At 60.1% G+C, this 41348-nt stretch carries 31 protein-coding genes and 2 rRNA genes (1 of these 33 only partly in view); 27 read left to right on the top strand and 6 right to left on the bottom strand.

Annotated features, from left to right (window positions below; genetic code table 11):
* Nucleotides 1–264: 264 nt before the first annotated feature.
* Nucleotides 265–3140: ribosomal RNA gene (locus C8C92_RS27115) — 23S ribosomal RNA — on the top strand.
* Between the two features lie 137 nt (nt 3141–3277).
* Nucleotides 3278–3390, top strand: a 5S ribosomal RNA gene (rrf, locus tag C8C92_RS27110).
* Nucleotides 3391–3533: 143 nt separating this feature from the next.
* Here the strand turns inward: rrf and C8C92_RS27105 are convergent.
* Nucleotides 3534–4106 carry an acyloxyacyl hydrolase gene (locus C8C92_RS27105; RefSeq protein WP_243420381.1) on the bottom strand — a complete coding sequence of 191 codons (573 nt, stop codon included), beginning with the start codon at nt 4104–4106 and terminating at the stop codon, nt 3534–3536.
* 101 nt (nt 4107–4207) lie between these two features.
* Between C8C92_RS27105 and C8C92_RS27100 the strand changes: the two genes are divergently transcribed.
* Nucleotides 4208–5092: an NAD(P)-dependent oxidoreductase gene (locus tag C8C92_RS27100; RefSeq protein WP_279340962.1), complete on the top strand. Its 885-nt coding sequence runs from the start codon at nt 4208–4210 to the stop codon at nt 5090–5092.
* Between the two features lie 6 nt (nt 5093–5098).
* On the opposite strand, the gene C8C92_RS27095 is transcribed toward C8C92_RS27100, so the two are convergent.
* Nucleotides 5099–6292, bottom strand: a complete 1194-nt coding sequence (locus C8C92_RS27095; RefSeq protein WP_116745790.1) for a M20 aminoacylase family protein — start codon at nt 6290–6292, stop codon at nt 5099–5101.
* Nucleotides 6293–6497: 205 nt separating this feature from the next.
* Here C8C92_RS27095 and C8C92_RS27090 point away from each other — a divergent pair, with 205 nt between their 5' ends.
* The 4 genes from C8C92_RS27090 to C8C92_RS27075 all read left to right on the top strand — a co-directional run bounded on the left by C8C92_RS27090 (nt 6498) and on the right by C8C92_RS27075 (nt 13320).
* Nucleotides 6498–8573: a molybdopterin oxidoreductase family protein gene (locus C8C92_RS27090; protein WP_116745789.1), complete on the top strand. Its 2076-nt coding sequence runs from the start codon at nt 6498–6500 to the stop codon at nt 8571–8573.
* Between the two features lies 1 nt (nt 8574).
* Complete coding sequence (locus C8C92_RS27085; RefSeq protein ID WP_099761837.1) at nt 8575–9624, top strand: aminopeptidase; 1050 nt, start codon at nt 8575–8577, stop codon at nt 9622–9624.
* Nucleotides 9625–9900: 276 nt separating this feature from the next.
* Nucleotides 9901–11583, top strand: coding sequence for a long-chain fatty acid--CoA ligase (locus C8C92_RS27080; RefSeq protein ID WP_099761838.1), 1683 nt, complete (start codon nt 9901–9903; stop codon nt 11581–11583).
* A gap of 54 nt (nt 11584–11637) precedes the next feature.
* Nucleotides 11638–13320, top strand: coding sequence for a long-chain fatty acid--CoA ligase (locus C8C92_RS27075; RefSeq protein ID WP_099761839.1), 1683 nt, complete (start codon nt 11638–11640; stop codon nt 13318–13320).
* Here the strand turns inward: C8C92_RS27075 and C8C92_RS27070 are convergent.
* Entirely contained in the window at nt 13317–14489 is a 1173-nt protein-coding gene (locus C8C92_RS27070; RefSeq protein WP_116745788.1) for an acyltransferase family protein, read from the bottom strand. The genes C8C92_RS27075 and C8C92_RS27070 overlap by 4 nt on opposite strands.
* A 156-nt stretch (nt 14490–14645) precedes the next feature.
* Here C8C92_RS27070 and C8C92_RS27065 point away from each other — a divergent pair, with 156 nt between their 5' ends.
* Nucleotides 14646–15512 (top strand): LytTR family DNA-binding domain-containing protein, encoded by an 867-nt coding sequence (locus C8C92_RS27065; RefSeq protein WP_099761841.1) that lies wholly within the window; start codon nt 14646–14648, stop codon nt 15510–15512.
* On the opposite strand, the gene C8C92_RS27060 is transcribed toward C8C92_RS27065, so the two are convergent.
* The gene (locus tag C8C92_RS27060; RefSeq protein ID WP_116745787.1) at nt 15509–17101 is read right to left on the bottom strand and encodes an alkaline phosphatase D family protein; all 1593 of its coding nucleotides are present in this window, start codon (nt 17099–17101) and stop codon (nt 15509–15511) included. The genes C8C92_RS27065 and C8C92_RS27060 overlap by 4 nt on opposite strands.
* A 24-nt stretch (nt 17102–17125) precedes the next feature.
* On the bottom strand, nt 17126–17491 hold the full coding sequence (locus C8C92_RS27055; protein WP_243420446.1) for an acyl-CoA thioesterase: 366 nt from the start codon (nt 17489–17491) through the stop codon (nt 17126–17128).
* 136 nt (nt 17492–17627) lie between these two features.
* Here C8C92_RS27055 and C8C92_RS27050 point away from each other — a divergent pair, with 136 nt between their 5' ends.
* The 15 genes from C8C92_RS27050 to C8C92_RS26985 all read left to right on the top strand — a co-directional run bounded on the left by C8C92_RS27050 (nt 17628) and on the right by C8C92_RS26985 (nt 34370).
* Nucleotides 17628–19478: an ABC transporter ATP-binding protein/permease gene (locus C8C92_RS27050; RefSeq protein WP_116746139.1), complete on the top strand. Its 1851-nt coding sequence runs from the start codon at nt 17628–17630 to the stop codon at nt 19476–19478.
* 196 nt (nt 19479–19674) lie between these two features.
* Nucleotides 19675–20631, top strand: coding sequence for an amino acid ABC transporter substrate-binding protein (locus tag C8C92_RS27045; RefSeq protein WP_099761844.1), 957 nt, complete (start codon nt 19675–19677; stop codon nt 20629–20631).
* 97 nt (nt 20632–20728) lie between these two features.
* Nucleotides 20729–21478, top strand: a complete 750-nt coding sequence (locus C8C92_RS27040; RefSeq protein ID WP_099764374.1) for an amino acid ABC transporter permease — start codon at nt 20729–20731, stop codon at nt 21476–21478.
* A 1-nt stretch (nt 21479) separates the two neighbouring features.
* Nucleotides 21480–22172 (top strand): ABC transporter permease subunit, encoded by a 693-nt coding sequence (locus tag C8C92_RS27035; protein WP_099761845.1) that lies wholly within the window; start codon nt 21480–21482, stop codon nt 22170–22172.
* A gap of 19 nt (nt 22173–22191) precedes the next feature.
* Nucleotides 22192–22917, top strand: coding sequence for an amino acid ABC transporter ATP-binding protein (locus tag C8C92_RS27030; RefSeq protein ID WP_116745786.1), 726 nt, complete (start codon nt 22192–22194; stop codon nt 22915–22917).
* A 186-nt stretch (nt 22918–23103) separates the two neighbouring features.
* Nucleotides 23104–24774, top strand: coding sequence for a dynamin family protein (locus C8C92_RS27025; protein ID WP_165829560.1), 1671 nt, complete (start codon nt 23104–23106; stop codon nt 24772–24774).
* Complete coding sequence (locus C8C92_RS27020; RefSeq protein WP_099761848.1) at nt 24771–26267, top strand: dynamin family protein; 1497 nt, start codon at nt 24771–24773, stop codon at nt 26265–26267. The genes C8C92_RS27025 and C8C92_RS27020 overlap by 4 nt, the downstream gene beginning before the upstream one ends.
* A gap of 24 nt (nt 26268–26291) precedes the next feature.
* Entirely contained in the window at nt 26292–27131 is an 840-nt protein-coding gene (locus C8C92_RS27015; RefSeq protein ID WP_116745784.1) for a hypothetical protein, read from the top strand.
* Nucleotides 27132–27179: 48 nt separating this feature from the next.
* Complete coding sequence (locus C8C92_RS27010; RefSeq protein WP_116745783.1) at nt 27180–29315, top strand: dynamin family protein; 2136 nt, start codon at nt 27180–27182, stop codon at nt 29313–29315.
* Between the two features lie 119 nt (nt 29316–29434).
* Nucleotides 29435–30499 (top strand): dihydroorotase, encoded by a 1065-nt coding sequence (pyrC, locus tag C8C92_RS27005; RefSeq protein ID WP_116745782.1) that lies wholly within the window; start codon nt 29435–29437, stop codon nt 30497–30499.
* 6 nt (nt 30500–30505) lie between these two features.
* Nucleotides 30506–31324, top strand: a complete 819-nt coding sequence (locus tag C8C92_RS27000; protein ID WP_116745781.1) for a DUF3025 domain-containing protein — start codon at nt 30506–30508, stop codon at nt 31322–31324.
* Nucleotide 31325: 1 nt separating this feature from the next.
* Nucleotides 31326–32315, top strand: a complete 990-nt coding sequence (locus C8C92_RS26995) for a Gfo/Idh/MocA family oxidoreductase (RefSeq protein ID WP_116745780.1) — start codon at nt 31326–31328, stop codon at nt 32313–32315.
* 11 nt (nt 32316–32326) lie between these two features.
* A complete protein-coding gene (locus tag C8C92_RS26990; protein ID WP_116745779.1) occupies nt 32327–33541 on the top strand; it encodes an MFS transporter in 1215 nt (404 codons plus the stop codon).
* Nucleotides 33541–33666, top strand: a complete 126-nt coding sequence (locus tag C8C92_RS28035) for a hypothetical protein (RefSeq protein ID WP_279340955.1) — start codon at nt 33541–33543, stop codon at nt 33664–33666. The genes C8C92_RS26990 and C8C92_RS28035 overlap by 1 nt, the downstream gene beginning before the upstream one ends.
* A 212-nt stretch (nt 33667–33878) precedes the next feature.
* The gene (locus tag C8C92_RS26985) at nt 33879–34370 is read left to right on the top strand and encodes a transposase (protein WP_116745778.1); all 492 of its coding nucleotides are present in this window, start codon (nt 33879–33881) and stop codon (nt 34368–34370) included.
* Between the two features lie 113 nt (nt 34371–34483).
* On the opposite strand, the gene recG is transcribed toward C8C92_RS26985, so the two are convergent.
* Complete coding sequence (gene recG, locus C8C92_RS26980; protein WP_116745777.1) at nt 34484–36586, bottom strand: ATP-dependent DNA helicase RecG; 2103 nt, start codon at nt 36584–36586, stop codon at nt 34484–34486.
* Between the two features lie 178 nt (nt 36587–36764).
* Here recG and queA point away from each other — a divergent pair, with 178 nt between their 5' ends.
* The 4 genes from queA to secD form a co-directional block, all read left to right on the top strand.
* On the top strand, nt 36765–37820 hold the full coding sequence (queA, locus tag C8C92_RS26975; RefSeq protein ID WP_099761857.1) for a tRNA preQ1(34) S-adenosylmethionine ribosyltransferase-isomerase QueA: 1056 nt from the start codon (nt 36765–36767) through the stop codon (nt 37818–37820).
* Nucleotides 37821–37822: 2 nt separating this feature from the next.
* The gene (tgt, locus tag C8C92_RS26970; RefSeq protein ID WP_071075171.1) at nt 37823–38962 is read left to right on the top strand and encodes a tRNA guanosine(34) transglycosylase Tgt; all 1140 of its coding nucleotides are present in this window, start codon (nt 37823–37825) and stop codon (nt 38960–38962) included.
* Nucleotides 38963–39158: 196 nt separating this feature from the next.
* Nucleotides 39159–39491 (top strand): preprotein translocase subunit YajC, encoded by a 333-nt coding sequence (gene yajC, locus C8C92_RS26965; protein WP_099761858.1) that lies wholly within the window; start codon nt 39159–39161, stop codon nt 39489–39491.
* A gap of 95 nt (nt 39492–39586) precedes the next feature.
* On the top strand, nt 39587–41348 hold the 5' portion of the coding sequence (gene secD / locus C8C92_RS26960) for a protein translocase subunit SecD (protein WP_099761859.1). Its footprint extends 104 nt past the window's final position; 1762 of the gene's 1866 nt are visible here — the first part of the coding sequence; the start codon lies at nt 39587–39589; its stop codon lies beyond the right edge, outside the window.

Raw genomic sequence — 41348 nt, 5'->3', positions numbered from 1 at the left:
GTTCGATCCCGTCATCCTCCACCAAAAGTTCAAACGTAAATCAGTGCAGAGTGCACCAGGATTTAGGTTTGGTCTTTTCGAGATCAAGTGCTGTATGTTCTTTAACAATCTGGAAGAAGTAAAGATTATTTATTGATTGGTTTGCCGTAAAACGCAAATCGATGGGTAATGATTGTATGTATCAACAAACAAGCAACAACGTTGTACTTTCTTATTCCTGTAACGCTCTTTCCTCATGCAAATGATGAGAGGCTAACGTTATAGGGACAAGCGAATAAGTGCACATGGTGGATGCCTTGGCGATTACAGGCGATGAAGGACGTAGTAGCTTGCGATAAGCTGCGGGGAGTGAGCAAACACACTTTGATCCGCAGATTTCCGAATGGGGCAACCCACCCTTTTAGGGTATTGCATACTGAATACATAGGTATGCAAGGCGAACGCGGCGAACTGAAACATCTAAGTAGCTGCAGGAAAAGAAATCAACCGAGATTCCCAAAGTAGCGGCGAGCGAAATGGGAAGAGCCTGTACGTGATAGTCGGACCGATAACAGAATCCTCTGGAAATGGGAGCCATAGTGGGTGATAGCCCCGTATGTGAAATTGGACCGGTGATACTAAGCGTACGACAAGTAGGGCGGGACACGTGACATCCTGTCTGAATATGGGGGGACCATCCTCCAAGGCTAAATACTCGTAATCGACCGATAGTGAACCAGTACCGTGAGGGAAAGGCGAAAAGAACCCCGGAAGGGGAGTGAAATAGATCCTGAAACCGTGTGCATACAAACAGTAGGAGCGGACTTGTTCCGTGACTGCGTACCTTTTGTATAATGGGTCAGCGACTTACATTCAGTGGCAAGGTTAACCGCATAGGGAAGCCGTAGAGAAATCGAGTCCGAATAGGGCGATCAGTCGCTGGGTGTAGACCCGAAACCAAGTGATCTACTCATGGCCAGGATGAAGGTGCGGTAACACGCCCTGGAGGTCCGAACCCACTAATGTTGAAAAATTAGGGGATGAGCTGTGGGTAGGGGTGAAAGGCTAAACAAACTTGGAAATAGCTGGTTCTCTCCGAAAACTATTTAGGTAGTGCCTCAAGTATCACCATCGGGGGTAGAGCACTGTTATGGCTAGGGGGTCATTGCGACTTACCAAACCATTGCAAACTCCGAATACCGATGAGTGCGAGCTTGGGAGACAGACGTCGGGTGCTAACGTCCGGCGTCAAGAGGGAAACAACCCAGACCGCCAGCTAAGGTCCCAAAGATTGGCTAAGTGGAAAACGAAGTGGGAAGGCTAAAACAGTCAGGATGTTGGCTTAGAAGCAGCCATCATTTAAAGAAAGCGTAATAGCTCACTGATCGAGTCGTCCTGCGCGGAAGATGTAACGGGGCTAAGCCAGTCACCGAAGCTGCGGATATCCTTTATTGGATATGGTAGGAGAGCGTTCTGTAAGCCTGCGAAGGTGTCTTGTAAAGGATGCTGGAGGTATCAGAAGTGCGAATGCTGACATGAGTAGCGATAATGGGGGTGAAAAGCCTCCACGCCGTAAGCCCAAGGTTTCCTGTTCAACGTTCATCGGAGCAGGGTGAGTCGGCCCCTAAGGCGAGGCAGAGATGCGTAGCTGATGGGAAGCAGGTTAATATTCCTGCACCGTCGTATGATGCGATGGGGGGACGGATCGCGGAAGGTTGTCCAACTGTTGGAATAGTTGGTTTTTGGCTCATAGAAGGCACTTAGGCAAATCCGGGTGCGGAATTCAAGGGGTTGAGACGAGTGCACTTGTGCACGAAGCAATCGGAAGTGGTTCCAAGAAAAGCCTCTAAGCTTCAGTCATACGAGACCGTACCGCAAACCGACACAGGTGGGCGAGATGAGTATTCTAAGGCGCTTGAGAGAACTCGGGAGAAGGAACTCGGCAAATTGGTACCGTAACTTCGGGAAAAGGTACGCCCCGGTAGCTTGATTGGTTTACTCCATGAGGGTGAAAGGGTTGCAATAAACTGGTGGCTGCGACTGTTTAATAAAAACACAGCACTCTGCAAACACGAAAGTGGACGTATAGGGTGTGACGCCTGCCCGGTGCTGGAAGATTAAATGATGGGGTGCAAGCTCTTGATTGAAGTCCCAGTAAACGGCGGCCGTAACTATAACGGTCCTAAGGTAGCGAAATTCCTTGTCGGGTAAGTTCCGACCTGCACGAATGGCGTAACGATGGCCACACTGTCTCCTCCCGAGACTCAGCGAAGTTGAAATGTTTGTGATGATGCAATCTACCCGCGGCTAGACGGAAAGACCCCATGAACCTTTACTGTAGCTTTGCATTGGACTTTGAACCAATCTGTGTAGGATAGGTGGGAGGCTTTGAAGCGGGGACGCTAGTTCTCGTGGAGCCAACCTTGAAATACCACCCTGGTTTGTTTGAGGTTCTAACCTTGGTCCGTTATCCGGATCGGGGACAGTGCATGGTAGGCAGTTTGACTGGGGCGGTCTCCTCCTAAAGTGTAACGGAGGAGTTCGAAGGTACGCTAGATACGGTCGGACATCGTGTTGATAGTGCAATGGCATAAGCGTGCTTAACTGCGAGACTGACAAGTCGAGCAGGTACGAAAGTAGGACATAGTGATCCGGTGGTTCTGTATGGAAGGGCCATCGCTCAACGGATAAAAGGTACTCTGGGGATAACAGGCTGATTCCTCCCAAGAGTTCATATCGACGGGGGAGTTTGGCACCTCGATGTCGGCTCATCACATCCTGGGGCTGTAGCCGGTCCCAAGGGTATGGCTGTTCGCCATTTAAAGTGGTACGTGAGCTGGGTTTAAAACGTCGTGAGACAGTTTGGTCCCTATCTGCCGTGGGCGTTGGAAATTTGAAGGGGGCTGCTCCTAGTACGAGAGGACCGGAGTGGACGTATCTCTGGTGTACCGGTTGTCACGCCAGTGGCATTGCCGGGTAGCTAAATACGGAAGAGATAACCGCTGAAAGCATCTAAGCGGGAAACTTGCCTTGAGATGAGATTTCCCAGAGCCTTGAGCTCTTTGAAGGGTCGTTCGAGACCAGGACGTTGATAGGCTGGGTGTGGAAGTGCAGTAATGCATTAAGCTAACCAGTACTAATTGCCCGTACGGCTTGTCCCTATAACCTTAGCAGGTACAGAGGATAAGACGGTACAACGTTGTGCGTTTGTTGATACTACTATTCATTACCCAATCTTTGCTTCTTCCAGATTCAGGCTTTGTCGCTCCACTGAGGACAAATGCCAGTACAAGTTATGCCTGATGACCATAGCAAGTTGGTCCCACCCCTTCCCATCCCGAACAGGACCGTGAAACAACTTTGCGCCGATGATAGTGCTGCAACCAGTGTGAAAGTAGGTTATCGTCAGGCTTGTTATTCGCAGTAGAGAAAAACCCGATCAGCAATGGTCGGGTTTTTTTTCGTTTGGAGCTTTGGAGCTTTGGCAGGTTTTACAGCGTACAGGCGTAAAAAAAGGCAGCGCTACGCGCTGCCTTTGTCATTTATTAAACCCATTAAAAGTGATAAGCGACTTTGACGTTCATGTAATTGACGCCACTGTTAGGCTTCTTGTAGCCGCCATTCGAGAAATGCTGGATCTTCGCAGCGACTTCCCATTTGTTATTGAAGATATAGCCGACGCCGATATGGTCGCCGAACTGGAAGTGGGTCGACAGACGGTTATCGTCGTTGTCGTATAGCTTGGACAGCATGTGTACGCCAATACCGCCTTCCGCATAGAAGCCCAGCTTGTTTGTGTTTTCAAAGCGGAACACGGGAGTAAAGCCCAGATCCCACAGTTTTTGATGCTGGCCAGGGACGTTGCGATAGCTCTTGCCATCCCAGCCGCCGATGCTGGCATCCCAGTAACCGCTCAGCTGCGTGCCATTCGATACAAACCAGGCCTTATCCCAGTTCGAGGTCACGCCAGCGCGTACCATTTGTACCTTCACGCCCTTGGCATATTCGCCGTAGACGGAGTCGATCAGTTTGTCGTCGGCGGCAAAGCCGGCGTTGGCCGCCATCAGCGCGGCAACGGCGGCGATGGATTTGAGGAGATTCTTCTTGAAGAACATAGAGACTTTCATCGTAAAATTGGCCGATAGGCTATTGTTGTACAGGCACCTTGCTTTGATGCCGCTCTCGCCACTTGTTGATCTCAGGGGTTCAATTGACATTCTCTACAAAAATCGCATTTCTCGGTATCGGTCTGATGGGGGATCCGATGGTCCGGTGCCTGCTGCGCGCTGGATATTCTGTCACAATTTGGAATCGCACGCACAGCAAGGCCCAAGTGCTGCGTGCGGCAGGAGCGCAGCCGGCCGTTTCCATAGCTGAGGCGGTCAGTGGCGCGGACGTGGTTATCTCGATGCTGGAAGCCGGTCCCATCGTGGCGCAGGTGTTGCAAAAGGCGCTGCCGGCCCTGCCCGCAGGTGCGCTGTGGATCGATATGAGTTCCACCAAGCAATCAGAGGCCCAACAATTTCATGCCACTTTGCACGCGGCAGGCCATGCCTTCATCGATGCGCCCGTGTCGGGCGGCGTCGCGGGGGCGCAGGCGGGTACCCTGGCCATCATGGCCGGCGCCAGCACCAGCGATTACGCGCGGGTTGAATCGATTCTGGCGGCCATGGGCCGTCCGACTTTGGTGGGCCCGCCCGGCAGTGGCCAGGTGGCCAAGCTGTGCAATCAGCTGATCGTCGGCGCGACCCTGAATATCGTGGCCGAAGCGCTGTTGCTGGCCCAGGCGGCGGGCGCCGATGCAAGCGCCGTACGGGCAGCCATCCGCGGCGGTTTTGCCGAGAGCAAGATTTTGGAGGTGCATGGCCAGCGCATGCTGGAACGTAACTTTGTTGCTGGTGGCCAGGTAAAGAGCCAGATCAAGGACATGCACAACATCCTCGCGGCGGCCGAGGCGGCGCACGTCACCTTGCCGGTGACGCAACTGGTAACGCAGCGCTATGAAACCATTGCCGAAACGTACCCGACAGCCGACCATGCGGCTGCCTTGCTGGCCCTGGAAGCGTTGAATCCGGGTCAGCGCCTTGGTGACGGCCCGGACAAGCTCAGTTAAGCTCAGTTAAGCGATGGTCAGGCTCGCTTCGGCCAGCTTGACCCAGAAACTGGCGCCAATCGGTAACAGATTGTCGTTGAAGTCGTAGCTGCCATTGTGCAGAACGCATGGCCCCAGGCCGTGGCCGCCATCGCGGTGCTCGCCATCGCCATTGCCGATGAAGATGTAGCAGCCGGCTTTTTCTTGCAGGAAGAAGGCGAAATCTTCCGCGCCCATGGTCGGTTCGACATTCGCGTTGACCTTGTCGGCCCCCACCACGCTTTTCATCACGTCGACGGCAAACGCCGTTTCCTTCGCGTGGTTGACCAGCGGCGGATAGTTGCGCTTGAAGTGGAACTCGACTTCGGCGCCAAAGGCGGCCGCCGTATGCACGGCGATCTCGCGCATGCGCTCTTCGATCAGGTCCAGCACGGGCGTGGTAAAGGTGCGTACGGTGCCAACCAGGCTGGCGTCATCAGGGATCACATTGGTGGCGCTGCCCGCATGGATTTGCGTGATGGACAGCACGGCCGTATCGAGCGGGCTCTTGTTGCGCGTGATGACGGTTTGCCAGCTTTGCGCGATTTGCACGGCCACCATCACGGGATCGACACCCTTGTGCGGCTGGGCCGCATGCGCGCCCTTGCCTTTGACGGTGACGTGGAATTCATTGCTGGACGCCATCATCGGGCCTGCCACCACGCTCAGCGTGCCTGTTTCGGCGCCTGGCCAGTTGTGCATGCCATAGATGGCATCCATGGGAAACTTGCTGAACAAGCCATCTGCTATCATTTCGCGCGCGCCGGCGCCGCCTTCTTCGGCCGGCTGGAAGATCAGGTACACGGTGCCGTCGAAATGGCGGTGCTGCGCCAGGTAATGGGCGGCACCGAGCAGCATGGCCGTGTGGCCGTCGTGGCCGCAGGCGTGCATCTTGCCCGGGTGGCGCGAGGCATGCTCGAAAGTATTCATTTCCTGCATCGGCAAGGCATCCATGTCGGCGCGCAGGCCGATGGCGCGTGTCGAAGTGCCATGCTGGATGATGCCGACCACGCCAGTGCGGCCCAGGCCGCGTACCACGGGAATGCCCCATTGCGTCAGTTTGGCGGCGACCACGTCCGAGGTGCGCTGTTCTTCGTAGCACAGTTCGGGGTGCGCATGCAGGTCGCGGCGGATACCTTGCAGCTCGGATTGAAACGCCAAGATCGGATCAACTAGTTTCATGGAACTCTCCTGTGGATGCTGGCACGCAGCAATGTATGGCGCGCCGGACCGCGCTGTTTGATCAAAAACAGACGCGGCTAATGGTGCATTGTAGCCCTTGTTTGCCGGGTAAATCCAGCGCACGGACCAGCTTGCCATGGCGCCAACAGCAAGCACGCGGAATGGTTTACAGTATCGCCTTCCCCCAACGTTTTTGGATTGCACCATGACCACCACCCAAGTGCGCGCCGCCTGCCCGCTCGACTGCCCCGATACCTGCGCCCTTCTGGTCACGGTGACCGATGGGGTGGCAACCGCCGTCAAGGGCGATCCTGATCACCCGACCACGGCGGGCGTGCTGTGCACCAAGGTATCGCGCTTCACGGAACGCACCTACCATGCGGACCGGCTGCTGCATCCGCTGCGCCGCGTGGGCAAGAAGGGCGAGGGCAAGTTCGAGCGCATCAGCTGGGAAGAAGCATTGCAGACCATCGCGGCCCGCTTGAAACCGATCGCCGCGCGCGATCCGCAGGCGATCTTGCCGTACAGCTACTGCGGCACCATGGGCCTGGTGCAGGGCGAGTCGATGTCGTCGCGCTTTTTCAACCAGCTCGGTGCTTCCCTGCTGGACCGCACCATTTGCGCCTCGGCCGGCGCCACCGGCTACCGGTACACGGTGGGCGCCAGCATCGGCACGGACCTGGAGCAATTCCAGAACGCAAAATTGATCATCATCTGGGGCGGCAACCCGATCGCCTCGAACCTGCACTTCTGGATGCGCGCGCAAGAGGCCAAGCGCAATGGCGCCACCCTGATCGCCATCGACCCGTATCGCTCGCTGACGGCCGAAAAATGCCACCAGCATATCGCCTTGCTGCCCGGCACCGATGCGGCCCTGGCGCTGGGCTTGATGCATGTCCTGATCACGGAAAACCTGGTTGACCAGGACTATATCGACCGCTACACCGTGGGCTATGCGGAACTCAAACAGCGCGCGCTGGCATGGCCGCCCGAGCGCGTGGCCGAGGTATGCGGCATCACCACGACGGAAGTGGTGGAACTGGCGCGCCTGTACGGCCAGGCATGCCGTTCTGGCGAGGGCGCCGCCATCCGTACCAACTACGGCGTGCAGCGCGTGCATGGCGGCGGCATGGCCGTGCGCAATATCGCTTGCCTGCCAGCCCTGACGGGCGCCTGGCGCCATCCTGCCGGCGGCATGCAGCTGTCGAGCTCGGGTTCGTTCCCCGTCAACCGCAAGGCCTTGCAGCGCCCGGATTTACTCAAGGGCACGCCGCGCACCATCAACATGAGCACCATCGGCGACGATCTGCTGAAAACCAGCTCGCCCGAGTTCGGCCCGCAAGTGGAAGCCGTGATCGTCTACAACTCGAATCCCCTGGCGGTGGCGCCCGATTCCTCGAAAGTGGCGCAGGGCTTTGCCCGCGAAGACTTGTTTACGGTCGTGCTCGAACAGTTCCAGACCGATACCGTCGATTACGCCGACATCGTGCTGCCCGCCACCACGCAGCTCGAACATGTCGATGCGCATTCCACTTATGGCCATTTATACATGATGGCGAACAATGCGGCCGTGGCGCCGCTGGGCGAAGCGAAGGCGAATACGGAAATCTTCCGCCTGCTGGCCCAATACATGGGCTTTGATGATCCGTGCTTCCAGGAAAGCGACGATGCGCTGGCGGCCAAGGCCTTCGATGTGACGGATGCGCGTGCCGTGCATTTCGACTGGGAATCGCTGAAACGCACGGGCTGGCAAAAGCTGGCCATGCCCGAGGCGCCATTTGCCGAGGGTGGTTTCCCCACGCCATCGGGCAAGTGCGAGTTTTATTCCAGCGCCATGGCGCAGGCGGGACTCGATCCCTTGCCGACGTATATCGCGCCGCACGAATCGTTGGCCAGCAATCCCGCATTGGCGGCGCGTTTCCCGCTGGCCATGATTTCCCCGCCGGCACGCAATTTCCTCAATTCCACGTTCGTCAACGTGAAAAGCCTGCGCGCGGCCGAAGGCGAGCCACACCTCGATATTCATCCCGATGATGGCGCCGCGCGCGGCATCGTGGCCGGCGATATGGTGCGCATCTTCAACGACCGTGGCAGCTTTGTTGCCAAGGCCAGGGTCACGGACAAGGCGAGAAAAGGCCTGGTGGTGGGCTTGTCCGTGTGGTGGAAGAAACTCGCCAGCGATGGCAAGAACGCCAATGAAGTGACCAGCCAGCGCCTGACGGACATGGGCCGCGCGCCGACCTTCTACGATACGCTGGTCGAAGTGGAAAAGGTTGCCTGACATGCTGCGCTGGCCGGCCTGCTTGCTTGTCGGCACGGTGTGCCTGCTGCTGGGTGGCTGCACGCAGCTGCGCTATTACACGCAAGCGGCGCAGGGACAATATGCCTTGTGGTCGGGCGCGCGGCCCATCGGTGCCTGGCTCGACGACCCGGCCACCGAGCCGCGCCTGAAAGTGCGCCTGGCCAGGGCGCAGCAAATTCGCCGCTTTGCCGTCAGCGAGCTGGACTTGCCCGACAATGGCAGCTACAAGAACTACGCCACCCTGCGGCGTCCATTTGTGCTGTGGAACGTGGTGGCCACGCCGGAACTGTCGCTGCAGCCGCTGCAATGGTGTTTCCCCATCGCCGGCTGCGTCAGCTATCGTGGCTATTACAGCAAGGACGAGGCGCTCGCATATGCCGACGAGTTGCGCGCCCAGCATTACGACGTGCAGGTGAGCGGCGTGCCCGCGTATTCCACCCTGGGCTGGTTCGATGATCCCCTGCTGTCGACCTTTATCAATTACAACGATGCGGAACTGGCGCGCCTGATCTTCCATGAGCTGGCGCACCAGGTGGTGTACGTGCCCGGTGATTCGGCCTTCAACGAATCGTTTGCCAGTGCCGTGGAAGAGGCGGGCGTGCAGCGCTGGCTGGCGCGCGAGGGCAATGACGCCATGCGTGCGTCATACGCCCAGTATGCGGCGCGGCGCCAGGATTTTCTGGCCTTGCTGCTGGCATACCGGGGCAAGCTGGAGACCGTGTATGCGAGCGACGCCAGCGAGGCGGACAAGCGCGCGCGCAAGGCGCAGGTGTTTGCGGCACTGCAAGACGCGTATCAGGTATTGAAGCAAGACTGGGGCGGTTTTACCGGTTACGACCGCTGGTTCGAGCAGCCATTGAGCAATGCGCACCTCGCTTCCGTGTCGACCTACAATGAATTTTTGCCTGCCTTCAAAAAATTGCTGGAAGAAAAAAAGAACTTTCGTGCTTTTTATGCTGCAGTGCACACAATGGCCCAGATCAAGAAGCCTGAGCGCAGGCATGCGCTGGAACAATTGTCCAGCCCCTGACCCGTAAAGATTGTCCCGTACGGTGAGGCAAGCGATTCGGTAACAGTGTATTTATCATGCTGCAGTGCAGCACAAAATGCGCTTAGAGTTGCTGCTCGAATACTGTTGAAAGCGCTTGCATGGAAGCGCGGCGCCCGATAGCATCGCATTAGTAGCATAGAGCAATTGCTCGTCAGAATGCTCAAACTGACTGCAGGACGACAGAATCCGCAGCAATGATCCGCGCCGGCAGGCTGCGCCGGCTCCCCCACGATTATTCGAGACAAGAGGCACAGGATGGAAAAAATTTGGCTGAAGTCATACCCTCCCGGCGTTCCCGCCGACATCGATCCTGATCAATATCGTTCGCTGGTGCATTTGCTGGAAGAGGCGTTTCAAAAATATGCGGACCGCAATGCCTATGTCTGTATGGACAAATTTCTCACCTATGCCGAGCTCGACACCTATTCGCGCCAGCTCGGTGCCTGGCTGCAAAGCCGTGGCCTGAAGAAGGGCGCCCGGGTCGCCCTGATGATGCCGAACGTGCTGCAGTATCCGGTGGCGATCGCTGCCGTGCTGCGCGCCGGTTACACGGTGGTCAACGTCAACCCGCTGTACACGCCGCGCGAACTCGAGCACCAGCTCAATGATTCGGGCAGCGAAGCGATCATCGTGCTGGAAAACTTTGCCCATACGCTGGAACAAGTGTTGAGCAAGACGGCCGTCAAGCACATCGTCGTCGCCAGCATGGGCGAGATGCTGGGCGGTTTGAAGGGCATGCTCGTCAATTTTGTCGTGCGCAACGTCAAGAAGATGGTGCCCGCGTATTCCTTGCCGAACGCCATGCGTTTCAAGCAGGCGCTGGCGCTGGGCAGCCGCATGAAACTCACGCCCGTCGAGCTGAGCATCAACGACCCTGCTTTCCTGCAATACACGGGTGGCACGACGGGCGTGTCGAAAGGTGCGACCTTGAGCCACCGCAACGTGATCGCGAATGTGCTGCAGAGCGAAGCGTGGTCGGGCGCGGCGCTCGATCCGAACAGCCGCGAGCAGCTGATCATCGTTTGCGCCTTGCCGCTGTACCATATCTTTGCCCTGACGGCGTGCGCGATGTGGGGCACGCGCGTGGGTGCGCTGAATATCCTGATCCCGAATCCGCGCGATATCCCTGGGCTGATCAAGGAACTGGGCAAGTACAAGTTCAACCTGCTGCCGGCGGTCAATACGCTGTATAACGCGCTGGTGAATCACCCCGACTTTGCCAAGCTCGACTTCTCTGGCTTGAAGATCGCCAATGGCGGCGGCATGGCGGTGCAGCAAGCCGTCAATGACAAGTGGCTGCAGGCGACGGGCGTGTCCATCATCGAGGGTTATGGCCTGTCGGAAACGTCGCCCGTCGCCACGTGCAACCGCGCCGACAGCACGGTGTTTTCCGGCACCATCGGCTTGCCGATTCCGTCGACCGAGATCACGATTCTCGACGATGACGGCAAGGAAGTGCCGCTGGGGCAGACGGGCGAGATCGCCATCCGTGGCCCGCAAGTGATGACGGGCTACTGGAACCGTCCCGATGAAACGGCCAAGGTCATGACGGCCGACGGCTATTTCAAGTCCGGCGACGTTGGCATCATGGATGAGCGCGGCTACGTGAAGATTGTGGACCGCAAGAAAGACATGATTCTCGTCTCCGGCTTCAACGTGTATCCGAACGAAGTCGAAGCCGTTATCGCAGCCCATCCGGGCGTGCTCGAGTGCGCCTGCGTGGGCGTGCCCGACGAGCATTCGGGCGAAGCCGTGAAAGTGTTTGTGGTACGCAAGGACCCGAACCTGACCCAGGCCGTGCTGGCCGCGTATTGCAAGGAACAATTCACGGGTTACAAGCGGCCGAAATACATCGAGTTCCGCGATGAACTGCCGAAAACCAACGTCGGCAAGATTTTGCGTCGCGCCCTGCGTGACGAGAAAAAGATAGCAGCATAAACAATGTGGATGCGCCAGGAGGCGCATCCCTTTTACAGATAAAGATGAGGCGAGATGGACAAGATTTGGTTGAAGTCATACCCGGACGGCGTTCCCGCAGAGATAGATTGCACGCAATACCGTTCCGTAACACATTTGCTGGAAGAGTCGTTCCAGAAATATGCGGACCGCAACGCCTTCGTGTGCATGGATAAATTCATGACCTATCGCGAGCTCGATCAACTGTCGCGGCAGATGGGTGCCTGGCTGCAAAGCAAGGGCCTGCAACGCGGTGCGCGCGTGGCGATCATGCTGCCGAACGTGCTGCAATATCCGGTGGCCATGGCGGCGATTTTGCGCGCCGGCTATACGGTGGTGAACGTCAACCCGCTGTACACGCCGCGTGAATTGCAGCACCAGCTGATCGATTCGGGCAGTGAAGCGATCATCGTGCTGGAAAACTTCGCCACCACGGTGGAGCAGGTGTTGCCGCATACCCAGGTCAAGCATGTGATCGTGGCCACCATGGGCGACTTGCTGGGCGGACTGAAAGGCACCATCGTCAACTTCGTCGTGCGCAAGATCAAAAAAATGGTGCCCGCGTTTTCCTTGCCGGGCGCCATCAGTTTCAACAAGATGCTGGCCGAAGGTGCGCGTCTGACCTTGCAGCCGGTGCAGCAGGGGCATGACGATATCGTCTTCCTGCAATACACGGGTGGCACGACGGGCGTCTCAAAAGGCGCGATGCTGTTGCACCGTAACGTGATCGCCAACGTATTGCAAAACGAGGCGTGGATGTCGCCCGTGATGACGCCTGAAATGCGCGCCACCTCGATGGGCTTCATGTGCGCCTTGCCCCTGTATCACATCTATTCGCTGACGGTCAGTGCCCTGATGGGCATGCGCCTGGGCGGCATGAGCGTGCTGATTCCCAATCCGCGCGACATTCCCGGTTTCGTCAAGGAATTGGCCAAGCACAAGATCGTCGTCTTCCCGGCCGTCAATACCCTGTACAACGCGCTGTTGAACAATGCCGAGTTTGCCAAGCTCGATTTCTCCAGCTACAAGGTGTGCAATGGCGGCGGCATGGCCCTGCAGCGCAACGTGGCCGAACGCTGGCTGAAACTGACGGGCTGCCCGCTGATCGAAGGCTATGGCATGTCAGAAACATCGCCCGTGGTGACGGGCAACCGCGTCGACATCACGGAATTCACGGGCACCATCGGCTTGCCTTTCCCGTCGACGGAAGTGGCGATCTTGAACGACGATGGCGTGGAAGTGCCGCTGGGAGAGCCGGGTGAAATCGCCGTGCGCGGCCCGCAAGTGATGGCCGGCTACTGGCAGCGTCCGGACGAAACGGCCAAGTCGATGACGGCCGACGGCTACTTCAAGACGGGCGACGTGGGCGTCATGGACGAGCGCGGCTACGTGAAGATCGTGGACCGCAAGAAAGACATGATCATCGTCTCCGGCTTCAACGTGTATCCGAATGAAGTGGAAGACGTGGTTTCATCGTGCCCGGGTGTGCTCGAATGCGCGTGCATCGGCGTGCCGGACGCCAACGCGGGCGAAGCCGTGAAAGTGTTTGTCGTGCGCAAGGATCCGAACCTGACGGTGGAACAGATCCGCGAGCATTGCAAGCATGAATTGACGGCCTACAAGAAACCGAAATACATCGAGTTCCGCGATGAATTGCCGAAAACCAACGTCGGCAAGATCTTGCGCCGTCAATTGCGCGACGAGAAGAAGGTGGCTTAGTTCGCCGCCATGGCTGTGTCCGCCGCCAGGTTCCGCCCTGGGCGGGCGGGCAAGCCGAAGCAGGGGCGCAGCCAGTTCACCTTGCTGATCAGCAGCGAGGTTCCCAGCCAGCAGGTCGCCAGCGTGCCAGCCAATATCAGCAGCGGTTCGAGCACGGGGCCCAGCTTCAGGGGCACCAGCCAGTAGGCCAGCAGCACGATCGCGCTCTGGTGCAGTATGTACCAGGGAAAGACGGCCTGGCGCGCCCAAGGCAGCCAGGCAAACGGGCGGTTCAATAGCGTATGCGACCAGCCCAGGATGGCGCAGATGGCCAGCCACATGTACAGGTTGCGCATGGGCCAGGAGCCGGCCGAGGCCCAGGTCAGCAGGTTTTCCGAATACATCTGGTCAAATACCATGTACACGGCAAACGCGCCCAGACCCAGCCATAGCGTCTGCCAGCGCAGGCGCGCCAGTTCTGCCCACAATCCCTTGTCATTACCCAGCCACCAGCCATACACGAACATGGTGAAATAGATGCTGTGCGCATACCAGTCGTGCACCACCGCATGGGTTTCCGGATAGCGCATTTTCAGGAACACCGTGGCGGCAAGGGTGGGTAGCGCCGGCAAGACCAGCAAGCGCCAGCCGCGCAAGTGCTGGAACAGGGGGCGCAGCGCCGCCAGCAGCGGCTGCAGCGCCACCAGCACGATGATGTACAGCAGCAAGTACACCAGATACCACAAGTGATTCCACGTAAAACCATATTGCCAGCCTGCGAAGGCGCCGGCCGGCCAGGCATGGCCGCCAAAGTAATGCAGCAGGAACTGTCCATAGCCGGGTTCGACCAGGCCGTTGCTGACCCCTTCGCAATACGGCTGGAGGGGAATGATGATGGCCATGCCGAACAGCAGCGGCAGCAGCAAGCGCTTGATTCTGCGCCAGAGGAAGGCCCCGCGCGAGGTCTGCGTCATCATGGCGCACGACACGCCGGAGATGAGAAAGACGATTTCCATGCGCCAGCGGTTAATGAAGACCAGCGGCATGTTCAGGGCATCCGTGGTGTAGCTGCTGTGCATGTGAAAGTTCCATCCATCCATGTACAGCAAGGCAGTGTGATAGACAATCAGCAAGCTGAAGACGAGAAAGCGCAAGGCGTCAATATCGTGGCGGCGGGTGTGATGGCTCATGATCGGTGGGCAAATGGTGAAGGAAGCCCCAGCATAGGCAGCGGCGGGGCTGGCAGCCAGCGCGAAGTGACCAGCGGACGGCTGGCTGGGACGAATGGATCGCCTGGGACGGGTGTGGGACGTTACAATCGTGCAACTAATTTACCTACTGAAGTCATGCGCGTCTCTTCCACCGACATGTTGCAACGTTATCAACGCTGGCGCCGCGTGGCCGAGCCGGGATTCTGGATCGTGCTGACTCTGCTGCAGGCCAGCGTCAACAGCTGGCTGGCCTGGCTTGACCTGCGGCGCGCCGGGCTCGCTACGCCATACTGGGAAGTGGCCGTGTGGGAGTGGAGCAGCAATCTGGTGCTGCTGGCGCTGGTGCCCGTGGTCGTGCTGGCGGGACAGTACCGGCCGCTACACCTGGTGTTCCAGCGCCAGAACCTGCGCTGGCACCTGGCTGCGTCGGTCGTCTACAGCCTGGTGCATGTGGCGGCCATGGTGGCCTTGCGCAAAATTGCCTATTGGAGCCAGGGCAGCCACTATGATTTTGGCGACTGGTGGCGCGAGTTGCCGTATGAATACCTGAAAGATGTGCGTGCTTACTTCCTCGTCTTGTTGGCGGTGGGGTTTTACCAGTTGCTGCTGATGCGCTGGCAAGGCGAGGCGACACTGCTGGGCGAACCCGATGAAGGCCCAGCCGTGGAGCCGGTGCAGCAGCCGGAACGCTTCCTGGTACGCAAGCTGGGTAAGGACTTTCTGTTGCCGGCTGCCGATATCGAGTGGATACAGGCCTGGGGCAATTATGTGAACCTGCACGTGCGCGGCCACGATTATCCGCTGCGCTCGACCATGGCCGCCATCGAGCGCCGCCTCGACGGCAAGCGCTTTGTGCGCGTGCACCGCAGCTATATCGTCAACCTTGATTTCGTACAGAGCATCGTGCCGCTGGAATCGGGCGATGCGCGTGCCGTGCTATCCACGGGCGGGGAGGTACCTGTCAGCCGGCGCTACCGCGATGCCTTGAAAAGTACCTGCTAAGTGGGCTGCAGGCCCGCCTTGCCGTCCTGGACGGTAAAGCGGGCCAGTGTCGCGATGGTAGAAGTGCTGTCGCGCACATTCTCCAGGCCCTGGAACAGGGTCGTCGTTTTCTCTGGCGTGATTTCCATCAACATATAGCCGCGCTTGTCGCTGCGTCCGTAGCGGATGTGCGGGTTCATCGCCACATACTGCTCGGTGCGCGCCTGCGGGCGGGAGCTCGACGTGATGGACGTGCCGCAAAACTCGGTCGCCAGCACGGGATTATCCTTGCCGGTGGGGCGCATGGCGTTGCGGCTCAGTTCCGTGGCATAAAAGGTGTGCACGTCGCCGGACAGCACCAGCGGGTTGCTGGCCTTGCTGCTGCGCAAGGCGTCGAGCAGGTGCTGGCGCGCCAGCGGGTAGCCATCCCAGCCATCGGTCCAGATGCGCTCGTCGCCGGGGCGCAGGATGGGCACCTGGCTCGATTGCGCCATCAGGGTTTGCTGGGCCAGGATATTCCAGTGCGCCGGAGACGTATCGAGACCGGTTTGCAGCCAGCGCTGCTGCTCCTCGCCCAGCATGCTGCGGCCGGGTTTGCGCAAGTCGGGGCAGTTGCGCGTGGTGACGGAATTGGAGCCACCGCGGCCCGGCCTGGCGCACGCGTGGTAGGCGCGGTATTGCCGGTCGTCCAGTACGTGGAAGCGCGCCAGGCGGCCCCAGTCATAGCGCTGGTAGATGCGCATGTCGACAAAGCCGCGTCGCCCCAGCGGCAGCAGACGCAGCGGCATGTGTTCATAAAACGCCTGATAGGCGGCAGCGCGGCGCGCAAGGAAAGTGGGCGTGAGCAATTCGTCGCGGTCGTTGCCGTAATCGTTGGCCACTTCATGGTCATCCCAGGTGACGATCCACGGCGCGGCCAGGTGCGCGCCCTGCAAATCCTGGTCGCTCTTGTATTGCGCATAGCGGGCGCGGTACTCGTCCAGGCTAAAGCTTTCGTGCGTGCGCATGGCCCGGCTCGGGTGCTGCAGCTGGTACGGTCCCCACTCATAAATGTAATCACCGAGAAAGGCCACCAGGTCGGGCGCGGCCGCCGCGATGTGCCGGTGCGCCGCATACGCGCCGAATTCCCAGTGCTGGCACGAAGCGACGGCCAGTTTCAGCGAGGCAGGCATGGCGCCGGGCTCGGGCGCCGTGCGCGTGCGGCCCACGGGACTGACGGCGTCGCCAAAGATAAAACGGTACCAGTACCATCGCCCGGGCGCCAGGCCCGCCACATCGACGTGCACGCTGTGTGCGAGGGCGGGCGTGGCCGTGGTTTGCCCCTTGGCGACGATGCGCCGAAAACCTTCATCGGCGGCCACTTCCCAGCGCACATTCAGGGCGATGGCGGGCGTGGCGTCTGCCTGCAGCGGGTCGTAACAGATGCGTGTCCACAGCACGACGGCGTCCGGCAAGGGCGAGCCGGAGGCGACACCGAGCGCAAACGGATAGCCGTTGCCGTTCAGGCGCGTGGCGGCGCTCGCGCTGGAACCCGACAGCACGCTGCCGGCGGCGGCCAGCGAGACGATGCGCGCAGCCCTCTGCAGGAAGATGCGGCGCTGGCTATCCATGCCGTCTGAAAATAAAACGTAGGATTATTGCGACAATAAGGTCTCGATCGGCGGCACCTTGCGCGGCTTGCGGTCGGAGTCCGTCGCCACATAGATCAGGGTCGCTTCCGTGACTTTCACGATGCACGCCTGCAGCCGGTTGCGTTCGGCATACACCTCGACATTGACGGTGATCGAGGTATTGCCCACCTTGACGATTTCGGCGTAGAAGGAGAGAAGATCGCCGACGAAGACAGGGTTTTTGAAGATGAAGGAATTGACGGCGATGGTGGCGACACGGCCGTTGGCGCGCCGCGTGGCCGGCAGGGAACCGGCGATATCGACTTGCGCCATGATCCAGCCGCCGAAGACGTCGCCGTACACATTGGCGTCGGATGGCGCGGGCATCATGCGCAATTCCGGCATTTTTCCGGCGGGCAAGCCGGAGGCGAGGCAGTTATCAGGACGGTCGGGGGAGGTGCTCATCTTTTATTCTCATGAAAGGCTACAATTGCCCCGATTGAACCATAAAAAGCCGACCTTCGCCATGCGCCGTTCCCAGACTCCCCCTCCGCCCCGCTCGCCAGCCTCCGCCAGCCACAGCGATTTCGCCACCATCAAGACCTTGCTGCCGTATCTATGGGTCTACAAATGGAGAGTATTGCTGGCGCTGCTATGCCTGGTGGGCGCCAAGCTGGCCAACGTGGGCGTGCCCCTGATCCTGAAAAAACTCGTCGACGCCATGACGATCACGGCGGCGCATCCGCAAGCGCTGCTGGTGTTACCGGTCGGCTTGCTGGTGGCGTATGGCTTGCTGCGCCTGTCGACCACCTTGTTTACGGAATTGCGCGAATTCCTGTTTGCCAGGGTCACGCAGCGGGCCGTGCGCACCATCGCGCTGCAAGTGTTCCGCCACCTGCATGCCTTGTCCTTGCGCTTTCACCTGAACCGCCAGACGGGCGGCATGACGCGCGATATCGAACGGGGCACGCGCAGTGTCGGCTCGCTCATTTCCTATACCTTGTTCAACATCTTGCCGACCCTGGTGGAAATCACCCTCGTGCTCGGCTATCTGGTCTTGCATTACGACATCTGGTTTACCGTGATCACGGCGGTGGCGCTGGTGTCCTACATCGCGTTTACCGTCTTGGTGACGAACTGGCGCACGCATTTCCGCCGCACCATGAACGACCTCGATTCAAAAGCCAATACCAAGGCCATCGATTCGTTGATCAACTATGAAACCGTGAAATATTTCGGCAACGAGGATTACGAGGCGAAGCGCTACGACGAAGGCTTGCAGCGCTATGAATCGGCGGCCGTGAAATCGCAGACGTCCTTGTCCCTGCTCAATACGGGCCAGTCCTTGATCATCGCCACGGCCGTCACCTTGATCCTGTGGCGCGCCACCGTGGGCGTGATCAACGGCAGCATGACCTTGGGCGACCTGGTGCTGGTGAACGCCTTCATGATCCAGCTGTATATCCCGCTCAATTTCCTGGGCGTCATCTACCGCGAAATCAAGCAAAGCCTGGCTGACATGGAGCGCCTGTTTTCCTTGTTGAACGAAAACCGCGAAATCGCCGATACGCCGGAGGCAAAACCGCTCGTCACGCGGGGCGCGGCCGTGCGCTTTGCGCATGTGAATTTCAGCTATGAAGCCAAGCGGCAAATCCTGTTCGACGTGGATTTCCAGATTCCGGCCGGCACCACCACCGCCGTGGTGGGCCACAGCGGCTCGGGCAAGTCGACCCTGTCGCGCTTGCTGTTCCGCTTCTACGAAGTCGATAGCGGCAGCATCACCATCGATGGCCAGGACTTGCGGGCAATCACACAGGATTCCCTGCGCGCCGCCATCGGCATCGTGCCGCAGGACACGGTGCTGTTCAACGACACCATCGAATACAACATCGCCTACGGCAAGCCGGGCGCCAGCAAGGACGCCATCGTGGCGGCGGCGAAAGCGGCGTCGATCCATGATTTTATTGAAAGCTTGCCAGATGGCTACAACTCCATGGTGGGCGAGCGGGGCTTGAAGCTGTCGGGCGGCGAAAAGCAGCGCGTGGCCATTGCCCGCACCTTGCTGAAGGACCCGGCCATCCTGATCTTCGACGAAGCGACGTCGGCGCTCGACTCCAAGGCCGAGCAGGCGATCCAGGCGCAATTGAAGGACATCGCCAAAAACCGCACCACCCTGGTGATTGCGCACCGGCTGTCGACGGTGGCCGACGCCCAGCAAATCCTGGTGCTCGACCATGGCCGCATCGTCGAGCGGGGCACGCATCCGCAATTGCTGGCCGCGAATGGCTTGTATGCGCAGATGTGGCAACGCCAGCAGGCGAATATGGATGATGAGGCGCAAGAGGAGGCGTTGGCGGGGCTGGCGCCGGCAAAATAAATCGGCGGGGGACAATCAGTAGGAAAAATGCTACAGCCGCGCTGATTCCGGCGCGCGTATAGCGCCTATTTGACGGCAATCGCAGAAAACGGCTGGTTCGGCGCTGAAAATGAAATAAAATTAATTCCATTGGTGGCGTTTGCACCACAGTTGTTTCGTCCGGCTTTGTATCCGGTTTGTCCGTCCAGGAGAATTTATGAAATTGACCAAAATCATCGCCACGCTGCTCAGCGTCGGCGTCATCAGCAGCATGTCGCCAGTCCAGGCTCAGGAATTGACCGGCACCTTGGCCAAGATCAAGAAAGCCGGTTCCGTCACCCTCGGCGTGCGCGACGGCTCCGTGCCCTTCTCCTATCTCGATGACAAGCAGCAATACCAGGGTTATTCGATCGACCTGTGCATGAAAGTCGTCACGGCCCTGCAAAAGCATCTGGGCCTGACCGAACTGAAAGTGGTGATGAGCCCCGTCACCTCGGCCAACCGCATCCCGCTGATGGCCAACGGTACCATCGACCTCGAATGCGGCTCGACCACGAACAACCTGGAGCGCCAGCAGCAGGTGGCATTCGCGCCCACCATGTTCGTCATCGGCAACCGCGTGTTGTCGAAAAAAACCTCGAACATCAAGACCCTGGAAGACTTGCGCGGCAAAACCCTGGTGGCCACGGCAGGCACCTCGACCATCAAGCAGATGACGATTTTGAACAAGGAAAAGAACCTGGGCATGACCATTGCCGTCGGCAAGGATCATCCTGAATCGTTCCTGATGCTGGAAACGGGCCGCGCGGTGGCCGAAGCCAACGACGACATCCTGCTGGCATCGCAAGTGGCCAACTCGAAAAACCCGAACGACTACGAAATCACCAAGGAAGCGCTGTCGGTCGAGCCGTACGGCATCATGCTGCGCAAGGGCGATCCAGCCTTCAAGAAAGTGGTCGACGAAGCGCTGATCCGCCTGTACAAGAGCGACGACATCAACCGCATTTACGCGAAATGGTTTACCTCGCCGATCCCGCCGAAAAACATCAACCTGAAATTCCCCATGCCGGCGCAATTGAAGGCCGTGTTTGCGAATCCGACCGACTCCGGTGACCCGGCCGCGTATGCGGCCGTGCCCGAAGCGCAGAAGACTTCGGACAAACGGAAAAAGTAACAAGAGTGCGTAACAAATCGGGGGGCGCAAGCCTCCCGGTTTTATTTGCGGGGTAGGCGGCTGGCCGCTTTCCTCGAGCTGCATGGGAAGGATGATCATGAATTACAACTGGAATTGGCGCATCTTCTGGGAGATGTCCCCCGATGGCGTGGGCACGTATATGGATACCCTGTGGTCCGGCCTGGTGTGGACCCTGGCCACGGCCGGTGCGGCCTGGATCATGGCCTTGATCCTGGGCCTGGTGATCGGCACCGTCCGCACCCTGCCGAACAAATGGCTGGTGGGCCTGGCCAATGCGTATGTGGAATTGTTCCGCAACGTGCCGCTGCTGGTGCAGATGTTCCTGTGGTATTTCGTCATGCCGGAATTGCTGCCGCCGGACCTGGGCGCCTGGGTCAAGTCGCTGCCGAACGCGCCGTTCATCACGGCTGTTTTATGCCTGGGATTCTTTACCTCCTCGCGCGTGGCCGTGCAGGTCACGACGGGTATCGAGGCGCTGCCGCGCGGGCAGAAACTGGCCGGCACGGCGCTGGGCCTGACCCTGCCGCAAACCTACCGTTTCATCTTGCTGCCGATGGCCGCGCGCGTCATCATGCCGCCGCTGACCAGCGAATTTTTGAACATCATCAAGAACAGCTCCGTGGCATTGACCATCGGCCTGATCGAACTGACGGCCAGTGCGCGCGCCATCCAGGAGTTTTCCTTCCAGGTGTTCGAGGCGTTTTCGGCTGCCACCATCATTTACGTCGTCGTCAATCTGCTGGTGGTGGTGCTGATGCACCTGATCGAGAAAAAGGTCGCCATCCCGGGCTTCATCGTCGCCGGCGCCAAGACGGGAGGACACTGACATGTTAGGTAACTTCGACTTCGATGTCATCTCCCGCTCGTGGGTTTACCTGTTCCAGACCGGCATGGTCTTCACCCTGAAACTGACGGCGCTGGCCATGGTGGGCGGCATCGTGCTGGGCACCCTGCTGGCGCTGATGCGCCTGTCCAGCAACCGCCTCATCTCGGGCGTGGCATCGAGCTACGTCAACCTGATACGCTCGATCCCGCTGGTGCTGGTGATCTTCTGGTTCTACTTCCTGGTGCCGTACATCGCCGCCTGGGTCATCGGTGCGAACGAACCCGTGAAAGTGGGCGCATTTTCTTCTGCGCTGATCACCTTCATCATGTTCGAGGCGGCCTACTATTGCGAGATCATGCGCAGTGGCATACAGTCGATTCCCCGCGGCCAGGTATGGGCCGGCCAGGCGCTGGGCATGAATTACCGGCAGACCATGGGCAGCATCGTGTTGCCGCAAGCGTTCCGCAACATGATCCCCGTGCTGCTGACGCAGACCATCGTGCTGTTCCAGGACGTGTCGCTCGTGTACGTGCTGTCGATCCCCGATTTCGTCGGCGCCGCCTCGAAAATCGCGCAGCGCGATGGCCGCCTGGTGGAAATGTATGTGTTTGTCGCCGTCGTGTATTTCGTGCTGTGCTATGCCTTGTCGTTCCTGGTAAAACGTCTGCAGAAACGCGTCGCCATCATTCGCTAACCGTAAAAGAAAGAACAAGATGATAGAACTCAATAACGTCAGCAAATGGTATGGCCAGTTCCAGGTACTGACCGACTGCACCACCAACGTCGCCAAGGGCGACGTGATGGTCATTTGCGGCCCGTCCGGCTCCGGCAAGTCGACCCTGATCAAGACCGTCAACGGCCTCGAACCGATACAGCAGGGACAGATCATCGTCGATGGCATCAGCGTCAACGACCCGAAGACGAATTTGTCGAAACTGCGCGCGCGCATCGGCATGGTGTTCCAGAATTTCGAGCTGTTTCCGCACCTGTCCATCCGCGAAAATCTGACCATCGGCCAGATCAAGGTACTCGGTCGCAGCGCCGACGAAGCCAATGCCAAGGGCTTGAAATACCTGGACCGCGTGGGCCTGCTGTCGCAGCAGGATAAATTCCCCGGCCAGCTGTCGGGCGGCCAGCAGCAGCGCGTGGCGATCGCCCGCGCGCTGTCGATGGACCCGATCGCCATGCTGTTCGACGAGCCCACTTCGGCGCTCGATCCGGAAATGATCAACGAGGTGCTCGACGTGATGGTGGGCCTGGCGCAGGAAGGCATGACGATGATGGTCGTCACGCATGAAATGGGCTTTGCCAGGCGCGTGGCCAACCGCATCGTCTTCATGGACCAGGGCAAGATCATCGAGGATTGCAGCAAGGATGACTTCTTCAACACCACGCGCTCGGACCGCGCGCGCGATTTCCTGGCAAAGATCATTCATTAGCCGATTGAGCCAGGTCCGCTACCGGCGGCCCTGATCGCACCTGCGTTTCTTCTGTCCGTCGCTGGAGATATGTCTCCAGCGACACATCTTGTCGTATCCCCATGTTAAATTAGTTGCATTGAAGAAATTTCAATGTGCGCGTCATGCCGCGCTACTTTTTTCATTTCATCTGAACGGGATCATTACATGTTTTCACCGCAAATCCATCTTCTTGAGGTACTGCCGGCCATCAGGCAATTGTTCCAGACTTATCAGCAGCCGCAAGAGTGGTTGGCCGGCGTGGAACAGCAAACGCGCCATTTCCTGGTGCGTGTACCTTTCGTGGGGGCGTTCAGTAGCGGAAAATCGAGCTTGTTGAATGCCTTGATGGGGGAAAGCTTGCTGTCGACGAATGTCGATCCGCAAACCTCGATTCCTGCGGAGCTCGCATACGGCAAGCCGGAACGTTTTACCTTATGTCTTCCTGATGACACAGTCAGGCCATTGGCGCGCAGCCAGGTATTGGAACTGCAAGCTGGCCAGGCACCGGCAGGCGCCTGGCTGGACTTGCATGTGGAATGCGATACCTTGGCTCGGCTGCCCCATTTGAAACTGGTCGACATGCCAGGCTGGGACTCGGGCAATGGCCAGCACGGACGCGCCATCGACGATTACGTCGAGCGCAGCCTGGCTTATTGCATCGTGGTCAGCGCGGAGGAGGGTGGTCTGCATGCAAGTATCCGTGCTGCCCTGGCGGAGTTGCAGCTGCACGACATGCCGGTGATCGCGGTCATCAGCAAGGCCGATAAAAAATCGCCTGACGATGTGCAGGAGGTGGCGCGCCAGGTGGCCCGGGAGATTGAGGGCATTTCTGGACGGGCACCTTTGCGGGTAGTGACAGTTTCTGCGCGCACGCATATGGTGCGCGAGCTCGATGATGCGCTGCAGGAACTCGAAGCGTTGGCCGAGCCATTGTTCCTGCATTCGGTCACCAGGCCCTTCGTTGCCCGCCTGCGCCCATTGGTCCAGTATCTGGATGTATTGCTCAATCGAGAAGATCTGGACCGGGAAAAAATCGTTCTCGAAAAGATGCGTGTTGCAGAGGAAATAAAACTGTTTGAAACGCGGCTGGGGCAAGAAACCGCACAGCTCGACGCCAGCTTGCCGGCCGTCCTGGAAGCCATTCTCCTGCATGTGCGCAATCGTTTGCACGAGCAGCTCGAGGCATGGACGGTTGCCGCATTGGGCGGTCGTGACGTGAGCGCGCAGATTGACCAGGCCATCCGTCTGGGCATGACCAGTGGCATCCAGGCCGAATTTGATGTGGTCATGCGCCGCTATTTTGACCGAGTCGGCGATTTTACGCCGGCCGTACTGAATATAGACCTGCGTATTCCTGGCGGTGCTTCGGTGGCGAAAGACAGCGATGCGGGCATTGATCGCGCGATGATACACATGGTGGCGGATCAAGCCATCGATTTGCTTGCCAGCCGGTTTCCGGTTGCAAAAGTGCTCAAGCCCTTGTTGCTGGGTTTGATAGACATCTTGCAGCGGATCTTTGCCAATCGCGGCAAGGCTGAAGTTGCTCAAGCGCAGCGTCATGAGGAAATCCGCATGCATCTGCTCAACCAGGTCTTCCCGCAAATACAGCAGGCCGCGCGCACCGCCTTGCAAACGACGTTGCAGGCACATGTGCAGCAGGCCAAAGCCGGTATTGTTGCAGCAGCAGAACAGCAACTGGCCCAGCGCCAGGCAGCGCTGGCCAAGCTTGATGCCGACCTGGCGCAAGGCGATACGGCGTTCCAGCAGAAGCGCCGGCAGTATGAGATTGATCGCCACGCGGTCCAGTCCATTATCGACGCCTGCGAGCAGCCATGAGCGTGCTGTTGTCTCCGGACGAGATCGAAGCGCGATATCGTCTGTTATGCCGCGTCACCGCTGGTGAGCCAGCCGCCGCAGGCGCGGCCGCCATCAATGACGAGTTCGATGCGCTGCAGCAGCTTGTCCGGTACGATTTGATGGAACTGGCGCGGCATGGCGCGCCGGCTGATTTCAGCCAGATCGTCGCGGCACTGGAAGAAGGCTTGGGACAGTTGCAACAATTGTGCAGCTTTCCCATGCTGACCGGGAAAAAGACCGTCGGCGTCGGTGGTGCGTTCAGCGCCGGCAAATCCAGCCTGATCAACGCCCTGCTTGGCCAGCAATTGCTGGCCGTCGAGGTCGACCCGACCACCGCGCTGCCGACCTATCTGTTGCGACATCAGCAAAGCGTGATTCTTGGGCTCAATCGCCTGTTGCAGAAGGTCGAACTGAGCAAGTCCGAGTTTCTCAGCCTGACGCATGGTGAGCAGGAAGCGTACGGCAGCAATGCAGGGGCGATGTTGCAAAGCGCCCTGTATGCGCTACCGGAATTTCCATGGCCTGCGCTGGCCCTGATCGACGTGCCTGGCTATTCCAAACCCGATGGCAACGTCCTCAAGGCGCGTACCGATGCCAGGATCGCCCACGCACAACTGAGTGCGGTGCAGGCCGTGATCTGGGTCGTGTCGGTCGAAGCTGGCGGCATCTCGGAACAAGACCTGGTGTTCCTGGCGTCGCTGCCCCGTGAGATGGCATGCCTGATTGTCGTCAGCCGTGCCGACAAGCGCGACCCGCAGTCCGTGGCGGCGGTCGTGAAGGGTATTGGCGAGGCCGTATCGGCACGCGGCATTGCGGTGCTCGCCGTGGTGCCTGTGTCCACGCGAGACAGTCAGGCTTATCCCTTGTCAGCCGTGCGCGAACAATTGCAGCTCTGGAATGATGAGCTGCCGGCAATAGGTCCTGCCGAGCGCTTCAAAAGCCAGTTTTTTCGTTATGAGCGTTACCTTGCGCATGAAGCACAGCAGCGCCGCCGCCAGCTGGGCCTGATGAAGCGGATACTGGCTTTGTCCACCGAGGTGGAAGCGCAGCACGATGCCGGCGAGCTGCTTGCCGAGATGCAGCTCGCGCTGGAATGGGCGCTCAGGCAGGCGGCGGACCTGCAGGCGTTCCAGCAGCGCTTCTTTGCTCACTTGCATACGCTGGTGCAGGCCAGCGGCATGGCGGTGCCGGCCGGTGCCGGTGCGGGACAGGGCTGCCTTCCCCCGCTCGACTTGCTGTCGCTGTTGCGTGCATTGCATGCACCGGGCCATGCATCGCAAGTGCATCGCCGCCATCTTGCCTTGCTCAGCCGTCCGGCTGACGCGACACGGCGGCCGTCGCTGTTGCGGCGTACATCGCAGCGCTACCTGCCACTGCTGCAGCCTTACTCGGCGGCTGCTGAAGCCAGCAATGCCGCGCGCTTGCTGCACCAGGGAAGCCGCCCGGCCACCGTGCGCATCCTATCTTTTTAATACGCTACACCCTCAGGAAAAATCATGAATTCCCATCATTTTGACTTGCCGCGATTGCTGCGCGATACCGATGCCCTCAAAGTGGAAATGTTTCCCTTGCCGCCGCATTTTGCAATTGCCTGCGATGAATATACGCGCTTGTGCCATGCCAGCGCCGTGGCCGCGACGCTGTTGGCCGATCAACCCATCAGCGAGACGGAAGGCCGCTTGTTTGACATGTTGCTGACCTCGCTGGGGCTGGCTGAGCGGCGAAATACCGTCTGGCAGATGGCCGCCGATCTGAACCGGGATAGCCTGCGCGAATTCTTGCAGGCGGTCCAGCAGCACCAACTGGCGTCCAGCTTCATGCTCGACGTCCTGGTCCTGTGCCGGCTGGACGGCCCGCTGTCGCAACCGCAGCTGACTTTGCTGTCAGAGCTGGCCGAATTGTTGCAGCTGCCCGAGGATGAATTGCTGGTGCTGACTTTCTGGGCCGCGAAAGTATTGGGCCTGCCGTTAGATACGGCGTTGCCTGAGAGCTGCTTGGTTTCCGTTTTTGTCACTATGTACAGCAGGCAAAAAAAGCATGTTTCCGGCGGATCTGGCAGCATGATTTTTCATGGGTTTGAGGTTGAAAAGCAATTTGCTCAACCCGGCGAAATGCTGGCCGAGGAGCAACTGATTTTGATCTCCAATGAGATTGCTCAAGGTGAAAAAATGCTTGTTCGAGAAGCGAGCAGCGGGCTGGCGGGCTACTTGCACAAAGTACTATTGAAAAAGGGTGACTTCTTGAAAGGCGGCGAGCTCGCTGCCTCATTCCTGCCTTTTCCGCCAGCCTATGCGGTGTGGCGCGAGGCCGTGGGGATACCCGCAGTCGCACCGTAAGGTGCCGCATCAGCATTCCCCCATACTTATCATCGCAGGAAGAATTGAATGAATCATCAATTGATGGATTTCGAGCGCCAGCTCAACGGCCTGTGCGCAGCGCTGGAAGCCTGGCGCAGCACGCATTTTCAACACGAAATCAGTGCGCTTGGCGTGCAGCGCCAGGATTTCCTGACGCAGATGACACGCTTCGACGAGGCACGGCAGCATTTAAGCATCGGCATCATCGGCCAGGTCAAGGCGGGGAAAAGCAGCTTTCTGAATGCCTTGCTGTTTGATGGCCGCCCCGTGCTGCCCGAAGCTGCCACGCCGAAGACGGCCAATCTGACGCGCATTGCGCATGGCCCGGCGCCGGTGCTGACGGTGGAATACTACAGCCCGCAGGAATGGGCAGGTATCGTTGACATGGCGGCAGGCGTGGCGCAAGACGATGGCGCCAGGGTCGCGCGTGAACTGGTCAGCATGGCCCGCGACAGTGGTGTCGATATCGCCGCCACCCTGGCCAAGGGCAGCGAGCGGCTGGTCGCCACGCATGCGGAACAGCTGCCGCTCAATGACTACGCAGGCGAGAACGGCCGCTATACGGCCCTGGTCAAGGCCACCAGCCTTGAACTGCCCATGGAGGAACTGCGCGGGCTTGATCTCGTCGACACGCCGGGCATGAATGATCCGGTGATCAGCCGCACGCAAAAGACCAAGGAATACATGGCGCAGTGCGACGTGGTGTTTTTCCTGTCGCGCTGCAGCCAGTTCCTGGATCAATCCGATACCGATCTGCTGCATCTGCAATTGCCAGGCAAAGGCGTCAAGCGCATCGTACTGGTCGCCGGGCAGTACGATTCCGTGCTGCTCGATGATGGTTATGACCGCAGCTCGCTCGCCGCCACCGAAGATAATATCAAGTCGCGGCTGTCGCGGCGTGCGGCGCAGGCAATGGACAAGCTTGCCAATGAACGCCAGGCGCAAGGCCGTGGCGAACTGGCGGCCATGCTCCATGGCCTGCGTGCGCCCGTCTTTGCCAGTACCTTTGCGCATGGCTTTGCCAGTTGGCCCGAGCATCGCTGGAACAAGAACATGCATCATGTGCATGGCCAGATGCAGGCGATGGCAAGGCAATGCTGGAATGGCGCAGTCATCAGCAACGAAGACTGGGCCCGGCTGGCCAACTTTGATGCGCTCAAGGCCGCATATGAGCAGGCACGGTTCGACAAGCACGACCTGCTGGAGCAGCAGCGCCAGGACGTCTTGCCGCGCGCACGGCGTGAACTCGGCCTGTGTTTGCGTGAATTGACGGATGCGGTGCAACGGCGCGCCCAGCAACTGCAAACAGGCGATCTTGCCACCCTGGAGCGCCAGCGCCAGGCCTGTGAGCACCGTATCGCCGATATCGTCACCTGCCTGACACAGGAAATTGACAAGCATACACAGGCCGCACGGCGCACCAGAGACACCATGCTGGCGCAATTGAAAGGCGCCATGGCCGACTTTTCCAACCTGAAAGAAAAGTCGGGAACGGAAACCCATACCTCATCGCATGAAGTGAGCACCTCGCGCTGGTATAACCCCTTTTCCTGGGGCAATACCGAGACCGTTTATCGCAGCTATACCAGCAGCTATACATATATGGCTGCGGCCGATGCTGTGGAGCAAGTGTTGACGTATGGCCGCACCAGCGCCGCCGATATCGAGCACGCTTTCGCCCGCGTCGTCAACCGCGGGGAACTGCTGGCGGCCTTGCGCAGCGCATTGTTGCGCGCCCTCAATACCGATGATGCCGCTTTCGATCCAGGTCACTTTCGCCGGACCTTGCAAGCATCGATGGAGCGCCTGGTGTTACCCGAGCTGCAACTGGAGGTCAGCGGTATCGGTGCCGGTATCGGTAGCCGTTTCAAGGGTGAAATACGTGACCCCGAGCACATGGCGCGCTTGAGGGCGTCGCTGACCCAAGCCTTGCAGGATGTCTTCCAGGATATTGGTAGTGCTTTTGAGCTTGGCGTAGCGCAGTTGTGTCAGCAACTCGATGGCGTTCGTGCCTCGCTGGAGCAGCAAATGGTGGCGGATCTGCGGCAGGAGTTGTCGTCCTTGCAGCAGGCGTTTGCAGACAAGGAAAATGACCTCGCGATTGGCGCCAGGATTGCCGTGCTCGCGGCCAGCGTGCTTGTCACCCTTGAGACTCAAGCCTGACAATCAAGCGATCAGGCACCTGAAACTGCTTATCGCCCAGGCGGGTGACTGGCCTGCAAAGGCTGCCCCGCGGCTGGTAAAATGGCGTTATTCGCAATGACCGCCTGAGAGCAGCCGCCATGTCCACACTCGATCACACCACAGCCGCCGTCCCATCTTCCATCACCATCACTCGTCCTGACGACTGGCATCTGCATCTGCGCGACGGCGCCGTCATGGCCAGCGTGCTGCCGCACAGCGCGCGCCAGTTCGGCCGCGCCATCGTCATGCCGAACCTGAAACCGCCCGTCACCACCACGGCGGACGCCAGCGCCTACCGCGAGCGCATCCTGGCCGCCGTGCCCGAAGGCGTGAACTTCGATCCGCTGATGGTGCTGTACCTGACGAACAACACCTCGCCCGACGAAATCCGCCGCGCGCAGGACAGCGGCATCGTGCAAGCCGTCAAATTGTATCCGGCCGGCGCGACGACGAATTCCGACCTGGGCGTGACGGATTTGAAGAATTGCTACAAGGTGCTCGAAGTGATGCAGGAAGTGGGCATGCCCTTCCTCGTGCACGGCGAAGTGACGGACCCGGAAATCGACATCTTCGACCGCGAAGCCGTCTTCATCGAGCGCGTGATGCGTCCGCTGCGCAGCGCCTTCCCGGCCCTGTCCGTGGTGTTCGAACACATCACCACCAAGGATGCGGCGCAGTATGTGGCTGAAGCGGAAGGCCCGATCGCCGCCACCATCACGGCGCACCATCTGCTGTACAACCGCAACGAGATTTTCAAGGGCGGCATCCGTCCGCATTACTACTGCCTGCCCATCCTCAAGCGCGAAGAGCACCGCCTGGCGCTGATGACGGCCGCCGCCAGCGGCGACGAGCGTTTCTTCCTCGGCACCGACTCGGCGCCGCATGCGCAAGGCGCCAAGGAAATGGCGTGCGGCTGCGCCGGTTGCTACACGGCCCTGCACGCGATGGAAATGTATGCCGAAGCGTTCGAACGGGCCGGCGCGCTGGATAAACTGGAAGCGTTCGCCAGCTTCCACGGCCCGGCCTTCTATGGCGTGCCGCGCAACACGGATACCATCACCCTGAAGCGCGAAAGCTGGACCCTGCCAGCGTCGCTGCCGCTGGGCGACAGCCACGTCATTCCGCTCAACGCGGGCGAACAGATCAACTGGAAAATGGTCTAAGCGTTCATGCTGCCATCGATAGACTGGACCCGTCCCTGGTTTGCCACGGTGCTGCCGGCGCGACGGCAGCTGGACCTGCAGCGCGACACGGTGATCGCGGCGCTGAACGGCCGGGCGCGGGCGCTGGACTTGCGCAATCCCACCGGCTTGCCGCTGGCCTTCGTGCCGCAAGCGGACTTGCCCGAAGGCGTCGCCTATGAAGAGTTCATCGGCGCGACGGGCGGCGTGCCCACGCGCGACAATCTGCACGATTTTTTCAACGCCCTCGTGTGGCTCACCTTCCCGCGCATCAAGCGGCAATTGAATGCGCTGCAGGCGGCGCAGATCGCCCTGTCCGGCGTCGGCAAATCGCGCGGTCCGGCACGCGACGGCGCGACGATTTTCGATGAGAATTCCGCCTTGCTGGTGCTGCGCGACAGCGATGCCGGACGCGCGCTGGAAGCGGCCTTGCGCGGCCACGACTGGCGCAGCGCGTTCATTGCGCAGCGTGAGAAATTTGGCGCTGGCGGCGACGCCGATGTCTGGCTGTTCGGCCACGCGCTGATGGAAAAACTGGTGGCGCCGCGCAAGGCCATCACGGCGCACACGCGCGTGATCTTTGCCGGCGACGCCTACTTCGCACTCGATGATGCGGCACGCCGCGCCTGGCTCGACGAGCGCGTGGCGCAAGACCTGGCCCGTGATGGCTTGACGACAGCCGACTTCACGCCGCTACCCGTACTCGGTTTGCCCGGCTGGTGCGAGGGGCAGGACGACGATTTTTACAATGACGCGGCGGTGTTCCGCCCGAAGCGCAAGGCAGCTGGCGCAGAAAGAGATCAATAGCATGGAAAACACCGTCCGCTGGGGCATCCTCGGCACCGGCAAGATCGCCCGCGCGATGGCCCATGGCTTGCGCGATGCGCCCGGCGCGCAACTGGTGGCGGTCGCTTCGCGCAGCGATGCCGGCGCGCAGGCCTTTGGCGCCGAATTCGGCATCGAACGTTGCCACGGTTCCTACCAGGCGCTGGCCATGGACCCCGGCGTGGACGTGATCTACATCGCCACGCCACACACCCTGCATGCGGAAAACGCCTTGCTGTGCCTGGCCGCCGGCAAGCACGTCGTGTGCGAAAAACCGTTCACCATGAACGCGCGCGAAGCGCAGGCCGTGGTCGATATGGCACGCGATAAAAAACTGTTTTTGATGGAAGCCATGTGGAGCCGCTTCCTGCCAGCCGTGCAGGAAGCGCAGCGCATCATCGCCAGCGGCGAAATCGGCGTGCTGCAGCAGGTGCAGGCCGATATCGGCTTTGTCGCCGATTTCCCGCCCGAGCACCGCATGTTCAATCCGGAACTGGGCGGCGGCGCGCTGCTCGACGTGGGCATCTATCCGCTGTCGATGGCGGCGTTTTTCCTCGGCCCGGTATCGCAGGTGCAGGCGCTCGCTGAAATGGGTGCCACCGGCGTCGATGAGCAGGTCGTGTTTTCCTTGCTGCACGCGGGCGGCGGCACCTCGTCCTGCGCCTGCAGCCTGCGCGCGCAAACGCCGACGGAAATGACCATTTCCGGCAGCCTGGGGCGGATTCGCCTGCCCAACCGTTTTTACAAACCCGATCATCTGATCGTCGAAACGATGGATGGCGCACGCCGCGTCGTCGCCGCGCCGCACCTGGGCAATGGCTACGCGCACGAGGCGATCGAAGCGATGCGCTGCATCCGCGCCGGCCTGCTGGAAAGCCCGGTCATGCCGCACGCCGACAGCGTGGCCCTGATGCACAACCTTGACACCATGCGTGGCCAGATCGGCCTCGTCTACCAAGCCGACCAGGCGTAATCAGGAACCCCATGACATTGCCCTCATCGCGTCCCAGCCTGAAAACCGTCCTCATCGCCAGCGGCGTCGTGCTGACCCTGGCGATGGGCGTGCGCCACGGCCTGGGCTTCTGGATGCAGCCGATCTCGCAAGCGAATGGCTGGACGCGCGAAACGTATTCGCTGGCGCTGGCCATGCAAAACCTGATGTGGGGCGTCTTCGGTCCGTTCGCCGGCATGGCGGCCGACCGATTCGGCACCATGCGCGTCGTCATCGTCGGCGCCATCAGCTACATGGCGGGCCTGGTGTGGATGGCGCTCGTGACGCAGCCCACCCTGTTCATTGTCGGCTCCGGCATCTTCATCGGCCTGGCGCTGGCCTGCACTGCCTTTGGCGCCATCAGCGGCATCATCGGGCGCAGCGCGCCGCCCGAGCAGCGCTCGTGGGCCTTCGGCATTTCGTCGGCGGCCGGCTCGTTCGGCCAGTTCCTGATGATGCCGGTGGAGCAGCAGCTGATTTCCGCCGTGGGCTGGCAAAACGCCTTTTATGTGCTGGCTGCGCTGGTGCTGCTGGCGATGATCCCGATGGCCTTCTACCTGCGTGAGCCGCCCGTCTCGCACGCCAGCGGCCCGCAGCAAAGCGTGGGCGCGGCCTTCAGCGAAGCCATCGCCAGCCGCTCGTTCTGGCTGCTGCTGGCAGGGTATTTTGTCTGTGGTTTCCAGCTGGTCTTCATCGGCGTGCATTTGCCGGCCTACCTGAAGGACCAGGGCCTGATGAATCCGAACATCGCCGTCACGGCGCTGGCGCTGATCGGCCTGTTCAATATCGTCGGCTCCTATTACGCGGGCAAACTCGGTGGCAAGATCGCCAAGCGCTATCTGCTGTCGGCCATCTACGTGACGCGCGCCGTGGTCATCACCGTGTTCCTGCTGGCTCCCTTGTCGGCGTGGTCGGTGTACCTGTTTGCCGCCGGCATGGGCGTGCTGTGGCTGTCGACGGTGCCGCTGACGAACGGCATCATCGCCGGCATCTTCGGCGTCAAGCACCTGTCGATGCTGGCCGGGATGGTGTTCTTCTCGCACCAGGTGGGCAGTTTTCTCGGGGCGTGGCTGGGCGGCTATCTGTACGAGCACCAGGGCAGTTACCACATCGTCTGGATGATCACCATCGGCCTGGGCTTGCTGGCCGCGCTGATCAACCTGCCCATCGACGAGCGCGCCGTCAAGCGCGTGGCGGTGGCGGCATAATGGGCAACTGGCGCACATGGCTGTGGCGCCTGGCGGGCGCCGCGCTGCTGGCCCTCGTCTTCCTGGCCTATCTGCGGCCGGACTTCATGCTCGACCTGGCGAACCGCTTCTGGATGTGCATGTAGGCTGCGCGGGCGCAAGGTAGTTTGCGAAAAGTCGGATTACGCTGGAAGTCGGATTACGCTACGCTAATCCGACCTACCCGACCTACCCGACCTGCCGTCAGCGTATTTGCGTAGGTCGGATTAGGCCGCAGGCCGTAATCCGACAACATCGGGAAATAAGCAATATCGATGGCGCTTAGGCCGCAGGCCGTAATCCGACAACACCCGAAATCATGCGATACCGACGCGCATACCAGCCTGGCGGCAGCTTTTTCTTCACGGTGGTGACTGCCCGTCGCCGGCCCGTTTTTGCTACCGCCACTGCCGTGGACGTGCTGCGGGATGCTTTTCGCGCCGTGCGCCAGAAACGGCCATTCGACATCGAGGCCATTGTCATCCTGCCCGATCACCTGCACTGCATCTGGACCTTGCCTGCCGGCGATACCGATTTCATGACGCGCTGGCGCTTGATCAAGACATGGTTCAGCAAGCATGCAGGATTGAAAGACGTTTGGCAGCATCGCTACTGGGAGCATGTGCTACGCGATGAGCACGACTTGATAAATCATGTCGATTACATCCATTACAATCCTGTCAAACATGGTTTAGTGGGCAAAGTTATCGATTGGCCGTATTCCAGTTTTCACAGGTATGTCAAGCACGGCTTGTGTGCAGAGGATTGGGGCGGGGACGGTGTGGCGATTGAGGGTGTTGGACGGGAGTGAATGTTGTCGGATTACGCCAGAAGTCGGATTACGCTACGCTAATCCGACCTACCCGACTTGCCGCCACGTCTATCGCGTAATCCGACAACACCTAAAAGCCAGCAATACCAGATTTACACCTTTAAAAACTCTTCCTTGCCACCCAGCCAGCGCGCCAGGTGCGCTTCCACGGTGGCCGCCGCCGCTGCGGTGGTGGCGTGCAGCAGATCGTGCGCCACGTCGCGCGCCTGATCTACCAGCCATTGATCCGTCTCCAGGTCGGCGAAGCGCAGCATGGCCTGGCCGGACTGGCGCGCGCCAAGGAATTCCCCTGGGCCGCGGATTTCCAGGTCGCGGCGGGCGATTTCAAAACCGTCCGTCGTCTCGCGCATGGTCATCAGGCGCTGGCGCGCCACGCCGCCCAGCGGTCCCTGATACAGCAGCAGGCAGACGCTGGCCGCCGTGCCGCGACCCACGCGGCCGCGCAACTGATGCAGCTGCGACAAACCAAAACGCTCGGCGTGCTCGATCACCATCAGCGAGGCGTTCGGCACGTCGACGCCCACCTCGATGACGGTAGTGGCCACCAGCACGTGGATCTGGCCGGCGATGAAGGCATCCATCACTGCCTGCTTTTCCGCCGGCTTCAGGCGGCCGTGCACCAGGCCCACCTGTAGCGCGGGCAGGGCCTCGGCGAGCATCATGTAGGTGTCGGTGGCCGTTTGCAGCTGCAGCGCTTCCGATTCCTCGATCAGCGGGCAGACCCAGTACACTTGCCTCCCTTCCAGCGCGGCCGCATACACGCGGGCGATGACTTCGTCGCGCCGGTTCTGGTCGATGGCGCGCGTGACGATGGGGCTGCGTCCCGGCGGCAGCTCGTCGATCACCGACACTTCCAGGTCGGCGTAATACGTCATGGCCAGGGTGCGCGGGATCGGCGTGGCCGACATCATCAGCTGGTGCGGCACGGCCGCGCTGTCGCCCTTGTTGCGCAAGGTCAGGCGCTGGCCCACGCCGAAGCGGTGCTGCTCGTCGACGATCACCAGGCCCAGTTTGGCAAACAGCACATTGTCCTGGATCAGCGCATGCGTGCCGATCACCAGCTGCGCTTCGCCCGATTCGATCAGGGCCAGCGCTGCCGTCTTTTCCTTTTTCTTCAGGCTGCCCGTCAGCCACGCCACCTTGACGCCCAGCGGCTCCATCCAGGCGGCGATCTTGCGGAAGTGCTGCTCGGCCAGGATCTCGGTGGGCGCCATCAGCGCGGCCTGGTAGCCGCTGTCGATGGCTTGCGTGGCGGACAGGGCGGCGACGACCGTCTTGCCGCTGCCGACGTCGCCTTGCAGCAAGCGCTGCATCGGATACGGCTGGTGCAGGTCGGCGCGGATTTCCGCGAGCACGCGCGCCTGTGCGTCCGTCAGCTTGAAGGGCAGGGCGGCGGCAAAGGATGCCGAGAGTTTGCCGACGATGGGCAAGGACGCCGCGCCTTTCGAGCGGCGCGCGCGCTGGGCGCGTTTCAGCGACAGCTGCTGCGCCAGCAGCTCATCGAATTTCATGCGCACCCAGGCCGGGTGCGAGCGGTCCATCAGCGCGCTTTCATCGATGTCCTGCGGCGGATAGTGCAGCAGGTGCACGGCGGCGCGGAACGGCGACAGCTGCATCTGGTGCAACAGCTCGTCAGGCAAGGTATCGTGCCAGTCGATGCGGCGCATGGCGTCGGCGATCTCGCGCCGCAGCACGTGCTGCGACAAGCCTTCGCCGGACGGATACACGGGCGTCAGCGCCGTGGGCAGCGGTGCGCCCTCGTTGACCACTTTATACGTCGGGTGCACCATCTCGGCGCCAAAAAATCCGTGTTTGAGTTCGGCACGCGCACGTACCCGCGTGCCTTCGGCCAACTGCTTGACCTGGCTACCGTAGAAATTCATGAAACGCAGCAGCAAATTGCCCGTTTCGTCGGCGATCGTCACCAGCAATTGCTTGCGCGGCTTGAAATTGACTTCGCATTTGGTGACGACGCCTTCCACTTGCCACGACTCGCCGCCGCGCAGGCAGGCGTCGCGTATCGTGTAGACCTTCGTCTCATCCTCGTAGCGCATCGGCAAGTGCAGCACCAGGTCCATATCCGTGCGCAAGCCCAGTTTGGCCAGCCGGCTTTCCGTGCTGACCACTTTTTTGGCGGCTTTCGGCTTCGCGGCCGGCTTGGCTGTGGGAGGAAGATCGGGCTTGGGTTCGGACATATCGGAGATTTTTGTGCCGCTAGCGTAAAATAGAGGGTTGTCCGGCACACCCTGTGCGTACCGCAGTCGGAAATTGTTGCGGCGGATTATTGTAATGCCTGTATAGGCGCACAGTATAGTGCCAGATGTTCCATTGCGCACTCCTAATCATTTTTGACGTACTTTTGAAGCAAAACGCATGTATTCGCTTTCCGATTTCGATTTTAATTTGCCGCAAGAAAACATTGCGCAAACTCCGTTGGCCGAGCGCAGCGCCTCGCGCCTGTTGCATCTGGACGGCGACGCCCTGGTCGACCGCCAGTTCGCCGACATCGTCGGGCTGTTGCAGGCGGGCGACCTGCTGGTGATGAACGACACGCGCGTACTCAAGGCGCGCTTCTTTGGCGTCAAGGAAAGCGGCGGCAAGATCGAGGCGCTGGTCGAGCGCGTGCTCGACGAGCGCACCGTGCTGGCCCAGGTGCGCGCCTCGAAGTCGCCGCCGCCCGGCTGCCGCATCCGCCTGGCCGACGCCTTCGACGTGACGGTGGGCCAGCGCGCCGGCGAATTCTTTACCCTGCATTTCGAGGCCGACGTATTTGAGCTGATCGAGGCGCATGGCCGCTTGCCGCTGCCGCCCTACATCGAGCACGATGCCGACGAGTTCGATGAAACGCGCTACCAGACCGTCTTCAACAAGGTGCCGGGCGCTGTCGCCGCGCCCACGGCGGGCCTGCATTTCGACCAGGCCCTGCTCGATCAATTGAAGGCCAAGGGCGTCAACTTTGCCTATGTGACCCTGCACGTGGGCGCCGGCACCTTCCAGCCCGTGCGCACGGAAGTACTGGCCGAACACAAGATGCACACCGAGTGGTACACCATGCCGCAGGACACCGTCGATGCCGTGCGCGCCGCCCAACTTGCCGGGCGCGACGTGGTGGCCGTCGGCACGACCAGCTTGCGCGCGCTGGAGTCGGCTTCGCAAAGCGGTCAGCTGGTGGCGGGCAGCGCCGATACGGCCCTGTTCATCACGCCCGGCTATGCCTTCAAAACGGTGACGCGGCTGATCACCAACTTCCATTTGCCGAAGTCGACCCTGCTGATGCTGGTGTCGGCCTTTGCCGGCTATGCGCCGATCCGCAACGCCTACGCGCATGCGATCGCGCAGAACTACCGTTTCTTCAGCTATGGCGATGCGATGCTGCTGACCACGCAATCGCGCGCTGCACTGAACCTTGATACTCCCGTGAAAGACTGACCATGCTGGAATTTACACTACTCAAGACCGACACGAGCGGCCTGACCAAGGCACGCCGCGGCACCTTGAAACTCAACCATGGCGTCGTGCAGACGCCGATCTTCATGCCAGTGGGCACTTACGGCACCGTGAAAGCCATGTCGCCGCTGGAACTGAACGAGATCGACGCGCAGATCATCCTGGGCAACACGTTCCATTTGTGGTTGCGTCCTGGTAACACCGTCATGGAGAAGTTCGGCGGTTTGCACGGTTTCATGGGCTGGAACAAGCCGATCTTGACCGATTCGGGCGGATTCCAGGTGTTTTCGCTGGGCGCCATGCGCAAGATCACGGAAGAGGGCGTGCATTTTAATTCGCCCATCAACGGCGATAAACTGTTCCTCTCGCCGGAAGTGTCGATGCAGGTGCAGCGCGTCCTCAATTCCGACATCGTCATGCAATTCGACGAATGCACGCCGTACGAGATTGAAGGGCGTCCGGCCACCATCGAGGAAGCAGCCAAGTCCATGCGCATGTCCTTGCGCTGGGCGCAGCGCTCGAAGGACGAGTTCCACCGCGGTGAAAACCCGAATGCGCTGTTCGGCATCGTGCAGGGCGGCATGTTCGAAATGCTGCGCGACGAGTCGCTGGCCAAGCTCGAAGAGATCGATTTCCCCGGCATCGCCATCGGCGGCCTGTCCGTCGGCGAGCCGAAGGAAGACATGATGCGCATGCTGGCCCACGTGGGCCCGCGCCTGCCGGCCAACAAGCCGCATTACCTGATGGGCGTGGGCACGCCGGAAGACCTGGTCGCGGGCGTGTCGAACGGCATCGACATGTTCGACTGCGTCATGCCGACGCGTAACGCCCGCAATGGCTGGCTGTTCACCCGTTTTGGCGACATCAAGATCAAGAACGCCAAATACAAGGAAGACCAGGCGCCGCTCGACGAAACATGCAGCTGCTACGCCTGCCGCAATTTCTCGCGCGCCTACCTGCACCATTTGCACCGTTCCAAGGAAATCCTCGGCGCGCGCCTGAACACCATCCACAACCTGCATTACTACCTGGACTTGATGCGCCAGATGCGTGAAGCGCTCGATGAAGACCGTTTCCACGCGTTTACCCTGCAATTCCATGCGGAACGCGCACGCGGAACTTAAGAAAAGCTTAGCTTGCGCCCTGGCGGCAGCCAGGCTGGAAGTTTTGTGTATTGGTGCTTGGACTGGGGCGATAAAGCATTGCATAATGCCTTTTTAGCCCCACTTAAAGTTGCCATGCCTGCAATTCGGGTTGCGGCGTATAGCCAATGCTAGAATACAGCGCTATTTTTTCAAACTGATTAGAACTGGAGTCACCGTGTTTTTCATTTCCAACGCTTATGCGCAAGCCCCAACCGACGCCCTGGGCTTCGGCGGCAACCTGACCAGCTTCCTGCCGCTGGTATTGATGTTCGTGGTCATGTATTTCCTGATGATCCGTCCACAGCAAAAACGCGCCAAAGAACAACGGGCGATGATGGATGCGCTGGCCAAGGGTGACGAAGTCGTCACCGCTGGCGGCATGCTGGGCCGTGTTGTCAAGGTAGTGGACGCTTACGTCACCATCGAAGTGGCGACCGGCACCGAAATCACGGTGCAAAAGAGCTCCATCACCACCTTGCTGCCTAAAGGCACCCTGAAGGCGCTGTAATTCCTCGCTGTCATTGCCTAGGCAATGATGACCGGGGCGGCTATCCGCCGCCCCTCGCGACGCCTCCGACGCTCAACACTGAACGCTGAATCAATATGAATCGCTATCCTGCCTGGAAATACATCATCATCGTCGTCGCCTTATTGCTGGGCGCACTCTATACGGCGCCCAATTATTTCGGTGAATCACCGGCGCTGCAAGTAACCAGCGGCAAGTCGACCGTCAAAGTGACGAGCGAGCTGATGACGCAAGTCGCGGAAATATTGACGAAAGAAAACGTCAAGTCGGAAGGTGTCACCATGGATGGCGCTGGCAACCTCGCCTCCGTGCGCGTGCGTTTCGCCGATCCCGATACCCAGTTCAAGGCGAAACTGGTGCTGGAAAAGGACCTGAATACGGATGCCAGCGACCCTGCGTACATCGTGACGGTCAACCTGCAAGCCAATACCCCATTGTGGATGCAAAAATTGCATGCCTTGCCCATGTTCCTGGGCCTGGACTTGCGCGGTGGCGTGCACTTCCTGATGCAGGTCGATGCGAAAGCCGTACTGAACAAGAAAGTCCAGGGCGTCCAGTCCGCCGCGCGTAGCGTGTTGCGCGACAAGAATATCCGTCACGCCGGCATCGAGCGCGTGGGTGACAGCGTGCAGATCAACTTCCGTGACGCCGATACGCGCCTGAAGGCCAAAAATGTGCTGTCCGACCAGATGACGGAACTGGCTTTCGCCGATGCGGGCGAAGGCAGCGATTTGAAACTGAACATCACCCTGAAACCGGCGGCCCTGAAGGCGACCATCGACGAAGGCGTGAAACAGAATATCTCCACCCTGTCCAAGCGCGTCAACGAGCTGGGCGTGGCCGAGCCGCTGATCCAGCAACAAGGTCCTGACCGTATCGTGGTGCAATTGCCTGGCGTACAGGACGTGGCCCGCGCGAAAGCCATCATCGGCCGCACGGCGACGCTGGAAGTGCGCCTGGTCGACGAAGGCATCGTGCCTGGCACGGAACTGTCGAGCGCCATTCCGTTCAACTCGGAATTGTTTACCGTTGGCAAGGGCGTGCCTGTCGTCCTGTCGAAAGACGTGATCCTGACGGGCGACTATATCTCCAGCGCGACGGCCAGCTTCGACCAGAATCAGCAAGCGGCCGTGTCGATCGACCTGAACGGCGACGGTGGCCGCAAGATGCGCGAAGCGACGCGTGAGCGCGTGGGCAAGCGCATGGCCATCGTGCTGTTTGAAAAGGGCAAGCCGGAAGTGCTGTCGGTGGCGACCATTCAGCAGGAACTCGGTTCGCGCTTCCAGATCACCGGCATGGGCGGCGCGGAAAACGCGAATGAACTGGCGCTGCTGCTGCGCTCGGGCGCCTTGTCCGCACCGATGACCGTCATCGAGGAACGCACGATCGGACCGCAACTGGGTGCGGAAAACATCGCCAAGGGCTTCCACTCGACCCTGTATGGCTTCATCGCCATCGCCATCTTCATGATCGCCTACTACATGCTGTTCGGCGCCTTCAGCGTGCTGGCCCTGGCCACCAACCTGCTGTTGCTGGTCGGCCTGCTGTCGATGATCCAGGTGACCCTGACACTGCCAGGTATCGCCGCGATCGCGCTGGCGCTGGGCATGGCGATTGACGCCAACGTGCTGATCAATGAACGTATCCGTGAAGAGTTACGTGCCGGCAGTACGCCACAAGCGGCGATCTCCGCCGGCTTCGACCGTGCATGGGCCACGATTCTCGACTCGAACGTGACCACCCTGATCGTCGGCCTGGCGTTGCTGGCCTTCGGCAGCGGTCCCGTGCGCGGCTTTGCCGTCGTGCATTGCCTGGGCATCCTGACGTCGATGTTCTCCT

The organism is Janthinobacterium sp. 78, from assembly GCF_003096775.1.
In the GTDB taxonomy this organism is placed as follows: Bacteria; Pseudomonadota; Gammaproteobacteria; order Burkholderiales; family Burkholderiaceae_D; genus Janthinobacterium; species Janthinobacterium tructae.
Note: the sequence above shows the minus strand (reverse complement) of the source record. Positions and strands in the feature narration are given on the sequence as shown.

Bases quoted from the DNA above. Each gene is read 5' to 3' on its own strand.
- C8C92_RS27105 (WP_243420381.1), bottom strand. From the start codon at position 4,106: ATGAAAGTCTCTATGTTCTTCAAGAAGAATCTCCTCAAATCCATCGCC.
- C8C92_RS27095 (WP_116745790.1), bottom strand. From the start codon at position 6,292: ATGAAACTAGTTGATCCGATCTTGGCGTTTCAATCCGAGCTGCAAGGT.
- C8C92_RS27090 (WP_116745789.1), top strand. From the start codon at position 6,498: ATGACCACCACCCAAGTGCGCGCCGCCTGCCCGCTCGACTGCCCCGAT.
- C8C92_RS27085 (WP_099761837.1), top strand. From the start codon at position 8,575: ATGCTGCGCTGGCCGGCCTGCTTGCTTGTCGGCACGGTGTGCCTGCTG.
- C8C92_RS27080 (WP_099761838.1), top strand. From the start codon at position 9,901: ATGGAAAAAATTTGGCTGAAGTCATACCCTCCCGGCGTTCCCGCCGAC.
- C8C92_RS27075 (WP_099761839.1), top strand. From the start codon at position 11,638: ATGGACAAGATTTGGTTGAAGTCATACCCGGACGGCGTTCCCGCAGAG.
- C8C92_RS27070 (WP_116745788.1), bottom strand. From the start codon at position 14,489: ATGAGCCATCACACCCGCCGCCACGATATTGACGCCTTGCGCTTTCTC.
- C8C92_RS27065 (WP_099761841.1), top strand. From the start codon at position 14,646: ATGCGCGTCTCTTCCACCGACATGTTGCAACGTTATCAACGCTGGCGC.
- C8C92_RS27060 (WP_116745787.1), bottom strand. From the start codon at position 17,101: ATGGATAGCCAGCGCCGCATCTTCCTGCAGAGGGCTGCGCGCATCGTC.
- C8C92_RS27055 (WP_243420446.1), bottom strand. From the start codon at position 17,491: ATGATGCCCGCGCCATCCGACGCCAATGTGTACGGCGACGTCTTCGGC.
- C8C92_RS27050 (WP_116746139.1), top strand. From the start codon at position 17,628: ATGCGCCGTTCCCAGACTCCCCCTCCGCCCCGCTCGCCAGCCTCCGCC.
- C8C92_RS27045 (WP_099761844.1), top strand. From the start codon at position 19,675: ATGAAATTGACCAAAATCATCGCCACGCTGCTCAGCGTCGGCGTCATC.
- C8C92_RS27040 (WP_099764374.1), top strand. From the start codon at position 20,729: ATGAATTACAACTGGAATTGGCGCATCTTCTGGGAGATGTCCCCCGAT.
- C8C92_RS27035 (WP_099761845.1), top strand. From the start codon at position 21,480: ATGTTAGGTAACTTCGACTTCGATGTCATCTCCCGCTCGTGGGTTTAC.
- C8C92_RS27030 (WP_116745786.1), top strand. From the start codon at position 22,192: ATGATAGAACTCAATAACGTCAGCAAATGGTATGGCCAGTTCCAGGTA.
- C8C92_RS27025 (WP_165829560.1), top strand. From the start codon at position 23,104: ATGTTTTCACCGCAAATCCATCTTCTTGAGGTACTGCCGGCCATCAGG.
- C8C92_RS27020 (WP_099761848.1), top strand. From the start codon at position 24,771: ATGAGCGTGCTGTTGTCTCCGGACGAGATCGAAGCGCGATATCGTCTG.
- C8C92_RS27015 (WP_116745784.1), top strand. From the start codon at position 26,292: ATGAATTCCCATCATTTTGACTTGCCGCGATTGCTGCGCGATACCGAT.
- C8C92_RS27010 (WP_116745783.1), top strand. From the start codon at position 27,180: ATGAATCATCAATTGATGGATTTCGAGCGCCAGCTCAACGGCCTGTGC.
- pyrC (WP_116745782.1), top strand. From the start codon at position 29,435: ATGTCCACACTCGATCACACCACAGCCGCCGTCCCATCTTCCATCACC.
- C8C92_RS27000 (WP_116745781.1), top strand. From the start codon at position 30,506: ATGCTGCCATCGATAGACTGGACCCGTCCCTGGTTTGCCACGGTGCTG.
- C8C92_RS26995 (WP_116745780.1), top strand. From the start codon at position 31,326: ATGGAAAACACCGTCCGCTGGGGCATCCTCGGCACCGGCAAGATCGCC.
- C8C92_RS26990 (WP_116745779.1), top strand. From the start codon at position 32,327: ATGACATTGCCCTCATCGCGTCCCAGCCTGAAAACCGTCCTCATCGCC.
- C8C92_RS28035 (WP_279340955.1), top strand. From the start codon at position 33,541: ATGGGCAACTGGCGCACATGGCTGTGGCGCCTGGCGGGCGCCGCGCTG.
- C8C92_RS26985 (WP_116745778.1), top strand. From the start codon at position 33,879: ATGCGATACCGACGCGCATACCAGCCTGGCGGCAGCTTTTTCTTCACG.
- recG (WP_116745777.1), bottom strand. From the start codon at position 36,586: ATGTCCGAACCCAAGCCCGATCTTCCTCCCACAGCCAAGCCGGCCGCG.
- queA (WP_099761857.1), top strand. From the start codon at position 36,765: ATGTATTCGCTTTCCGATTTCGATTTTAATTTGCCGCAAGAAAACATT.
- tgt (WP_071075171.1), top strand. From the start codon at position 37,823: ATGCTGGAATTTACACTACTCAAGACCGACACGAGCGGCCTGACCAAG.